Raw genomic sequence first — 45,214 nt, 5'->3', positions numbered from 1 at the left:
CGGGGGCCCGGTCCGTGGAACCGGGCCCCCGCGCCGCGTCTGGTCGGATCAGGCCGAGGCGATCGCCTTCTTGGTGAGACGCTCGCCCGACTCGATGTCGAACGCGTGCACGTGGTGCGGCACGGGGGCGAGCACGACGGTCTCGCCCGCGTTCGGGTGGTTGCGGCCGTCGACACGCGCGACGATGTCGGTGCGCTTGCCGGCGATCTCGGTGTGGCCGTAGAGGTAGCCGTCCGCGCCGAGCTCCTCGACGAGGTCGACCGTCACCGAGAGACCCTGGCCGTCGGCCGGGTTCACGATGATGTCCTCGGGGCGGATGCCGGCGGTGACCTGCGTCGCGCTGGTGGGACGGTCGATGTCGGCGTCGACGACGGCGGTGCCGAACTGGATGCCGCCGGCGCTCGCCAGGTCGACCTGGAACAGGTTCATGGCGGGCGAGCCGATGAAGCCGGCGACGAAGACGTTGTTCGGCTTCTCGTACAGGTCACGCGGCGTGCCGACCTGCTGCAGCAGACCGTCCTTGAGAACCGCGATGCGGTCGCCCATGGTCAGAGCCTCGGTCTGGTCGTGGGTCACGTACACCGTGGTGACGCCGAGGTTGCGCTGCAGCGACGCGATCTGGGTGCGCGTCTGCACGCGCAGCTTCGCGTCGAGGTTCGACAGGGGCTCGTCCATGAGGAACACCTGGGGCTTGCGCACGATCGCGCGGCCCATCGCGACGCGCTGACGCTGACCACCGGAGAGGGCCTTCGGCTTGCGGGTCAGGTAATCCTCGAGGTCGAGGAGCTTCGCGGCCTCGAGCACGCGCTGCGCGCGCTCTTCCTTGCCGACGCCGGCGATCTTGAGCGCGAAGCCCATGTTCTCGGCGACCGTCATGTGCGGGTACAGCGCGTAGTTCTGGAACACCATCGCGATGTCGCGGTCCTTCGGCGGGATGTCGGTGACATCGCGATCGCCGATCAGGATGCGGCCGGAGTTGACCTCTTCGAGGCCGGCCAGCATGCGCAGCGACGTCGACTTTCCACAACCGGACGGGCCGACGAGGACGAGGAACTCGCCGTCACCGACCTCGAGGTTGAGCTTGTCGACGGCCGGGCGGGTGCCGCCCGGGTACAGACGGGTTGCGTTGTCAAAGGTGACGGACGCCATGTTTTCTTCTCCTTCACCGGCAGGTACGTGCCGGACGATCCGTAGTGATGGAATGAGCGGGGGCTTGGCCCGCACGTCCTGCGATGGACGCGTTCTCAGTATCGCACGTTCTCCTCTGCGAAGAAGAGGCCTCGTCTGGGCATTTCACAGGCTCGCTGGCTAGCATCGACACATCGCCTTGCTCCGTCCGCGACGCTGGACCCGATCCGGATCGTGACGACCGGGATGCACCGCGATGTGCCCTCGAGCTGCCTCCCACAGAAGGTCCCATGTCCCACGACGACGCCCCGAACGAGCCCACGCCTGCTGGCCGCCGCGATGCGGTGCGCGAGAAGGCGCAGCTCGTCCACGCGAAGCAGTCGCGGGCACGCGTGTTGCGCCGCTCGGCGCTCGCCGTCGTCGCCGCTGCCGCCGTCGTCGCGGTCGCGGTCGCGGTGTCGTGGGCGGTGCGCTCCAACAGCGATCGGCCGCAGCTGCAGCCGGCCGATGCCACCGCCGACGGCTTCCGGGTGACGTCAGTGTCTTCGGTCTCGCCGGGAACGCCGATCGACGGCGCGAGCTCGGTGCCCACGGCTGCGGCCGAGCCGCAGGCGACACCTTCGCCGTCCACCTCGGCATCCGTGGTCGACATCCACGTCTACGTCGATTACCTCTCGCCGGCGGCGCGACAGTGGCAGCTCGCCAACGCGAAGCAGCTGGCGTCGTGGGTGTCGGACGGGGCGGCAACCCTGACCTACCACCCGGTCTCGATGCTCACCGCCAAGTCGAACGGAACGAAGTACTCGTTGCGCGCGGCGAGCGCAGCCGCTTGTGTCGCGACTCTCGATCCGTCGAAGTTCTTCAGCTTCAACAACGACCTCCTCACCCGTCAGCCGGCTGTCGACTCCGACGGCTTCTCCGACAAGGAACTCGCCGACATCGCCCAGGCGAACGGCTCTGACGATCCGAAGCGCCTTCGCGACTGCATCGAGACCGAGTCGTACTCGTCGTGGGTGAAGGGTGCCACCGAGCGCGCGATCAGCGGCATCCCCGGGACGAACGGGCTCACCCTGACGGGGACGCCGATGGTCGTCGTGAACGGCCAGCAGTACGTGGGCGACATGACGGATGCCGCGGAGTTCTCGCAGTTCGTGCTCACGAGCGCGAGCGGGGCGTACTACAAGTCGCAGACCGCGACGCCCACGCCCACCGTGACGCCGACGGCCGCGCCGTAGCGCGCGGCGCGGCCCGGATAGCCTCGGCGGTCTGGTTTCTCACAGCCTCCGAAGGAGACGTACCAGGCGCCCGCTCCGATGTCGGTGATCACTGCGGAGTTCTCGTCCATGCTCAACAGGACGACGCGGGTCGCCTCCGTCGTGGAATCGAAGAGGGAAGGATCCTCCGGATCGGACGCGAGCGGATGATCGCTCGTGGAGTGCGCGCCCCGCGCCTTCGCTTCCGTCACCGTGTCGCCGACGGAGATGCCGGAAACAGTGCGGACCGGCACAGCGCCGATGCGCGGCGAGGTGGACGAGACGAACGTGCCACGGCAGGCGTCCGCGCACTCGTCAGGGCTGAAGAAGGTCGTGATGATCAGACCCTCCCACGTGAAGGTGGCTGTGAACTTCGCGCCCTCCGGTCCGCCCGGCTTGGTCGTCTCGGTGACTTCCGATCCGGCTGCGGTGCTGATCGATTCGGCAAACTGAGTGGGATCCTCGCCTCTGAGGTTGAGGTGCGGGCGGACCCGGCCTTGTTCATCGAGCAGGGTGAGGTCGGTCGCCGAAATGACCAGGGCGGCATCTTCCGAACCGGGTCCGGGACTCGACGTCGGTGTCGGGGTCGCAGCGATCACCGGCGCGACGGTTGTCGCTGTCGGCGGCTCCGTTCGCGGAGAGGCTGAAGGCGTGGGCGCGGGCTGGGCGTCTGTGCAGCCTGCCAGAGATACGGTCAGGATGCCGGCTGCAATAAGTGCCCAGATTCTGCGCATGTGCCCATGATCGCGGACCACAACGCGGGAGCCGTCGCTCTTCGATGTGCGTGCGGTACGCCGCATCACGTAACCTCTATGGGCGGGGGAGACCCCCGATGCCCGGACTCCGGGCCCGCCGGCTTGGCGCAATTGGTAGCGCACCGTACTTGTAATACGGGGGTTGCAGGTTCAAGTCCTGTAGCCGGCACCGTTTATCTGACACCCTGACCAGCTGACTTCCGCGAAATCACGCGGAAGGGGCGCGATCGATCATGGAGCGAGCGCCTCGGTTCATGGAGGACAAGCTGCTTACGGGTGGCGAATGGGTGGCGAATAGGGGCCTTTCTTCGTCGCGAAGGTGGCAGCCGGGAGAACACCCGGCTGCCACCGAGATAGTCGTGTCTAGTTGCAGGCGGACGCGATGAAACCGAGCAGGCCCTTATCGGCGGCGTCAGTTTCGAGGTTCCACGGAGACTTGAAGGCGCCTCCGACCATGTGGCAGCCAATCTGGTTACCGGTCGTGGCGCGGTTGATCTTCGCCTTGTTGCCGCTAGTTACCTGCGCGTTGGCGAGCTCGGACTGCGCTACTCCCTGCCACGTGGCGGCGCAGACGACGTTGCCCGGGCACGCCGCCTTCGCGAACAGAGTCGGCGTCATCGCGATGCGAGTAGCGCCGCTGTACCAGGACCATGACTCGACCCATGTGCCTCCTAGCCACGGATCTGCAACCACCGGGTAAACGTTCGACGATCCGTGAGCGACGTGTTGAACGAGAGCGTTGCCTGCGATGGCGTAACTGGTGGCTACAGCGTCGCCGTTGGCGTCGACAGCCCAGGGCGCAAGTACGCCGAAGAGCACACTGCCGTCTGCAGCTTTCACCGCCACGCCGCCATCCTCGACGCGGTTGAGCGTCGCGCCAGCGGGCAAGTCGAACTCGTATCGATATTCCGTGGGGCTAGAGGGGCCGTCGATAACGGAAATCAGCTGCACGGAACCGTCCATCTTCGCGACTGGAACGGACGTCGACCCATCTCCACCGTCGAAGCCCACAAGGCCGTCCCCGATCGTGACCGCATCAGCTGCAGCGCCGGGAAGAGTGACTTCTATCGCTGCGTCACCCGATGCGATGACAATGGGGTCGGAGGAGTTGCCCGGGACGGTAACACCGACACTGGCAGGGTCGGCAGTGCTCGACAGGACATCGGGAGCCTCGTCGGTCTGGGCGGTTGCGGCGAGGGCGCTCAAGACATCGTCGCCGGGCTTATCCGCGGCGACGGCCGCCGTTGCGCCAAGCGAGGCAATCAACAACCCTCCAATTGCTGCCATGCACAGTCCCGCATGCAGTCGTCGATTCATTGCGAACGATCCTCCTCGATCGGTGCGCGTCGGTTTACCCGCGCGCGTTGTGGTGCGCCTACCGTCCATGGCTCGGCGCTGGGCGGCGGCCCGCTTGGGGTAACTCTATTCAGTCAGAGTTTCACTTCGCCATATATTCTGAGCAAGCGGAATATATGTCTGATACGATGCGTGACATGAGCGTCACTGATCTGCAGTTCGCTGTGTTGTCCTCGCTGGCCTCGGGCCGCAGGCATGGCTACGGTCTTTTACGCGATGCGGAAGACCAGCTCGAGAAGTCTCTCCCCATCGCCACTCTTTACGCCGCGCTGGAATCCATGGCGAGTAAGGGCTGGATTCTTCCCGACGGTGAGGAAGTCGTGCACAAGCGCACGCGGCGTTACTACGTGCTGTCCACAGACGGCATGCAGATACTGAAGCGCCGCGCCGACCAGCTCGCAGCTCAGGCTCAGCTAGCTCAGCGACGACTTCGGGAAGTTAACGGGAAGGCGGTCACGGCATGAGCACGATCGAGCGCGATGTCGAACGGATGCTTCGCTGGTACCCGCGGAGGTGGCGCGAAACGCACGGGGCTGCGCTCATTGATTTGCATATGGAGCGTTCTGAGCACTCCGACTCCACGCAGCTCAGCCAAGAAGAGCGGGCGGCGATGCGAGCTGCTGGTCTCTTCGAGCGCACTCGCCATCTCCTCCCGATTGCCGCGTCTGGGCTCGGAACGGTTGCGCTCGCAGTGGGGTACATCCTTGCGTTGGGTGGTAACAACGCGGTAGGTAATCCGCTGTGGCTCTTCGTCGGTCCACTCCTGCTCAGCGCCTCGGTCTGGAGTCTTCGTGCAGCTACTGACGGGCGATGGAGCGTCCGCACCGCTGTGCCGGTGGTCGCGTCTGCATTCGCGGCGCTCGCGGCTATGGCGGCCCTGAACCTTGCAGTTCTTCGAGATGGCGGCGGCGTCATCCCAAACGTGGAGAGCCTGTGGGCGGTGGGCGCGTTGAGTGCTGCATTCATCGGCATTGCTGTGGCCGTCGCGACCGCGCCGAGTCTTCAGCGCGGCGGAATGACGCGAGACTGGGCCCTCACTATCGGCTTCGTCGCTGGTTTCCTAGGCACGGTGCCCCTCTACCTCGGCCTGCTCGCCGCACCTGCCGGCGTGCTAACCGGTGTCATACTGTGCGGGATCGCCATCCGCTCTGCGGCTCGTAGCCGCCGCGGAGCGGCAGCCGTGGGCGATCCTCGCGGCGAACTCGCCTAAATGCCGTCGATCACCGACCCAAGCCACACCGGTTCTCGCCGGCTGGCGGTGACGCTCGCGCAGTCCTCCGACGTGCCGTGCGGCCATCTTGTGACGGGCGCGCCAAGGATCACGCGCGGTTGCGACCGGTGGTGCGCGACTTGCTCCTGGCCTAATTTGCGCCGAGCCGAGACCAGTCGGCGTAGCGTGAGCGCGTGGACACGACTGAACTACGGTTGCTTGATTCTCAGGTGAGGGCTGGCCGCGTGTCACTCTTCCATGGTGGTGCGCCCGATTTACGCCCTGGCGACTGGGTTCTTCCGCCGTCTCTGTCGGGCATGCCGAGCATGCGCGAGAGGTCCGAAGCTGCCGGATTCACGCGCGTAATGACGTCGGAAGACCTCGTCTATGTCACCACGGAGCGTGCTCTTGCTGCCGCGTTCGCGGCCGATTGGACGACGCGGATGCCCGGAACGGGCCGAGGCTGGCTCTACCGAGTGGATCTTGAGGATCACGAGCTCGTGCCCGACGATGATCTTCCTCGGGGACCATTCATCAGCTTCCAGCTGCCCCGTGTCCGAGTGTCCGCTGTACTCGATCGCGGTGTCGATCCGAACGATCGACGGCACGTGCGCGAACTTCGCCGGTTTGTTGCTCTTATTGCATGAACGGCGGGGCGCGAGAGGTGGCGGCCACTGGGGAGCTTGCCCGAGCTCTGAGGAATCGGTGTCGCCATCGCCGGTGCGGACTCTCGGGTGGCGAATGGGTGGCGAATAGCACTGGCTGGAGGAGTGCTCGACTGGTTGCGCTTGGTCATGTAGGGCCACTACTCGCGGCAAAGTCAGCTCGTCAGATGCCCGCTCTGGTAATACGGGGGTTGCAGGTTCAAGTCCTGTAGCCGGCACTGTCTATCTGACACTCTGACCAGCTGACTTCCGTGGAATCACGCGGGAGGGCGTTCGGCGACCCTTCGCGCATACGTCGCCCTACCTGACCAGGCTTCTCCGACGCAACTCGTCCGGCGCCGTGCATGTGGTGGCTATGAGCGATATGAGTGTTGATCTGGACCCCTTCGAGATGTGGGACGAGGTGGAGCTGTCCGTGCGCACGGGCTTCCACGTCCGCAAAATCCGGCGACACCCTCGCGGTGCCGAAAATGACCCGCTTGGCCCGCAACGTCGAGGACACGCTGCACATGGCTCGCGATCTCACTGGGCGGGGAGCGATCTTCCAGATGGGCCACACGGTCTACGACCCGCGTGACCCGTGGTCGAAGCTGTTCCTGAGCTTTCTCGCCGCGATCGCGGAAGCCGAGGGTGAGTCGATCAGCCTGCGCACCCAGGGGCGGATGGAGAGCGGGCGATGAAGCTGATACCGATCCCCGACGTCGATCGGAACCCGCAGCTTTGGGTCAACGTCGATCACCTGGTGAGCGTGATGCCCATTTGCATGGGCGGCGCGATGGGGATCGTCGTCGACGCGGCGGACCTGAAGATCGATGGGATGCAGCCGTACCGGGTCAGACTCGGAGAGCATGCCAATCGCGCCGCTGCGCAGCTGGCGTTCGAGAAGTGGATGGAGCAGCTGCAGGGCGATCTGTCCTGAGCGCAGCAGCGAGAGGTGACCCAAGGGGGCTTCGGTCGCGATAGGGAAAGGGTTCAGTTCTGCACACACTCGCGGGCTGGATTGAACTTGTCGCCGGTTCATCCCCCACACCGCACTCAGTTTTCTGCGCTCGAGATGTCTCCATCGTCGCCCAGCTCGAGAATCGAAGCAGCAGCACGGGTGGCCTCGTCCACGCGGCAGTCCTTCGGTGGGAAGAAGAGCCCGACGCCGCCACCGATCAGGTAAGCGTCCCACGTTCGTCCCTGCACATCAGCGACTCGTACGGCTCGAGCGTGCCCGGGTAAGGGGAGGAACCGCACACTGCCTACGCTGACGATCTGATCAGATGGCAAATCGACGAGCGTCGCTCCGTGCCGGTCGACGATGCGCAGACGCGATCGGTCTGCATAGAGGACACTTGCTCCGTCATCTCTCATCCCGCGTCGATCATCGGGCCCATAGGGAAAGGTAGCGACGGCCGCCAGAGCGAGAGCGAGCTGCCCTGACTCCGTTGCTTTGTGCGCTACTCTCTGCACGATCTTTCGCGGCTTGATCCGCAACTGATAGACGAGGGTTGCAGCGAATCCAAGTACTGCGACGGCCCAGGCCGCCTGCAGGTAGTCCCCGCGAACGACCCCGATGGAGAAGAGCGTTGCGCATGCAAGGCCACTGCAAAGAAGCAGAAACGAGTACATCCACGCACCAACGCGTGATGACGCCATGACGAACTCAATACCGAGCATTAGCGCATCTCTCTGGGGGCGTCATGGATCGCCACGGGCCCTGCTTGGTGAGACTGATGATGATCGTCCAATTCTATGGAGGGGCCTTACGACGCTTCGATCGCGCTGAGTCCGAAACTGTGCACGTATGAGGGAAGGTCGAGTCTGGATTGTCGGGATGTCGCGTAGACAGTCGCGGACCCAGAGACCGTCTCCAGCCGCGTATCGTCGACCTCCACTATCACTGTCCCAACGTCGACGTGCGGCAAGTCGTGTCGAAAGCGCTCACCGACCAGTGCAACTGCGCTCTCTTTGGTGTCGGTAAGAGCTAGGGAATACCTGTCGTGCAATGTGTCGGAATCCTCGTTCCAGATGGTCCGCACTCCGAAGAGCGATACTCCTGCATACGGCGGTAGGCGCGCGGCGTACAGCTGCTGTTCGAGCGAGAACGGTCCCATCGACCGGGGTCGGCTCCCCGGGCTGAGGGGAATCAACGGGGCAGGATCGCGAACTAACAGGCGGGCTTCGATCCCCGGTTTCCTGATTCGCCAGTCGAGCAGCGTGGGCGTGAGGTCTTCGACCCCGACAGAATGTTCTCGTTTCGCTATCTGTAGCTGCCGTCAGATCCACGCCTGGACAGCTGAGCTTGCGGTCGACGCTGGGCGCTCTTGGCGCTGGTGATCCCGTATTTCCGCGTTTGCCCGGCCTTTGTGATCTCGTAAACGGGGTAGTTCTTGTCCGGTCTGTAGTTTCGTCCGCTGGGACGGGGCACCACGCGTGGCTCGGCACGCGCGATCTGTTCCGCCGCAACGCCAACGACGGCGACAACGGCAGCCACGGCCACAACGCCACGTACGGCCCACCCGATGGGGCCGAGAATCGCCAGAGGCGCCGCGGCTACGAGCATTGCAAATTGACCGGACAGGTCGAGCTGGTTGATGGGGTCGGTGGGGTAGATGTAGTCATTTTCGACGCCGCCTTCTACGGGATCGACGGAGAGGAACCGTCCAAGGCCGGGGACGTACTGGCATGCGCCCCTCTGGATCGTTGCGACAGATCCTGTGTGCTCGTAGAGCTTCTGGTGCTGTCCGAGCCATCCGGGGTCCGCGTCACTGCCGCGCAGCGTGGGAGGAAGCTGACGCAGTTGTATCCGAGAAAGACGTCCTCGTCGACGGTCGATCCGGATGTTGGGTGTCGCCGACGTTCTTCTCGAGAGTCACATTCTCGCCGGCGAGACTCATCTCGGCTACTTGAATGGAGGCGGTGAGCTTGGCGCGGTTCCCGGGCCGGCTCTCTTCGTCGACCATGCTGCGATTCCGCGGTGGCGGGGGTCTTGTTATCGGCAGAGTTGAGGTGGCCAAGGCCTGAGAGGCGGAGGCGTGGGTCTGCATGGCAATATGTCGATAGGTAAGGAGCCTCATGTTCGATGAGTTCCGACGCGAGTTCGGCGCACGACGCGACGTGGTGTCGAGTGCAGGCCTGCCCTGGCACGATGACGCACTGCTTACGGTGCCCGGATACTCGTCCTTCATGGACGAATTCGCAGGGGCATCGTTTCGTGGCGGTCTTTACCGACTTCATGACGATGAGTCGGGCCCGGCCGCAGCACAGTGGATCTCAGAGATGTTTCCGACGACGGACATCCGCCCCTTCGCCTTCGATTGGCTCGGGCGTCAGTTCGGCTTCGACGCCGCGGCTGCGGAAGATGCACGTTTCCGATCGGTGCTTCTCGTCGAACCCGGGACGGGAGAGATCCTGACGATCCCCGCGACGTTCGACGATTTCCATGACTCAACGCTGCACGAATACGAAGACGCTGCGCTTGCGTCAGCCTTCTTCTTGGAGTGGGTGAATGAGTGCGGGCCTACGCTGCCGATCAGCCATGACTACTGCGTTGGGTACCGAGTCCCGTTGTTCCTCGGCGGGGCGGATGCTGTGACAAACCTGGAGCTCACAGACATGGCGGTCTACTGGGGAGTCACGGGTCAGCTGTGGCTGGCGACGAGAGCGATGCAACCGGGGACTGGACTGGGGAGCGTGAGCATCGGTCGTGGCGACAGCTGAAGGGCAGAAGCAGCAGCTCGATGCTCGCGCCGTCATCCGAGAAGGAGCGGAGGATCTGTCTGCCCTGCAACGCCGTGAGGGCGCGGATCGCTATCCGGCATCGCCGAGAGACGGCTCTCGGGACGTGCGGCGTGGAGGCCCACAGTGAATCGAACACCCAGGCAGTACACGGCGCACCACGAGCCCATCTGGCGAGAGCGTGCCAACTTCATCGTCGTCGCGCCGTTGCCGGAGCAGGACCGACATGAGCAGCTGTGGTGCCGGCAGCTGACCGAATCGACATTCGAGGTCTGCTGCATACCGTTCTTCCTCTACGACGTCGCGCTCGGAGACGTTGTCGAAACCGAGACGACGTCGGAAGGAGCTTTCAGCGTCCGTCGCGTGACGGAGCATTCGGGGCGTTACGTCTTCCGCGTGCTCTTCTCTGACCTCTCAGCCGAGACGCAGGCCGAGGTCCAGGACCGTGTGATGGGTCTTGGAGGAGCGGTGGAGCGGGGGACCCCCAAGCTGATCGCGATCGACGCGGAGAATCAGAGGGTCGCTTCCCGAGTCGCCGATTATCTGCAAACCCAGGAGGCTGACGGCAGGCTCTTCTACGAGACGGGCAGAGTATGACCGCGCCAGGAGGTCAAGAGGTGGTGCTGGAAGAGCTCGCCCGCCGTGGATACCACTTCGACTCGCTGGCAAACCTGCGTCGGTCTGGGCTCCGGTACGTCAGCGCGATCCCCGTGCTTGTACAGGCGCTCGAAGGATCAGATGATGACCGTGTCGCGATGGAGATCGTCCGTGCGCTGAGCGTTCCGTGGGCGCGACCGACGGCGACCCGCGCGCTCATTCAGTTTTTCCGTCGAGCTGATGTGCCGTCAAATATGGGTGTTCGTTGGGCCGCAGGTAACGCGCTGGAGACGTCCTGGGATGACGCGGCTTTCGATGAGTTGGTCGATCTGGCTATGGATGTGCGGTATGGGCGGGGACGAGAGATGATCGTGTTCGGGTTCGCCAAGTCCAAGCGTCCGGAAGCGAATCAGGTGTTGCTGCGGTTGTTGTCTGATCGTGACGTCAATGGGCATGCCGTGTCGGCGCTTCGGAAGCGAAAGGTGCGGTTGCCCGCTTCTGTGCTCGACGGACTGCTCCACGATGACCGCACGTGGGTGCGCAGAGAGGCGCAGAAGGTTCTGGAGGCGTACCCGGTTGGCTCCGCTGGGACACGTCAGGTCCGTACTCTGCATTCGAGCAATCTGGACGACGTCAATGCGCCATGAACCGGAACTCTATGGTCGAATCTGCGGGTACCAGCCGCCGGACCTTCCGTGGGGAACGAGCGGAGAAGACCCATCCTGGGATATTTGTCCTTGCTGCCGTGTTGAACATGGATACGAGGACTCAACGCCCTCCAGCTCGCTTCGCTTCCGCGATCGGTGGCTCGCCGCCGGTGCGCCTCTGTTCAAACCCAGGATCGTCGATGACGATCTCGCAGTGCCCGACCGTCTGCACCGCGTGCCTGAGCAGTATCGGTAGATGCCGCCCGTCTCACCCCCGTCATATGGTCGTTTCCCGCGAGATGCGAGGCTGCGTGCCCCTGAAGGAAGTGACCGCTTACGGTGCTCGATGCGCGTGGATCGCTCGAGCAGCCAGGAACGGCTTGATGGAGGAGAGGGCGACAACCACACCGCTCGCTACTCCTGCAAACCCCATGAAGCCCTGCGCGGCATAGGGCAAGCTGAGGAACGTCAGCATGAGGCCCAGGAGTACGAGCAGAACCCCGCCGATGATGTTCGCCCTCATGATCCGACTCTACTGACGCCGCGCAGAGGAGTTCCGGAGGTCGGTGCGCCAGCTGGGGGCGTCTTGTGACGTAGTCAGACGGGTCGGCATACTGGACCGACGTCCATTACTCGACGTTCGTGACTATTCGAGGGGCCATGGAGTGACAAGCCTTGTGGAACCTCTGCGGGCGGGGATGGGGAGCGCCTTTGTGCTGCTTGCCGGGAGACGAAACGAGATCGCCACGGCCCGGTGGAAGTGGAGCACGGGGCTGGGAGTTGCGGTGCGCGTTGTGCGCGGGCGGAAGATGAGGGACGCGGCGGGCGTATTCGACGAGTTCGCGGCTGCTCTGCAGTTCCCCACCTACTTCGGAGAGAACAGGGATGCGTTCGACGAGTGCATCAGTGAAGCGGACGAGTTCTCTCGTGACGTTGGGCTCGTCGTTCTCCTGACTGAGCCGGATCAAGTGCTGGCGGATGAGTCGCCGGCGTCTCTGAAGTGGCTGGTGTCATCGCTCGAGCACGCTGCGCTGGAGTGGGGAACACCGATCGCCTTGGGGGAATGGTGGGACCGCCCGGCTGTTCCCTTCCATGTCGTTCTTGCCGGCGAAGGCCCCACGATCGCGGCATCGATTGCACGCTGGGAAGCGGCCGGCCTCTCGGATCTCGGCACGGTGGACGCCGACGGAACGATCGGCTAGTTTCTGGCAGTGATTCCTCTTGCAGACGTGCTACGCCCTCACGGCGTTGATCTAGCGGGATTGCCGGCCGCCGAGGCCGATCCCTTCGCTCAGGAAGGTGCCCTACAGGAAGCACAGCTCTTGTCCGTCCGGTTCGATGCCGTGACGGGTGTTGCCGGGCTCCTTTTCGAGATGCGCCCGTCGTTGCAGGTCCGGGATGCGAACACAGGTGTGCTTGTGGCACGGCGTGTTCGAGAGCTTTCATGGTCGAGCCCAGCGCGAAGCGGTGGGCTGTCGGCCTGGCCGGTCGGGAGTTCCACCACCCATCGTCGCGCCGGGATGGTGCGATTCGAGCTCGATATGTGGCCGGCGCCCGGGGCATCTCTCTCCTTCGAGGCGTCGGACGCCGACTTCTTCCTCGGCAGGGTCCCAGGGCTCACGGCTGCGCCGCCTGACTACACAGAGGTGTCGCCAAAGGAGGCGGACGGTCGGATCGCCGATTGGAACTCGAGCTTCGTGCCCGTCGGGCTTTCACGATGTCTCCCGATCCCGCCCGATGCTCGCGTCGGGTAGGCCGGGAGTTCCGGCCCTGCAGGAGTCGATTTCTCGGCACGATCGATCGGTTCACGCCGCCATGAATGTCGTTCACCCATCCAGCGAAGAGTCGATCCTCTCGCAGCTCGCGACCCTCGGCTACGCATCCTCGTCGTTGGCTGATTTGCGACGTTCTGGCATCCGATACGTGAGCGCCATCCCCGTGTTGGTGGATGCTCTGGAACGAGAGACGGATGATCGCGAAGCAGAGGAGATCGTCCGCGCACTGAGTGTGCCATGGGCGAAGCCGGTCGCTATTCCGGCGCTCATTCGGTTCTTCCGGCGCGCATCTGACCCAACCAACCTGGGAGCACGGTGGGCTACAGGGAGCGCTCTGGAGATCATTTGGGACGATGCGTACTTCGACGAGCTGGTCGATCTGGCGACGGATGTGCGGTATGGGCGGGGACGAGAGATGGTTGTGCTCGGGTTCGCCAAGTCGAAGCATCCGGAGGCGAATCAGGTCTTGTTGGGGTTGTTGGCGGATCGTGACGTCAATGGGCACGCCGTGTCGGCGCTCCGGAAGCGAAAGGTGCGGTTGCCCGCTTCGGTGCTCGGCGGACTTCTCCGGGATGACCGCACGTGGGTACGCAAAGAGGCGCAGAAGGTTCTCGAGTAGGCGATCGTCGGCTTCGTAGCGGCGATGGTGATCGCCCGCCGTGCGATGCGATAGCGAGGCCCCTCAGCGTTGCCTGAGCGCACCGGGTGCGCGAACTCGATTCAGCCGAGGCTGACCGACTGATAGTAGGCGACGGCTGCCCAGACGAGCACGCCCACGCCGATCATCAGAGTGCCGACGCCGACGAACTGCCAGATGACGAGTCGGCGCTCGGGGGCGGGGAGGTCGCGAAAGGCCATGCGGTGATCGTAGCGAGTCCGCTGCGTCCATCGCGTGTCCATCGCGTTATCCACGGCGATGCGCTCGGCATCCGCCGGCTCGCACCCCTAGATTCGATTCCGTGGACGAGCACGAGCCGCGTACCGAACCCGACACCGTCACCGAAGCGATCTGCATTCTGGGCTACGACTGACCGATCGGCTCCTCTCCCACGCGCCCGGCTAGGCTGAGGAGTCGTGACCGCACCGACGACGTCCCGGCTTCCCGCCGGTGTGGCTCTCGGTGGTGCCGTGCTGGTCGGCGTGCTGACGGCGCTCCAAGCCCGCATCAACGGGCAACTCGGTCTGCGCATCGGTGACGGGCTCGTCGCCGCGGTCATCTCCTTCGGGTCGGGCCTCCTGGTGCTGGCTGTGGTGTCGGCGCTGCTGCCGACGGGCCGCCGAGGTTTCGGCGCTCTGGTCGCCGGCATCCGGGCGCGCACGATCCCGTGGTGGATGCTGGCAGGCGGCCTCGCCGGAGCGCTCACCGTCGCAACGCAAGGCCTCGCCGTCGCCGTGATCGGCGTTTCCCTGTTCACTGTCGGGGTCGTGGCCGGACAGACACTGAACGGCCTGGTGCTCGACCGCGTCGGCTACGGCCCGGCGGGCGTCGTCGCGGTCACCATGCCACGCATCGCGGGCGGCGCGCTGGCCCTCATCGCCGTCGGTATCTCGTTGCAGGGCGGCGTGGTGGAGCGCGTGCCCTTGTGGATGCTGGTGCTGCCCTTTCTGGCCGGTGTCGGCATCGCGTGGCAGCAGGCGACAAACGGGCGGCTGCGCCAGCGCGTCGGGACGCCGTTGACCGCGACCTTCGTCAACTTCTTCGGTGGAACGGTGGTCCTTGCCATCGCGGCCATCGTTCACGTCGCCGTCGTCGGCGCGCCCCGCGCACTGCCGACCGAGGCGTGGCTCTACCTCGGCGGCGTGGTCGGGGTAATCTACATCTTCCTGTCGGCGGCGCTCGTCGCGCACACGGGCGTGCTGCTGCTCGGCCTCGGCGTCGTGGTCGGCCAGCTCGCCACTGCATTCGCCCTCGACGCCGTGTGGCCCGCCGATGCCGGGCCCCGCTGGGGAACGGAGCTGTTGATGGTCATGGTAGCCGCAAGCTCGGTCGTCGTCGCCCTCGCCCCCTGGCGGCGACGGCGACAGTGATCGGCCGCCACGGCCCGTCAGCTCTTCTTCTTGTCTTTCTTCACGCCGGTCTTCGTCGCCCCGCCGTCCTTGTCCGCCGCCTTCGCGGAGGCGGGCATGCGGCTCAGATGTGCGCGCGGATCGACGCTCTTGCGCCGGCCGGGACGTGCGCCGCTGGGCTTGCCGCCGACATACAGCCAGCCGAGCAGTTCCTCGTCCTTCGTGAGTCCGTGCGCCTTGGCGACCGCCTTGGCTCGCGTGTAATGACCGGTGCGCCAGATGACGCCCCAGCCCGCCTCATCCAGCAGGAGGCTGAGCACATGGGCGACGCCCGAGGCAACCGCCTCCTGCTCCCAGCGCGGAACCTTCTCGCTCTTGCGGTAGCTGGCGACCACGGCGAGGAGCAGCGGGGCGCGCAGAGGCTTCGTCGACGGCTTGTCGTCGCCCTCGGCCTTGGCGATCGCGGCGCCGAGGGTCGCCCGGTCATCTCCGCGCAGCTCGATCACACGCCACGGTCGCAGCGAGGAGTGGTCAGCGACCCGCCCCGCTGCCGCGATCAGGGTGAGAAGCTCGGCCCGGGTGGGAGCGGCCTCCGTCACCTTCGACCACGAGCGGCGGTTTCGCACCGCCGCCAAGGCGGGGTAATCCGTGACCGTCTCGATCACGACGCGTCCGCCTCCGGGGCCGGGGTGAACGACAGCGACAGCGAGTTCATGCAGTACCGGTCGCCGGTGGGCGTGCCGAAGCCGTCGGGGAAGACATGTCCGAGATGCGAGCCGCAGTTCGCGCAGCGCACCTCGGTGCGGACCATGCCGTGGCTGCGGTCTTCGATCAGCTCGACGGCCTCGGGGCGCACCGACTCGTAGAAGCTCGGCCACCCGCAGTGCGAGTCGAACTTCGTTCCACTCTGGAACAGTTCGGCGCCGCAGGCGGCGCACGTGTAGAGACCGGCGCGGCTCTCGTCGAGCAGCTCGCCGGTCCAGGCGCGCTCGGTACCCGCCTGGCGGAGCACCGCGTACTGTTCGGCGGTGAGTTCCGAACGCCACTCGTCGTCGGTCTTGGTCACGCGGTAGGTCATGTCTGGCTCCTTACTCCACCCACCATTCAACCCGACGCAGGCCGCGGTCGGCTCGGCCCGCGAGAATGTCACCCATGAGTTCCCTCCCAGAATCGGTGTCGGCCCGCTATGGCCGGTTCGCCCGCGAGGAGGCTCCCGGACGTTCCGCGCTGTACGGCGAGTGGGCCGCCGGAGTCGCGGCGGATGCCGCGGCGCAGGAGGTGCTCGGTCGGATCGCGCCTTCTCATCGTCAGCCCCCGCTCGTCTTCGCCGCCGCGCGGATGCTCGGATCCGGCGAAGGCGGGTACCGCGAGTGGCGGCAATGGGTGCTCGCCCACGGCGACGAGCTGGTCGCGGAATGCGGGGCGCGCTCTCTGCAGACCAACGAACCCCTCCGGTGCGCCGCCCTGCTGCCCGCGCTTGCGGGCATCGACGGGCCGATCGCGCTGCTCGAGGTCGGAGCGAGCGCGGGACTGTGCCTCTACCCCGACCGCTACTCGTACCGGTATCGAGGCGTCGCCGGCGAGATCGTGCTCGATCCCCCCGACGGGGCGTCGTCGGTCGTGCTCGAGAGCGAGCTGCGCGGTCAGCACGTGCCCCCGTTGCGGCATCCGGAGATCGTCTGGCGGGCGGGCATCGATCTCGCGCCACTGGATCCGGCCGACCCCGCCACCGAGGCGTGGTTGACGGCTCTCGTCTGGCCGGGCGAGACCGGACGCGCGGATCGGGTGCGTTCCGCGCTGCGCATCGCGGCGGCGGACCCGCCCCTCATGTTCGCGGGAGACGGCGTCGAACAGCTCGCCCCCGCGGTCGCGGCGGCGCCGCGGGAGACGGCACTCGTCGTTCAGACGCCGGGTGTCCTGGCCCATCTCGGATGGCATGCGCGACACGAGCTGATCGAGGCGGCGTCTGCCGCAGGACGATGGATCACCCTCGATGCCCCCGCTCTCCACGAGGGCTGGCGTGGTGGCGCGCCGGCGACGCGCGCGGCGGAGGGCTTCGCGCTCGCACGAGACGGCATCGTCCTCGGCCGTGCCGATCCTCTTGGGCGATGGCTGGAGTGGCATCCCGGCGGGTGCGGCTGACGGGGTTAGCGTGAGGACGTGCCCCTCTCCGACCGCGATCGTCTCCTCCTCGACTTCGAGTCGCGGTGGATCGCGCACGACGCCGTGAAGGAGGAGGCCATCCGCGCCGAACTCGACCTGGCGCCGGCCCGGTACTACCAGCTGCTCGCCCGCATCATCGATCAACCGGATGCCGCGGCGCACGACGCCATGCTGGTGCACCGTCTGCGCCGGCTCCGCGACGCGCGCGAGAGCGAGCGCGAGGGACGCGCGGCCGTTCCCGCCGTCCGCACGGGAACAGGCCGATAGCATTCTGGGGTGCCGAGTACGCCCCCGCAGAAAGACCGCTTCGATGATCTCGCCCTCGAGGGAGGGCGCATCGGTGCTCACCGCGCCGAGAATCCGCGTCTGCGAGGCGGAGTCGTGGTGCTGTGGTCGATCATCGCGATCGTCGTTCTGGTCGCGGTCGGCATCTTCGGCACGCTGATCGCCACTGGCCGCGTCACCCTCTTTCCCACGCCGAGCGCCACGCCGACGACCATCGCGACCGCCGAGCCGGTCATCGACACGTCCTACGCGGTGACGGTCCTCAATGCGACGACGCAGTCGGGTCTGGCCGGCTCCCTCGCGCAGACCATCGTCGCGGCCGGATGGGCGTCCGACAGAGTCACCGCCGGCGACGCCAGCTCTAAGGACTTCCCGACCACGACGGTCTTCTACTCCGATCCCGCCGAAGAAGGGGCGGCGCGCGGCCTCGCCCAGGTGATCGGCGGCGCGACGGTGACCCTCAGCGACGCCTACGCCTCTCTTGCGGGTGGCGACGGCAGCAAGCTCCTCGTCGTCGTCATCGGCGCGGATCGCACGGATGCCGGAGCCACTCCGGCCGGCTGACCCCACCGCCCCGTGATCACGAGCGTGGTCATGAGCGCCGAGCGTGTTTCGCGCGTGTGAACAGTTCGATGCGCCCGTGTCAACAGTTGCCGGAACGGCGATTTCGCCGCTCTCGCGCTGGTTAGCATTGCGACGTCCCACCGCAGCATCAGGAGATTCGCATGGCCCAAGGCACCGTCAAGTGGTTCAACGCCGAGAAGGGTTTCGGCTTCATCACCGTGACCGACGGCCAGGACGTGTTCGTCCACTACTCCAACATCGACATGTCGGGATTCCGCGTCCTGGAGGAGGGGCAGACGGTCGAGTTCACCGTCGGAGCCGGTCAGAAGGGCCCCCAGGCCGAGTCGGTCCGCGTCGTCGCCTGACGCCGTCCGGCCCTCCCATCGCGCCCGCTCGGCGCGGCTTGCACTCGTCATGCCAGAGTGCCAGAATGAGTTAGCACTCAATCATCGCGAGTGCTAAAGACTCATCCTCACGTCCGGGAGGGACGACACACTTATGGCAAAGATCATCGCTTTCGACGAGGAGGCCCGCCGTGGCCTCGAGCGTGGCCTGAACATCCTGGCCGACGCCGTCAAGGTGACCCTGGGCCCGCGCGGTCGCAACGTCGTGCTCGAGAAGAAGTGGGGCGCCCCCACGATCACGAACGACGGTGTCTCGATCGCCAAGGAGATCGAGCTCGACGACCCGTACGAGAAGATCGGCGCGGAGCTCGTCAAGGAGGTCGCCAAGAAGACGGACGACGTCGCCGGTGACGGCACCACGACGGCCACCGTCCTCGCCCAGGCCCTCGTGCGCGAAGGTCTGCGCAACGTCGCAGCCGGCGCCGACCCCATCTCCCTGAAGAAGGGCATCGAGAAGGCCGTCAAGGCGCTCTCCGACGAGCTGCTCGCGTCCGCCAAGGAGGTCGAGACCAAGGAGGAGATCGCCGCCACGGCATCCATCTCCGCCGCAGACCCCGAGATCGGCGAGCTCATCGCCGAGGCGATCGACAAGGTCGGCAAGGAAGGCGTCGTCACCGTCGAGGAGTCGAACACGTTCGGCACCGAGCTCGAGCTCACCGAGGGCATGCGCTTCGACAAGGGCTACATCAACCCCTACTTCGTCACGGACCCGGAGCGCCAGGAGGCCGTCTTCGAGGACCCGTACATCCTCATCGCGAACCAGAAGATCTCCAACATCAAGGACCTGCTGCCGATCGTCGACAAGGTGATCCAGGAGGGCAAGGAGCTCGTCATCATCGCCGAGGACGTCGAGGGTGAGGCTCTCGCGACCCTCGTGCTCAACAAGATCCGAGGCATCTTCAAGTCGGTGGCCGTCAAGGCTCCCGGCTTCGGCGACCGTCGCAAGGCCCAGCTGCAGGACATCGCGATCCTCACCGGCGGCCAGGTCATCACGGAGGAGGTCGGTCTCAAGCTCGAGAACGCCACCACCGACCTGCTCGGCAAGGCCCGCAAGGTGATCGTCACCAAGGACGAGACCACGATCGTCGAGGGCGCCGGTGAGTCGGCGCAGATCGAGGGTCGTGTGACGCAGATCAAGCGCGAGATCGAGAACACCGACAGCGACTACGACCGCGAGAAGCTCCAGGAGCGTCTCGCCAAGCTCGCCGGCGGCGTCGCCGTCATCAAGGCGGGCGCGGCCACCGAGGTCGAGCTCAAGGAGCGCAAGCACCGCATCGAGGACGCCGTCCGCAACGCCAAGGCGGCCGTCGAGGAAGGCATCGTCCCCGGTGGTGGCGTGGCCCTCATCCAGGCCGGCAAGAACGCGTTCGCCAAGCTCGAGCTCACCGGTGACGAGGCCACGGGTGCGAACATCGTCAAGGTCGCCATCGAGGCGCCCCTGAAGCAGATCGCGCTCAACGCCGGCCTCGAGCCGGGCGTCGTCGCCAACAAGGTGTCGGAGCTCCCCGTCGGTCAGGGCCTGAACGCCGCGACCGGCGAGTACGTCGACATGTTCGCTGCGGGCATCATCGACCCGGCCAAGGTGACGCGCTCGGCGCTGCAGAACGCCGCGTCGATCGCCGGTCTGTTCCTCACGACCGAGGCCGTCGTCGCCGACAAGCCCGAGAAGGTCGCGGCTCCGGCCGGCGACCCCACGGGTGGCATGGACTTCTGAGTCCGGATCTCCACGGAAAGGCCCCTCTTCGGAGGGGCCTTTCTGCGTGACGGAGCACGATGACGACCGCGTCAGCGGAACATGCTCGCGGCGGTGCTCTCGGTCTGCGCGTACTGGGCGCCGGCGTTCCCCAGGGCGGTGCCGATGTCGCCGAGCGCGCTCTCCAGCTCGGTCTGTGCGGCCCGCCACCGATCGACCAACCCCTGGAAAGCAACGGCGGCGCTGCCCGTCCACGCACTCTGCAGCTGGGTGAGCTGGCCGAGCATCGCGGCGGTCTCTGATTGCAGGCGATCGGCGGTCGCGCGAATCGCCCCGGTGGCGCTGAGTACGGCATCCGAATCAACACTGAACGCGGTCATGGTGAGCTCCTTTCGTCGGTGTGGCGCCACGCTACCCAGCGGTGCAGGGGCGCGCGATGACGGCGAGTGCGCGCGTGCAGAATGCGCTCAGGAGAGGCGCTGGGGAGGAGCCGGCGCGCGGCGTCGCCGGCTCGGGGTCTCAGGGCTCGATGTGCAGCCGAGGCAGGGGCTGGGTCTCGATGAAGAGGTGCTCGGCGGCGTCGCGGCTCTGCGCGAGCGGGAAGGCGACGCGGAAGGTGGCACCCCCGCCGGGCGTCTCGCTCACCACGATCGATCCGTGCAGCGCGTCGACCACCGACGCCACGATGGACAGACCGAGACCGGAGCCGCCGGTCTCGCGCGTGCGTGAGGTGTCGGCGCGCCAGAACCGCTGGAAGATCTTCTCCCGCAGTTGCGGGGCGATGCCCTCGCCGTGATCGATGACCGAGATCCATCCCATTCCGCCCGGTTCGTCGACGCCCACGGCGAGCTCGATCGGCGAGCCGTCGGGTGTATAGCGGCGCGCATTGCCGAGCAGGTTCGCGACGACCTGGCGGATGCGGTTCTCGTCGCCCAGGACGATGGGCTCCCGCTCGGAGGGCAGGGGCACCGCGGGGGCGGGGGAAGGTGCCGTGACCGTCTCGCCGTCGGCGCGTGGCCGGCGTCGCAGCAGTGCACCGATCGCCGCGGTCGGGGGCCGTCGACGCGTCGGGGCGCTTGCCGTGGGCGGCGCGGATGCCGGACGCAGCACCGCCGGGCGTGAGTCGTCGTCGACGAACGAGACGGTCCGTTCCGGCGAGGTCGCGCGCGCATCCAGCACCGCGTCGCGGGCGATCGGGCGCAGGTCTACGGGAGCGACGACGATGTCACGGCGCTCGTCGAGGCGGGCGAGGGCGAGCAGGTCCTCGACGAGGCCGCCCATGCGGATGGCCTCTTTCTCGATGCGTTCCATCGATTGCGCCGTCTGCTCGTCGCCCGAGATGGCGCCCATCCGGTACAGCTCCGCGTATCCGCGCACGGTCACCAGGGGTGTGCGCAGTTCATGACTGGCGTCGCCGATGAAGCGTCGCATCTGCAGCACGGTGGCGTCGCGCTGGCCGAGCGCCTGATCCACGCGGTCGAGCATGGCGTTGATCGCCGTCTTGAGCTTCCCGACTTCGGTGCCGGGAGCGATGTCGCCCATGCGCTGGCCGAAGTCGCCCCGCGCGATGGACATCGCCGTCTGCTCCACCTGCCCGAGGCTCCGGAACGCCAGCGTGACGAGCCAGCGGGTGAGCAGGGCGCTCACCAGGATCGTCATGAGCGCCAGAATCGTGTAGATGCCGACGAAGCTCGCCACCGTCTGATTCACGGGCGTCAACGGCAGGGCGAGCAGCTGGACGTTGTTCTCGCGTGCTCCTGGGATCTGCAGGATGTCGACGGCGGCGTGGAAGGTCGTCTTGCCGTCGGCCGAGGTGAGATCGAACGGAGTCGTTCCCTGCATGAGGGTGCTGTCGAGACCGAACGTGGTCGGGAACACCGGTGGGTTGTCGGAGGGCGGGCCCCCGGTGGCCAGCCTCGTGCCGTCGGGCCCGTAGACGGCGATGTAGAAGGATGTCAGCGGCGGATAGTCGGCGGGCTCGAATTTGGCGACCCCGTCGACGACCTCGACGTTGAGCAGGCTGCTGGCCTGATCGAGCGTCACCGTCTGGCTGATCGACTGGTCGCGCTCGGCGATCTGGGCGTTGCGCAGGAACACCGCTGTACCGAACCCGGCGACGAGCAGTCCGCCGGTCAGCACGGCCACGGTGACGCCCGTGACCTTGGCCCGCAGGCTGATGCCGCGCCACCACGAGGTGAGGCGGTCGTTCTTCTTCGCGTGTGCCGCGTACACGCCGTCCGCCGTCATCGCCCCGCGATCAGGCGGTCTTGCCGGCCTTCAGCATGTAGCCGAAGCCGCGCTTGGTCTGGATGAGCGGCTCCGAGGAGTACGGGTCGATCTTGCGGCGCAGGTACGAGATGTAGCTCTCCACGATGCCCGCGTCGCCGTTGAAGTCGTACTCCCAGACGTGATCGAGGATCTGCGCCTTGCTGAGCACCCGGTTGGGGTTGAGCATGAGATAGCGCAGGAGCTTGAACTCGGTGGGGGACAGGTCGATCGAGACGTCTCCCACCGTGACGTCGTGCGTGTCCTGGTCCATGGTCAGCTCGCCGGCGCGGATGGTCGACTCCTCGTCGGCCTGCATGGTGCGTCGGAGAATCGCCTGGAGTCGCGCGACGATCTCGTCGAGGGAGAAGGGCTTGGTGACGTAGTCGTCGCCACCGGCGTTCAGCCCTTCGATCTTGTCCTCGGTCTCGTCCTTCGCCGTGAGGAAGAGGATGGGCGCCGTGTACCCCGCGCCGCGGAGGCGCTTGGTGACGCTGAACCCGTTCATGTCGGGGAGCATCACGTCGAGGATGATGAGGTCTGGTTCCTCTTCGAGCACGGCCGAGATGGTCTGCGCGCCGTTCGCGACGGCGCGCACCTGGTAGCCGGCGAACCTGAGGCTCGTGACCAGCAGGTCCCGGATGTTCGGTTCGTCGTCCACGACGAGGATGCGCGGTGCGGTCATAGCCCCATCCTGGCATCGCAACCCTTCCCTTTGCTGGATATCGGAGAAGATGGATGGATGACGACGCCCGCGCCGCAGGTCCCCGTCCCCCCGTCGGCACCGCTGTTCGCACCCCCGACGCCGCCCGTCCCGCCCACGATCGTCCGCACGGCCCGCGCCCTCCCGGTCGACGCCGTGATCGGTGGTCTCGCCTTCCACCGGCTGAACTTCGCGCGCCGTCGGTCGGGATGGTGGACCCCGCTGGTGACCGGCATCCTGGGCCTCGCGATCTACCTCGGGTTCCTCGTGTTCGTCATGGTCGTCATCGGGATCGCGCTCTTCCGCGACCCGGAGCGCCTGGACGACCTCGCACGCCTCGGTCAGTCGGGCGGCGTCGACATGGGCGACCCCCTCATGGTCGCGATCCTGCTCGGGACGATCGCCCTCATGCTTCCGGCCTACATCCTCGCGTCACTGATCGTGAACGGACGCCGGGTCGGGCTCGTCTCCTCGGCCGCGGGACGGCTGCGCTGGCGCTGGATGCTGCTGTGCGGTGCGCTCGCCGTCGGCGTGTCCGCCGTGCTGACCGTGGTCGGTCTCCTCCTCCCCGGCGGCATGGAGGAGCCCGCGACGGGCGGCCCGGCCCCGACCTGGCCGATCACGCTCGTGGTCGTGCTGCTGCTCGTTCCCGTGCAGGCGGCGGCGGAGGAGTACATCTTCCGCGGTTATCTCATGCAGAGCATCGGACGCTGGCTGCGGCATCCGGCGTTCGCGATCCTCCTGCCGGTGCCGCTGTTCGTCCTCGGCCACGGCTACGACCTGCTCGGTCAGATCGGCGTCGGCCTGTTTGCCGTCGCTGCCGGCTGGCTCACGTGGCGCACCGGAGGACTGGAGGCGGCGATCGCCCTGCACGTCGTGAACAACCTCTCGGCGTTCCTGCTCTCGCTCGCCTCCGGCTCCAGCCCCACCGAGAGTTCGACGGGACTGGTCAGTTTTCTGTGGTCGTTCCTGCTGATCGCCGGATACGTCGCGATCGTCGAGTGGATGCTGGCGCGTCGTCCGCTGCCGCGCACGCTCGTCCTGCCGCCACCGGCTCCCGTGTGGTGAGCTACGCGGCGGCGATGCCCTCGGCATCCAGGATCGTGTAGCTGTAGCCCTGCTCGGCGAGGAAGCGCTGCCGGTTCTGCGCGAAGTCCTGGTCGACCGTGTCGCGCGCGATGAGCGTGTAGAAGCTCGCCGTGTGCCCGTTCGACTTCGGACGCAGCAGTCGTCCGAGCCGCTGCGCCTCCTCCTGGCGCGAGCCGAATGATCCCGACACCTGGATCGCGACCGAGGCGTCGGGCAGATCGATCGAGAAGTTCGCGACCTTCGAGACGACGAGGACAGGCAGGCGCGCCTCACGGAAGGCGGCGAACAGCTCCTCGCGCTCGTCCACGGGCGTCGCTCCGGTGATCTTCGGTGCGTCCAGAGCCTCGGACAGCACGTCGATCTGATCGAGATACTGGCCGATGACGAGGATCTGCTCTCCCGCGTGGCGGGCGACGAGATCCTTCACCACGCCGATCTTCGCGTGGGCCGTGGCGGCGAGACGGTAGCGCTCGTCGTCGGCGGATGCCGCGTACTCCATGCGGTCGGACGGCGGGAGGTCGACGCGCACCTCGTAGCAGACGGCCGGAGAGATGAAGCCCTGGGCCTCGATCTCCTTCCACGGAGCATCGAAGCGCTTGGGGCCGATGAGGCTGAAGACGTCCCCTTCGCGCCCGTCCTCTCGGACGAGCGTCGCGGTGAGTCCGAGTCGGCGACGCGCCTGCAGGTCGGCGGTGAGCTTGAAGACCGGTGCGGGAAGCAGATGCACCTCGTCGTAGACGATGAGGCCCCAGTCCAGCGCATCCAGGAGCGCGAGGTGCGCGTACTGGCCCTTTCGCTTCGCCGTGAGGATCTGATAGGTCGCGATGGTGACCGGCTTGATCTCCTTGGTCTGACCCGAGTATTCGCCGATCTCCTCGGGGGTCAGCGTCGTGCGCTTGAGCAGCTCGTCGCGCCACTGGCGCGCGCTGACGGTGTTGGTGACGAGGATGAGGGTCGTCGTCTTCGTCTCGGCCATCGCCGCGGCCCCCACGAGCGTCTTGCCGGCGCCGCAGGGAAGTACGACGACACCCGAGCCGCCTTCGCTGAAGATGTCGACGGCTTGGCGCTGATACGGACGCAGGGTCCAGCCGTCCTCGTGCAGATCGATCTCGTGCGGGGTACCGGGGGTGTAGCCGGCGTGATCCTCCGCCGGCCAGCCGATCTTCAGCAGTTCTTGCTTGATGTGCCCGCGCGCCCACGCGTCGATCACGTACGTGTCGGGGGAGGGGTGGCCGATCAGCAGGGGCTGGATGCGCTTGTTCTTCGCCATCTCGGCGAGAACCGCGGGGTCGGAGCCTCGCAGCACGAGTGCGCCCTCGGCATCCCGCTCGATGACCAGACGTCCGTAGCGGTTCACCGTCTCACGGATGTCGATCGACACCGAGGCGGGCACGGGGAAGCGCGACCAGCGGTCGAGGGTGGCCAGCATGTCGTCGGCGCTGTGCCCCGCGGCGCGCGCGTTCCAGAGCCCCAGTCGGGTGACCCGGTAGGTGTGGATGTGCTCGGGTGCGCGCTCGAGCTCGGCGAAGATGGCGAGCTCGTGGCGCGCCGTCTCCGCTTGGGGGTGCGCGACTTCGAGCAGCACGGTGCGGTCGCTTTGCACGATGAGGGGGCCGTCAGCCATAGCGTCCCAGTCTACCGACCTCGCAGCGGCGGGGGCTCGCGTCACCAGCCGTGCGTGCGCGTGCGGACGGTCAGAGGGGGCGGATGCCGCTGATGCTGGATACCGGCAGGGTGCGCTCCACATCGACCGCCCTGTCGAGTCCCCGCAGGCGTCCGCCGCCGAGGCCGGTCGCCTCGATCGTGAACTCGCGCTCGGTGCCGTCGGGCATGCGGACGGCGACGACGATGGTGGCGCGCGCCTTGACCGCGTGATCCAGTTCGCGGCCGAGCCAGGCGGCGTCGGCATCGTCAGCGGGCGCGGCGCGCAGTCGTGCGAGGAGCGCGGCATACGTGTCGCGCGCGGGCGCGGGCTGCGACGGCGACGGCGCCAGGCGGTGGCGGTCGAGTCGTCGGCGCTCGCCGTCGGCATCCACCGCGACGACCGGGTAGCGGGCGTCGGCGATCATCCAGAACGCGGTATCGACTCCGCTGCGGGTCACGAGTGCGTCGGCATCCGGTACCAGTCCGAGGGGACGCAGCGCCTGGTCGACGGCGAGGGTGCGCAGCAGGGCCTCGTCGTCGCTCGAGACCCGGGTGCGACCCTCCTGGTCGGGGCCGACGCGGACCATCCCGTGCGTGCGCGCCGTGCGTTCGATCTCGTACGCCAGCGGCTGGGGCACACCGGTGAGCGACAGGTCGGAGAGGAAGGCGCGCAGCGACTCGGCGCTCTCGCCCGCCGTGAGTGCATCGGCGATGCTCTCGGCGGTGAAGCGGTAGCTCGACGCCTGTGCGCGCGACTCCCGCCGCGCCATGGAGCGCAGTCGCATGTCGAGGTGCGGCGAGAGAGGTCCGGGCGCAATCGCGGTCAGATCGTTCTGCAGGTACACCCTGTCGACCTCGCTGGGCAGCAGCCGCGCGAGGGTGTCGAGGGCGGCGGTCGGGAACGGCGATCCCGCGCCGTCGAGGAATGCACCCCGCGCCCACGAGGTGGGGCGCCCAGCGTCGTCGAGGACGCCCCAGCGTCGGAGGAGCCCACGAAGATCCGCCGCTGTCTCCGGCCAGAGCACGTCCCACGGGTAGGCCTGCGCCCACGCGGCGGGCGCGATCCAGCCGCCGGTCGGTCGCCGCAGTCCGCGCGGCAGCCCTTCGAGGAACGCGGCGGCGACGGCGCTCCACCGTGCGATCGTGTCGGAGTGCAGCCACTGAGCACCCGCGGGCGTCACGAGCCAGCTCTTGTCCTGACCCGACAGCAGACCCGTCCGCTCGGCGATCTCGACGAGGTCATCGGCGGTGGCGCCGTCGTCGACGATCCCGTCCTCCATCAGCCGGCGGCGGTCGGCGGCCCCGAGCGCTCCGGAACCGATGCGGCCGAACGGGTGCGTGAGCGCAGCATGCAGGATGTCGCCGAGTGAGCCGAGCGAGGAGAACGCCCGCTCGGCGGCAGCGGCGTCGTCCGGCCGTGCCGCGGCATCCGTGTCATCGGCTTCGTCGACGTCGGCCGCGGGCGTCGATGCCGCGGTGAGGGCCGTCAGTGCGGACGACACCGCCTCGTACATCATTCCCTGCTCGTCGACGAGCGCCAGCTGCTGCAGCCGCGAGCGGGCAGCGTCGTCCGTGTCGACGGCGGCGTCGGCGAGGGCGGAGATCTCGCCCGAGGTCAGGCCCCGCAGGGCGCGCTCGATCGACGAGGGCTCCAGAAGCGCCTCGGCGGCGTCGAAGGCGTCGTTCCAGCTGGCGGTCGGGGATACGTGGCGTGCCGCGAACAGGGCCGCCAGTGCGTCGTCGCTGCGCTGCACGAGGTGCTGTGCGAGAGCGCGCGCGTCCGACCCGGTCACGTCAGCGGCCCTTGCCGACCCGGGCCTTCCGCACGAAGGTCATGATGAGCACTGCCATGAGCAAGATGAACGCGACGATCGGCGCGATGTACACCAGCGTGCCGACCAGCGGCCACACGCCCTGTCCGAAGTCGTCGTGCTTCATGCCCGCGGCCGAGCCGATCATGATCGCGACGAAGCAGATCACGGACAGCAGCAGCAGACCCAGGGACATGAACGCGAGGACGCGGTCGATGCGGCGGACGGGGAGATCGTCGGCCGAGTCGGGTGTGCGAGAAGACGAAGAGGGCATCGGGATCACCCTACTGCGTCCCCGCGCCGGGCGTGGGGGTGTCGTAGGCTGGAGTGGGCATGATGCCCACCCTCGTGCCCTCACGGCACGGGTCACGATGTCACCGCGCGCGAAGGCGCCGACGAGCGAGGTTTTGCGATGCCCACCGGCAAGGTCAGGTTCTACGACGACGAGAAGGGGTTCGGCTTCATCACCACCGATGACGGTCAGGACGTCTTCCTGCACGCCACGGCCCTCCCCGCGGGCACCGAGGGGCTGAAGGCCGGGACGCGCCTCGATTTCGGCGTCGCCGACGGCAAGCGCGGGCTGCAGGCGCTCGCGGTGCGGGTGCTCGACGCTCCCGTCAGCCTCGCCAAGCGCAACCGGATGAAGCCGGATGACATGGCGATCGTGGTCGAGGATCTCGTCAAGCTGCTCGACAAGGTCGGCGGCGACCTGCGTCACGGTCACTATCCGAACGCGGGACAGGGCAAGAAGGTCGCCGCGATCCTGCGCAAGGTCGCCGATGAACTCGACGCCTGAGTCGGTCGACTCCGGCGCGGATGCCGAGGGCGAGGCGCCGGCGCTCGTCGCCGACGACCGCCTGCTCGCGGCCCACGACCTGGCACTGTCCGCGCTGCGGGAGATCACGCCGGCGGCGACGATCGGCGAGCCCGCCGGATACACGGTCGAGGCGGACGGCGTCGTGTCGTTGCGCTTCGCCACCACGATGGAGGGCTACCCCGGCTGGTTCTGGACGGTGAGCCTGGCCGTCGTCGACGACGCCGAGCCGACGGTGCTCGAGGCCGAGCTCCTACCGGGCGAGGGTGCGCTCTTGGCTCCGGAGTGGGTGCCGTGGGCGGTTCGTCTGGCGGAGTATCAGGCCGCGCAGGCGGCGCTGGCCGCCGAACGCGGTGTCGAGGCCGAAGACGCCGAGGGCGTCGACGACGATGAGTCCGACGAGGAACTCGACGACGACGACCTCGACGACGTGGATGATCTGGATGCCGCCGACTTCGACGACGACGGATCGCCGATCCTGCACGCCGGTGACGTCGACGGCGTCGACATCGACGTGCTGGACGACGATTCCGACGAGGACGAGGACGACGAGGACTAGCGGCGTTTCGTCTCGTGCCGGGGGCGCTCGCTCAATGACCGGGCGTCAGAGCACGACGTGGAACCGTGCGCTCTGCAGGACCTCGTCGCGCGATGACGGACCGACCAGCAGGTCGAAGGCGCCGGGCTCGACGATCCGCTCACCACGGGCATCGACGATGGTGCAGGCGCGCACGGCGACGGCGAGTTCGACGGTGCGCTCCTCACCCGCCGCCAGCGTCACTCGTCGATATGCCTTCAGCTCCTTGTCCGCCCAGCTGGCGGACGTCACCGCATCCCGCACGTAGACCTGCACGAGTTCGTCGACCGGTCGCATCCCTGTGTTGCGGACGGTCACGTGCGCACGCACCGTGTCGTCCAGTCCCACCTGTGAGGCCTCGAGCGCGGGAGGCCCGTATTCGACCGTCGAGTACGACAACCCTTCGCCGAAGACGTGTGCAGGGCGCTGTGTGAGGTCGGCGTAGCGATCGCCGTGCTGCCCGCGGAGCTGGTTGTAGTAGGTGGGCTGCTGCCCCACGTGCTCGGCGAACGAGATCGGCAGGCGTCCGCAGGGCTCGATACGGCCGAGCAGGAGTTCAGCGATGGCGCGTCCGCCTTGCATCCCGGGGTTCGCGACCCAGAGCAGGCAGCAATTGCGCACCGCCTCGGGGAGCACGAGCGGTTTGGAGGCCATGAGGACGACCACCACCGGCGTACCGGTCGCGACAAGGGCCTCCAGAAGTGCCGTCTGGGCGCCGATCAGCTCGAGCGTTGCGGTCGAGCGACCTTCGCCGACCAGTTCGATCCGATCGCCGACCACCGCCACGACGACGTCGGACGCGTGCGCGGCAGCGACGGCCTCGGCGATCAGCTCCTCGTCGGGCCGGGCGGCAACGACGACACGCGGTCGGGGCTGTCCGTCGGGGAAGTGGGAGCCCGCAGGGTCGTCCTCCCACGTCAGAATGTCCGCGCCCCGCGCGTGCGCGAGTTCCCAGTCGGAGGGCAGCAGCTCGCGCAGGCCGTCGATCACGGTGGTGATCTGCGAGCGCGGCTGACCATCCGGCATCCAGTCCACCTGGCCCGAGGAGCCGGCCCAGTCGCCCAGCTGCGTCTGCGCGTCGTCGGCGAGCGGGCCGACGACGGCGATTCTGCGCGCCGGGGATCCGGCGCGCTCCAACGGGAGAGTGCCGTCGTTGCGGAGCAGGACGAGCGAGCGGCGCGCGACGTCGAGGTTGAGGGCCGTGTGCGCGGCGGTCGCTATGTTGTCGCTGATGCGCACCGCCTCGGGCAGGCGTGGATTCTCGAACAGCCCGAGCTCGAACTTCAGGGTGAGAATCCGCCGGACGGCCCGATCGAGGTCTCCCTCCGACAGGAGGCCGGCATCGATCGCCGCCAGCGCCCCGTCGAAGAAGCCCGGTGTGGTCATGACCATGTCGTTGCCGGCGCGAATGGCCGCCGCGGCGGCGTGAGCGTAGTCGGGCTGTATCTTCTGCTCCCACACCATGCGGCCGACGTTGTCCCAGTCGGTGATGAGTGTGCCCGTGTAGCCCCACTCGCCACGCAGCACGTCGTCCAGCAGCCAGTCGTTGACGGTGATCGGAACCCCGTCGGTGGTCTGGTAGCCGAGCATGAACGTCGCGCAGCCCTCGCGCGCGACGCGTTCGAACGGAGGGAGGAACCACGAGCGGAGCTTGCGGCGCGAGATGTCCGCTTCGCTCGCATCGCGCCCGCCCTGCGTCTCGGAGTAGCCGGCGAAGTGCTTCGCGGTCGCGAGGATCGCGGTCTCGTCGCGCAGTCCGCGTCCTTGGTAGCCACGGACCATGGCGCTGGCGAGCTCGCCGATCAGGAACGGGTCTTCACCGAAGGTCTCGCCCACCCGCCCCCAGCGCAGATCGCGTGCGATGCAGAGCACCGGTGAGAAGGTCCAATGGATGCCGGTCGCCGCCACCTCCGTCGCCGTCGCGCGGGCGACGCGCTCAAGGAGGTCGGGGTCCCACGTCGCGGCCATGCCCAGCTGCGTCGGGTAGATGGTGGCGCCCTCCCAGAACGAGTGGCCGTGGATGCAGTCCTCGGCGACGATCAGGGGGATGCGAAGACGCGTCTGGGCGGTCAACTCCGCGGCGCGCAGGACCTTCTCGGGAGAGGTGTGCAGGATCGAGCCGGCATGGCGCTCGAGGATGATGTGGTCCAGATCCTCGCGGGCGTCCCACTGCATCATCTGGCCGACCTTCTCGGCGACCGTCATCCGGCCGACGAGGTCGGCGACCCGGTGCGATACGGCAAGGGACGCGTCCAGGTAGGCGGCGGTGTCGCGGTCGATGAGGCTCATTCGGCATCCTTCGTATTCGGCGCTGCCGTCGTCGGCGTCGCCGTGCGGACCGCGGTGACGGCGCTCGTCGCCTTCAGGCCCTTCTTCCTCAGCGCGCGAGCACGCTCGCCGGCCGAGCGCAGTCGCGGGTTGACGTACTCGTCGATCCCGAAATTGATCAGGGCGAGTGCGACCCCCAGCAGGGCGATGCACAGACCCGCCGGCACGTACCACCACCAGTAGTCGGGAAAGGCCGAGTTCTGCTGGGCCCAAAACAGGATCGTGCCCCAGTTGAGATTCGACACCGGGATCACTCCGATGAAGGCCAGCGTCGTCAGACCGAGCACCGCGGCGGTCATGGTGCCCACGAAGCTGGAGGCGATGATCGCCAGGAGGTTCGGCAGCATCTCGACCAGGATGATCCGGTGCAGCGGTTCGCCGTTCGCCCGCGCCGCCTGCACGAAGTCGCGGTTGCGCAGCGACATGGTCTGCGCGCGCAGCACGCGGGCGCCCCATGCCCACCCGGTCAATCCCAGGACGGCGGCGATGAGCACGAGCGGGGGGTCCTGGAACTGTGAGGCGATGATGATCATCAGCGGCAGCGCCGGAAGCACCAGGAACACGTTCGACAGCGCCGAGAGCGACTCGCTCTTCCAGCCGCGGAGGTAGCCCGCCGTCACCCCCACCAGGATGGCGACGACCGTGGCCATGATGGTCGCGAGGAAGCCGACGATCAGCACGCCGCGGGTGCCGTAGACGATCTGGCTGAACACGTCCTCGCCGATGTGCGTCGTGCCCAGCAGATGTTGAGCGGACGGAGGCTGCAGGGTCGCACTCAGATTCTGCGCCGTCGGATCGTAGGGAGCGATCACGGGCGCGAAGATCGCGACGAGCACGAAGACGGCGAGGATCACGAGGCCGGTCGCCGACTTCGGGTTCGCGAACATCGCCACCGACGCTCGGAGCTGGCGCAGGAACGTGCGTCTGGGCGGCGCGGACGGCGACGCGGTGAGCACCGCGGCGGTTTCGGGGATCGACATGGTCAGGCCTCCGTCTCTCGGACGCGGGGGTCGAGGATGGCGTACGCGATGTCCGCCAGGATGTTCGCGATCAGCACCGCGAGAACCAGCACCAGGAAGATCCCCTGCATGAGGGCGTAGTCCTTCGCGTTGGTGGCGTTGAGCAGCAGCAAGCCGATACCCGGATAGGAGAAGACCATCTCCATCACTAGCGTGCCGCCGACGATGAAGCCGAGCGCCAACGCGAAGCTCTGGATCTGGGGGAGTACCGCGTTGCGTGCCGCATACCGCCAGAGCACGCGGCGGTCGGGCAGGCCCTTCGCCTGGGCGACGGTGATGTAGTCCTCGTCGAGCACCGTCAGCATCATGTTGCGCATACCGAGCACCCAACCGCCCAGAGAGGCGATGACGATCGTCAACGCCGGAAGAGCGGCATGCGAGACCACCTGGCCGATGAACTCCGCATTCCAGCCCGGCTCCACGCCCAACTCGTAGGCGTGCCCGGCGGGGAACCACCCGAGAAGCGTCGAGAACACAGCGATGAAGATGAGGCCCAGCCAGAAGTACGGCACCGTTCCGAGGAACGTCGTGATCGGCACGAGCACGTCGAGCCGTCCTCCTCGTCGCCATCCGATGACCGCGCCGAGCACGGTTCCCACGACGAAGGAGAGGATGGTCGCCGTGCCGACCAGGCCCAGCGTCCAGGGCAGTGCCGAGCCGATCACGTCGCCGACGGGGGCCATGCCGCTGGAGATGGAGATTCCCAGGTCGCCCCGCAGCAGCATCCCCCAGTAGTTGACGTACTGATCCCACAGCGTCGTGGACGAGTCGAGGCCGAACATCAACCGCAGCGCCTTCTCGGCCTCGGGCTGCAACTGTCCACGGGCCTGCGCCATGTACGCGGTGACCGCATCGCCGCGCATCATGCGCGGGATGAAGAAGTTGATCGTGATGGCCGCCCACGCCGTGAACGCGTAGAACAGCACTCTGCCGCCGATGAAACGCCACGGAACCCGCATGCGTCCCCGTTCGGCATGGGTCGCGGTCGTGCCCACGAGCGTGGGATCGACGGTCGAGATGTCGCTGATCATCGTTCACCTCCGGCGGCCGCAGCCGCTCGTCTGCGGAAGAACTCCTCCGGATCGGGAGATGCCGCACGCAACTCCCGCGTGTAGGGATCGCGCGGCCGGAGGATGACGTCGTCCGCGGTTCCCCGCTCGACGACGCGGCCCTGATTGAGCACCATGATCTCGTCGCTGAAGTGGCGCGCCGTGGCCAGGTCGTGCGTGATGTACAGCACCCCCAGACCCTCCTCGCGCTGGAGATCGGCGAGGAGGTTCAGCACACCGAGACGAATCGACACGTCGAGCATCGACACCGGCTCATCGGCGATGAGCAGGGCGGGACGCGAGGCCAGGGCGCGCGCGATGGCGACGCGCTGACGCTGGCCGCCGGACAACTCGTGGGGACGCCGCTCCATGACGACGTCGGGGTCGAGGCGCACACGCTCCAGCAGGCGGCGCACCTCGGCATCCGTCTCGCCGCGCGCCACCACGCGGTCAAGCCGCAACGGGCGCTCGATGTGGTGACGGATCGTGTGCGACGGGTTCAGGGAGGCGAAGGGGTCTTGGAAGACCATCCGCAGCTTCTGCCGATAGGCGCGCAGGCCCGGGCCGCGGCGGGGGATGGGACGCCCGTCCAGCAGCACCTCGCCGCGCGTGGGCACTTCGAGCTGGGTGAGGATCTTCGCGATGGTGGACTTGCCGCTGCCGGACTGACCGACGAGTCCGATCGTCTGGCCGGCGCTCAGGCGAAAGCTGACATCGTCGAGCGCGGTGATGTGTCCCGCGCCGCGCACGTTGTAGATCTTCGTGACACCGGCGACGTCGAGCGTCGTCATCGTGCCACCACCCCCTTCTCGCCGGTGAGGCGCGGGAAGGAGCGCAGCAGCGTGCGTGTGTAGTCGTGGTGCGGATCGGACCAGATCTGCTCGGCCGTGGCGAGCTCGACGATCTCGCCTTCCCGCATGATCGCGATCCGGTCGCTGATCTCCAGCAGGAGCGGGAGGTCGTGGGTGATGAAGATCACGGAGAAGCCGAACTCGTGGCGCAGCTGGGAGATCTGCCGAAGGATCTCACGCTGCACGAGAACGTCGAGAGCCGTCGTGGGCTCATCCATGACCATCAGCTGGGGGCGCAGTGCGAGGGCCATGGCGATCATGACGCGCTGTCGCATGCCTCCGGACAGCTCGTGCGGGTACGACCGCAGTCGCTGGGCGCCGACCTTGACCGTCTCGAGGAGGTCGATCACCGCGGCACGCCGCTCGGCCCGACTCATCGACGGCCGGTGCACCACGAAGACGTCGTCGAGCTGCGCACCGATAGTGCTGACCGGGTTCAGCGCGTTCATCGCGCCCTGGAAGACCATCGAGATCTTGTCCCACCGGAAGCGACGCATCTGCTCGGCGTCGAGCGTGTTGACGTCGATGTCGAGTCCGGACTCGTCGTGGAAGACGACACGGCCGCTCGTGATGACGGCGGGCGGCTTCAGCAGTCGCTGGATGCCGTAGGCAAGGGTCGTCTTGCCGCTACCGCTCTCGCCGGCCAGGCCCACGATCTCGCCGCGGCGGATCTCGAGACTCACGTTCGCGACGGCGGTGACGGCCGGGTCCACGTCGTAGACGACCGAGAAGTCGTCGATGGTCAGAAGGGTGTCTGTCATCTGCTCGTGCTTTCGGGTTCTCCTGAGGCTCGAGCGGACGGTCGCCGCGATGGCGTGCCGTCCGCCCGAGCGTGAGGCAGGAATGCTGATCGGAGCCCGCGCCTACGTGGCCGGTGTGAGCTTCATCACGACCTGCACGGCGGACGGCGCCGTCGGGTCCGCCGTCGCGTACTGGTCGTCTTCGCTCGGCCATCCGACGAAGCTGCGCGTGTTGTACTCGCCAAGGGTCGGGTGGGTTCCGATCGGGATGGCAGGCACGTCCTCGACGAAGATCTTCTGGATCTGGTTCAACGTGTCGGTTCGGGTCGCGTCATCCGAGGCGCTCGCGTACTTCTGCAGGAGCGCCGTCGCCGTCGGGTTGTCGTAGCGCCCGAAGTTGTCCGAGACCTGACCGCCCGAGGCCTGCTGCAGGTACGCGCCGTTCATGACGTCGTCGTAGATGTGCCACGGGTTGGAGCCCGATCCGCTCCAGTGCAGTGCCGCCTCGAAGTTGCCCGAGGAGAGGTTGCCGAACCAGGTGTTGGCATCGGGGGTGGCGACCTTCGCGTCCGCGCCGAGCGTGTTCTTGACCTGCGTCGCCACGAGCTGGATGCCGGTGACGTAGTCGTTCCATCCCTGCGGGTCTTGCAGCGTGAAGGACACGGGCGCGCCCGACGGGTCCATCAGGGCGCCGTCCTTCCACGTGTAGCCGGCGTCCGTCAGCACCTTCTTCGCGCCGTCGACGTCGATCGTGAAGTTCTGGTCCTTGTACTCGGGGGCGATGTACTGGTCGCCGGTGGGCTGCGGGATGCCGGTGACGTTCGTCAGTTCGGGGCCCGCATTGCTGCGTGCCTTCTCGGCGTGGGCCTTGCGGTCGATGACCATGTTGACGGCCTTGCGGAAGGCGACGTCGTTGAACGGGGCCTTCGTCGTGTTGACGACGATCATGTCGGGGCTCAGCACGTTGGCGCCCCAGAACACGTTGTGCTGCGGGTCCTTGTCGACGTAGTTCGTCTGGTAGTCGGTGATGAAGATCTGCGCCCAGTCGACCTCCTTGGTCTGCAGCGCACGCAGCAGACCGGTGTTGTCGTTGTACTCCAGGTACTTCAGTTCGGCCACGGGGACGGTCCCGCCCCAGTAGTCCGTGCGGGCGGAGAGGACGACACCCTGCGACGAGAAGCTCTTGACCGTGTAGGGGCCGGTGCCGATCGCGTCTTTGACGGCGTCCTTCGACGGGTCCGCGATGCCCTTCCACTGGTGCTCGGGAACGATCGCGGTCTGCAGGACGTCACCCTGCTTGACGAACTTCGACTCGCTGAAGGAGAGCACGACGTTATCGCCGTCCTTCGCGATGCTCGACAGCTTGAGTCCGGCGAGGTCGAGAGCCGGTGTGTTCTTGATCATCGTGAAGGTGAAGATGATGTCGTCGGCGGTGAAGTCCTGGCCGTCGCTCCACTTCACGCCCGCGCGGGGGTGCACGGTCAGCTGGGTGTAGTCGGCGTTCCATTCCACCTTGTCGGCGAGCCAGGGCGTGGTCTCGTTCTTGCCGACGGGGTTCACCAAGGCGAGGGGCTCGTAGATCATGCGGTCGTAGCCGAGCGACATGCCGGAGCCCGTGGTGATGAACGGGTTGTTGATCTGGGTGGCCAGCACGGCGGCGCCGTCGGGCTTGGCGATCGTGAGCGAACCGGTGCTCGCGCTGCTGCCGCCGGACGTCCCGCCCGCGCAGCCGCTGAGCACGAGAGCTCCGAGGAGGACAGCGGTGGCGCCCGCGATCACATGCTTTTTGAACCTCATTGTTTCTCCTTGTGATGGACGTCCTCGCCTTCGAGGTCGACGATGGGTAACTTACTTGTCAGTAAGTAAAACTGCAAACGCCCCATAGGCTACGGTTCGATAACGGAAGAACGGAGACCGGACGCGCATGCCCGTCGACAAGCGCCAGACGCGCAATCGCCCCGAGACGCTGACGCGACGTCGCGAAATCCTCGACGCCGCGGTGGAGATCTTCGGCAGCAAGGGCTTCGCGAGCGGGACGCTCGGCGACATCGCGGAGCAGGTCGGAATGACCCACGCCGGCATCCTGCACCACTTCGGCTCGAAGGATCAGCTGCTGCTCGAAGTGCTCAAGCATCGCGATGCCTCGGATGTCGCACATCTGGACGATCAGCACATCCCCGATGGGATGCCGCTGTTTCGCCATCTCGTGCGCACGGCGTTCCTGAACGCCCAGCGTGCCGGCATCGTGCAGGCCTACGCCGTGCTCTCCGCGGAATCGGTCACCGACGATCACCCGGGTCGCGAGTTCTTCGAGCGCCGCTACCGCACGCTCCGGGCCGAGGTCGCGCACGCGTTCGCCGTCGTCTGCGCGGAGCGCGGTGTGACCGCCCCGCACCGGATCGCCGACGCCTCCGCCGCCATCCTCGCCGTCATGGACGGACTGCAGGTGCAGTGGCTGCTCGAGCCCGATGCGCTCGATCTCGGGACGGCATCCGAATTCGCGATCGAGGCCATCGTCGCGGCCGTGCTCGATCCGCGGCCCTCACCGCTGGCCTGAGCCGGCGGCGCGGCCCTGCGGGCCTTAGGCCTGCATGTGCTCGATGGTGTAGTCGATCGCCTTGATGAGCTGGCGGACATCGTCGGGCTCGATCGAGACGAACGTCGCGATGCGCAGCTGGTTGCGTCCGAGCTTGCGGTACGGCTCGGTGTCGACGATGCCGTTGGCGCGCAGGCTGGCGGCGACGGCCGCGGCATCCACGCTCTCATCGAAGTCGATGGTGACAACGACGGGGGAGCGGTCGGCGGGATCGGCGACGAACGGGGTGGCCACCGGCGAGCTCTCGGCCCACTGGTAGAGAGCCTGCGAGGACTGCGCCGTGCGGGCCGCGGCCCAGCCGAGGCCCCCGTTGCCGTTGATCCATTCGAGCTGCTTGTCCAGAAGGACGAGGGTGGCGACCGCGGGGGTGTTCAGCGTCTGGTTGAGTCGCGAGTTGTCGAGAGCGTTCTTCAGGCTGAGGAACTCGGGGATGTAGCGACCGGATGCCGCGACGCGCTCGATGCGCTCGATCGCGGCGGGGGAGACCGCCGCGAACCACAGTCCGCCGTCGGAGCCGAGGTTCTTCTGCGGGGCGAAGTAGTAGACATCGGTCTGCGAGACGGCGAAGTTGATGCCGCCGGCCGCGCTCGTCGCATCGATCACCGTGAGGGCACCCTCGTCACCGGAGACACGGGAGATGGGTGCCGCGACGCCGGTGGAGGTCTCGTTGTGCGGCCAGGCGTACACGTCGACGCCCTCGACCGCCTCGGCGACCGTGCGCGTTCCGGCATCCGCCTTGCGCACGTCGGGCGCGTCGAGCCACGGGGCCGCGGCCGCCGCGGCGAACTTGCCGCCGAACTCGCCGAAGACGAGGTTCTGCGCTCGACGTTCGATGAGACCGAACGCGGCCGCGTCCCAGAACGCCGTCGAGCCGCCGTTGCCGAGGATGATCTCGTAGCCGTCGGGAAGACGCAGCAGGTCGCTGAGTCCCATGCGAACCTGGCCGACGAGGTTCTTGATCGGAGCCTGCCGGTGCGAGGTCCCCATCAGCACCGCGCCGGGGCCCGCCAGGGCAGCGAGCTGCTCCGGCCGGATCTTGGACGGTCCGCAACCGAAGCGACCGTCGGCGGGCAGGATCTCGCGGGGCAGCGTGACGTGGGCCATGCTCCCGATTCTAGGGTCAGCGCCGCCGGCGCCCCGCCGCGTCGCCGTAAGAAACGGATAGGCTGAGAAGACACCCACGAACGTGCGCGAGGCCTGCCCATGACCGATCTGATCGACACCACCGAGATGTACCTGCGTACCATCCTCGAGCTCGAGGAGGAGGGCATCGTCCCCCTGCGCGCGCGCATCTCGGAGCGTCTCGGACATTCCGGTCCGACCGTGTCGCAGACGATCGGGCGGATGGAGCGCGACGGTCTCGTCGTGGTCTCCGACGACCGTTCGCTCGAGCTCACGACGCCCGGGCGGCAGAAGGCCGTCGACGTCATGCGCAAGCATCGCCTGGCGGAGCGTCTGCTCAGCGACGTGATCGGTCTGGACTGGGCGTACGTGCACGAAGAGGCCTGCCGCTGGGAGCACGTGATGAGCGAGCTCGTCGAGCGTCGCCTGATCGAGCTGCTCGGTCATCCCACCGAGTCGCCCTACGGCAACCCGATCCCCGGGCTCGACCAGCTGGGCGACGTTCCGGCCCGCACCTTCGACGACGGCGTGGTGGGCCTGGTGCGCCTGCTCAACCAGACGGGCGGTCCCGTGCGCGGCACCGTCCGGCGCCTCGCCGAGCCGGTGCAGGTCGATCCCGAACTCCTCGAGCAGCTCCGCGACGCCGGCGTCGTGCCGGGAGGCGTCGGCGACTTCCGCTTCAGCGAGGGCTACGTGCTGGTGCAGATGGCGGACAAGGCGGATGGGCTGGAGCTGCCGGTCGAGGTCGCCTCGCACATCTTCCTCGTCGATGCCGTGCCGCACGCCTGAGCGTCACCCGGGAAGCGCCTGGGCATGAACACCTGTGCGTGACTTATTCGTTACCTTCCGGTAGCCTCGAAAAGTCCACGTGGCGAGAAGCCCGCCACGGACCTCCGCACGGATTGCCTCATCGGTTCGTCGTTCGCGCGGTGACACCCGTACATCTGTGCCCTGACACCGAGTGCCGACGAACCAGCGAGCCGTCCCGAGCGGGATCGCAGAGGCGCCGGAGGACAATTGGCTGAACAGTACGACCCGTCGCAGGAGATTCCCGAGTCCGAAGCGACGACACCCACCCGCCGCAGTCGCGCGCAGCGCGCCGCCGTGACCCGCGCTGCGGGCTCCGCCCCCGCCGTGCGCGAGGCGGCCGTCGCCAGGTCCGCGACGCCGCGACGAGCGCGCCGCAAAGGCCATCCCGTCCGCAGCTTCATCACGGTCGCCGCCGTCGGCGGTCTGATCGCCACGGTCGCGATCGCTCCCGCCTTCGCCGCCTCGAGCTCTAATTCCGCCGAAGCGGTCACGCTCCAGCAGGTCGCCGCGGAGAACGCGCAGGCGCTCGTCATCGCGTCCGAGGCGACGCCGGCCGCGCTGGCACGCGACAGCTACTCGGCGACGACGCCCGAGGAGATCCAGACCAAGAAGAACGAGGATGCCGCGAAGGCTGCCGCGGCGGCCCGCATCGCGGCGGCATCCACCGCCTCGGCCGATGCCTCGGTCTACACCGGCTCGCTCGCCGAGACCATCGCTCCGGCCGGCTCCGTCGTTCGTCCGCTGCCGTTCTTCAACCACTTCGGTGAGCCGTACCCGGGCCACAAGGGCACGGACTACATGGTCGACCGGTACACCCCGATCTATGCGATCGCCGACGGCGTCGTGGTCGAGTCGAGCGAGGACGGTCCCGGGTGGGGCGTCTACGTCAAGATCGCCCACAACATCGGCGGCAACACGGTGACCTCGCTGTACGCCCACATGTCGTACGGCACCCGCCGCGTCGTCGTCGGCGACACCGTGCGCGCCGGACAGATCATCGGTCAGGTCGGTGACACGGGCCGCGCGTTCGGCACCCACCTGCACCTCGAGATCTACGTCAACGGGTCGTGGACCAACGCCGAGGACTTCCTCGTCGCCAACGTCCACTGACGCCGTTCGCTCCCTTCGGGAGACACGCGGCATCCGTTCACCTCTGATTCGCCCTGGCGGCTTCTGCGTGCGTTAGCCTGATCCCGACGCTCGCACAGCCGAGGGGGAGCCGCATGGACACAGGACCTCGCATTCGAACCGTGAATGCGCTGGGCCGCTATGTCCTTCGGCATCGTGTGCACGACTGCCGCGACACTCGTCGTGGGTTCAAGGCGCTGTCTTCATGACAGCGCCTTTTTTCGTGCCCGCGCCGCCGCGCCTGTGCGACGTCGACAACGGAGAGCCGTCGAAGCCATCGACGGCCGTTCGAGAGGAACGCGCATGCGCACACTGGTGCTGAACGCCGGATACGAACCCCTGGCCGTCGTCTCGTTCAAGAGAGCCCTCGTGCTCGTCATGAACGAGAAGGCGACCGTCATCGAACGCATGGACGGCAATCCCGTCTGGGGCATCCGGGGGGCGTGCGACCGGCCGGCGGTGATCGTCCTCACCCGGTACGTGCGCGTGCCCGGGGCGCGCCGAGTGCCGGTCACCCGCCGCGGGGTCCTCCGCCGCGACGCCCACCGCTGCGCCTACTGCGGCAAGGGCGCCACGACCATCGATCACGTCCTGCCGCGTTCGCGCGGTGGTGCCGACTCGTGGGAGAACCTGGTGGCCGCCTGTCTGCGCTGCAACAACATGAAGGGCGATCGGACCCCGCAGGAGATGGGCTGGGAGCTGCGGTGGGCGCCGCAGCCGCCGCGCGGACCCCAGTGGACGGTGCGCGGCACCGAGCGCTCGGAGCCGGCATGGGAGCCCTATCTGTCGCTCGCCGCGTGAGGGACCTCGCCCGTCCGCCACGCGGCGGGTTCAGCCGGGCAGCACCGTGAGAGTCCAGCTGTCGGCGTCGCGCGTGTAGGCGATGCGGCGGCTGGCGGCGAGCGGGTTGGAGACCCAGAACACCAGGCGGCGCGGCGTGACGGCGAATCCGGCCCACGACGCGGGCGGGGTGAAGGAAGGGTCGTCGGCACCGCCGTGCGCCCGCAGGAACTCGTCCCAGCGCGCGCGCCGCTCGGTGAGCGGTAGCTGCGCGAAAGCGGCGGTGTTCTGCCACGCGAGCTGCTGGAGGTAGGGCGAGCGCCGACGGTACGCCTCATCGGACTCGGCGCGCGAGGAGCGCGACGCCGTGCCCTGGACGACCAGCTGCCGCGTGAACCCGGGCCACAGGATCGTGAGCGCGACGCCGGGGTCGGCGGCGAGTTCGGCGGCCTTGCGGCTGTCGGCATCGGTGTGGAAGAAGAATCGTTCCCCGTCGAAGTCGCTCAGCATCGTCGTGCGTGCGTCGGGCACTCCGTCGAGGCCGATGGTGGACACCGTCATCAGCAGGCGGTCCTCGCCCGGACCCGGAAGCCATTCGCGGGCGAGGGCGAGTGGGTCGGCGAGGGGCGTGTCGGATTGCACCGGGTCGCTGTCGTGATCGATCACCACGGGCGCGGGCGGGATGCCGGGAGCGTAGGAAGCCGTCACCCGAACACGAACCCGTCGATCTCGGCGAGCGCTTCGCACACGAAGTCGACCCCGCGCTCGTAGAGCTCCTTGCCGTGCGCGGCGTTCGCGCCGGTCGCGTCTCCGATCACTCCTTCCGGGCCGAAGTCGTCGCTCGTCCAGCCGAACATCACCGGCTTGCGGTTGAAGCCGATGTGGGTGAGACCGGCGATGTGCTCGGGGATGTTCCGCGCCGGCATCTCGGGGGCGACGAGGTGAGGGGCCAGGTGCATGACCAGCGAGGTCTCCGAGAAGCCGCCGTGGATGCCCTGGCCCTTCTCGTCGGGCCGGCCGTCGAGACCGTCGCCGGCTCCGGCGGCGGTCGCCGGCATCGAGAACGTGCGCAGGCCGAAGCGCCGGCGCAGTTCGCGATTGGCCCAGCCGAGCAGCATCACGTTGCCGCCGTGACCGTTGACGAACACGACGGTCGTGGCCGGAGTCATCGAGATGGAGCGGCCGATGTCGACCAGCGTCTCCAGCACCGTCGTGCCTTCGAGCCAGACGGTGCCGGGCGCCCAGTGGTGTTCGTCGGACTTGGCGTAGCTGATCGTCGGCAGCACCCACGCGTCGATCCCGTCGGCGGCGACCCGTTCGACCGCGGCGGTGGCGATCGCCTCGGCGACGAGGGCGTCGGTGCGCAGCGGCAGATGGGGGCCGTGGTGCTCGATCGCGCCGATCGGTACGACGGCGATCGACCTTTCCGTGAGCGCCGCCGTGAGCGCGGGCCCGGACAGGTCGGCCCAGTGGCGGGATGTCGGGGTGAACGGAGGCGTGAACGCGGCGGTCATCGGATGGATCCCTTCACCGGACCGGCGTAGTCCGGGTTGAGCTTGCCGGGGTTGAGGAGGCCCCGCGGGTCGGTGCTGCGGGCGAGTGCGACCGTCTCGGGCAGGCGGAAGTCGACGTTCCACTGGTGCGGGCTGTGCACGCCCACGCCGAGGGCGGTGAGCGCGGCGATGCCGTCGGCGACCTGTTCCGGGCTCTCGTAGACACCGGCCAGCATGCCGATCGGACGCAGCGCCGTCGCCTCGATGTGCAGGTGCGCGCCGGGGTAGACGGCCATGACCTCGTCGTGGCGATCGATGAGCGCGTCGCCGCCCACCTCGACGTGGAAGTAGACGCCCGGCTCGGACTTCTGCAGCCATTCGATCGGGTGGTTGTAGCTGAGCACCGAGATCGCGGCCGAGACCTGGGGGCCTTCGCGCACGTCTTCGATGCGGCCGCCGGCGGCCGTGATGATGCGCGAGGCCTCCTCGACCAGGCTCGCGTCGATGATCGTGCGCAGCGAGCTGCGCCCCTCCGGGAAGGCCGGGTCCGGCGGAAGCTGGGCCGACACGTGCGGATCATCGGCGGAGACGAGCCGCGGGGTCGGGCTCAGCGCCGCCAGACGCTGGAGAACCGACATCGAGCCGGCGAAGTCGTCGAAAGACGCGTAGAGCCCGCGCCAGTCGTTCATCGGCTCGAGGCGCACCGTGGCACGCGCGATGATGCCCGCCGTGCCGTAGTTGTGCACGTAGCCGAGCGCGTCGTCGCCCTCGACGTGCACGAGCGCGCCTTCGGATGCCGGGGTCACGACGTCCAACGCCAGGACGAACCCCTCGTGGTTGGAGCCGTGCGCGATCGAACCGGTGCCGCCGGAGCCGCCGGAGAGGAACCCTCCGAGCGTCGAGTGCACTGTCGAGGGGTACATCCACAGCTGCTGGCCGTGCTGGCGGGCGGCGAGCTCGAGGGTAGCCATCGGAGCGCCCGCCTCGGCCGTGATCCACCCGTCGCCGACCTCGACGATCGCGCGGGCGCGGGAGGTGTCGAGCACGAGTCCGCCGGGCATGGGGATCGCCTGGCCGTAGTTGCCGGTGCCCTTTCCGCGCGGCGTCACCGGCGCACCGTGCGCCACGGCGATGCGGACGGTCTCCGCGATCTGCTCGGCATCCGCGGGAAAGGCGACGAGGTCGGCGACGCCGAGCGGAAGCTGCTCGGCGATGATCGGCGACATGCGCGCGCCGTCGACCGATGCCTTCTCGCGCTGACGCGGGTCGCTGGAGATGCCGCGGGGTCCGAGCGCGGCGGCCAGGTCCGCCTCGAGGGCGGCGTAGTCGGGGGTCGGCGCGGCGACAGTCGCCGCGGGATCGAGGACGTCGGTGGGGGTCGCGCCGGTCATCTCGGTTTCCTTTCGTGTGTCATAGTCTTCAGTCATGTCGGATGCCGCCTCCTCGCGCCGTGGCGCCCCGGGTGACGACGGGCCCGCATCCGCGTCGCGGGCGCTGGGTGCCCGGATCCGGGCGCTGCGCCAGAGTCGCGGGATGACGCTCACCCAGGTCGCGGTGCAGGCGGAGCTGTCGCACTCGTTCCTGAGCCAGGTCGAGCGCGGGCTGGAACGGATGAGCATGACGTCGCTGTTCCGCGTCGCGCAGGCGCTGGGCACCACGCAGCAGGCGCTGCTGACCGACGACGCCGACGCGGCGCCGAGAGGCGCGGGCAGCTTCCACGTCTTCCGCGCGAGCGAAGCGACGCCACTGGATGCCGGGGGCAGCCCGATGCGGGTGCTCGCCCGCGATCATCCGCGCTTCGTGCCGATGGTGATGTCGGGGACTTTCACCGAGGACCTGTGGTGGGTGCACGACGAGGAGGAGTTCGTCTACGTGCTCCAGGGACGACTCGTGGTGGTGCTGGAGGCCGAGGAGTTCGCTCTGGAAGCGGGGGATGCCGTGTATTACCAAGGCGGCATACGTCACCGCTGGCGCACCGATCCGGGTGAGAGCGTGCAGGTCCTCACCGTCAAGGAAGGCAGCGCCGGCGCGCACTGAGAGACGGATCACGACCCGCCTCCGAGCTCGCGTGCGACGGTGGCGAGGTCTGCGGCATACGCGGCCTCATCCCCGGGTCGGGCACCTCCCGCGATGACCACGCCGCCGACCTCGCCCGTGGCGATCAGCGCCT

Annotated in this window: 50 protein-coding genes and 1 tRNA gene (1 of these 51 running past the window's edge); 26 read left to right on the top strand and 25 right to left on the bottom strand. The window is 67.7% G+C overall.

Going from position 1 to position 45,214, the window contains the following annotated elements:
* Positions 1-48 precede the first annotated feature (48 nt).
* Positions 49-1,149, bottom strand: coding sequence for an ABC transporter ATP-binding protein (locus tag PP359_RS14950; protein ID WP_039411840.1), 1,101 nt, complete (start codon positions 1,147-1,149; stop codon positions 49-51).
* Positions 1,150-1,418: 269 nt separating this feature from the next.
* Here PP359_RS14950 and PP359_RS14945 point away from each other — a divergent pair, with 269 nt between their 5' ends.
* Positions 1,419-2,363 (top strand): DsbA family protein, encoded by a 945-nt coding sequence (locus PP359_RS14945; protein WP_499250957.1) that lies wholly within the window; start codon positions 1,419-1,421, stop codon positions 2,361-2,363.
* Here PP359_RS14945 and PP359_RS14940 read toward each other — a convergent pair.
* On the bottom strand, positions 2,306-3,259 hold the full coding sequence (locus PP359_RS14940; RefSeq protein ID WP_499250956.1) for a hypothetical protein: 954 nt from the start codon (positions 3,257-3,259) through the stop codon (positions 2,306-2,308). The two genes, PP359_RS14945 and PP359_RS14940, sit on opposite strands and share 58 nt — an antisense overlap.
* Between PP359_RS14940 and PP359_RS14935 the strand changes: the two genes are divergently transcribed.
* Positions 3,233-3,305: transfer RNA gene (locus PP359_RS14935), tRNA-Thr, on the top strand. The genes PP359_RS14940 and PP359_RS14935 overlap by 27 nt on opposite strands.
* Before the next feature lie 194 nt (positions 3,306-3,499).
* Here the strand turns inward: PP359_RS14935 and PP359_RS14930 are convergent.
* Positions 3,500-4,453, bottom strand: a complete 954-nt coding sequence (locus tag PP359_RS14930) for a hypothetical protein (protein ID WP_156122576.1) — start codon at positions 4,451-4,453, stop codon at positions 3,500-3,502.
* Between the two features lie 176 nt (positions 4,454-4,629).
* Here PP359_RS14930 and PP359_RS14925 point away from each other — a divergent pair, with 176 nt between their 5' ends.
* The 5 genes from PP359_RS14925 (at position 4,630) to PP359_RS14905 (ending at position 7,286) form a co-directional block, all read left to right on the top strand.
* On the top strand, positions 4,630-4,956 hold the full coding sequence (locus tag PP359_RS14925; protein ID WP_039411848.1) for a PadR family transcriptional regulator: 327 nt from the start codon (positions 4,630-4,632) through the stop codon (positions 4,954-4,956).
* A complete protein-coding gene (locus PP359_RS14920; protein WP_112930964.1) occupies positions 4,953-5,702 on the top strand; it encodes a hypothetical protein in 750 nt (249 codons plus the stop codon). The genes PP359_RS14925 and PP359_RS14920 overlap by 4 nt, the downstream gene beginning before the upstream one ends.
* Before the next feature lie 194 nt (positions 5,703-5,896).
* Positions 5,897-6,349, top strand: coding sequence for a hypothetical protein (locus PP359_RS14915; RefSeq protein WP_162722376.1), 453 nt, complete (start codon positions 5,897-5,899; stop codon positions 6,347-6,349).
* A gap of 386 nt (positions 6,350-6,735) precedes the next feature.
* Entirely contained in the window at positions 6,736-7,047 is a 312-nt protein-coding gene (locus tag PP359_RS14910) for a recombinase family protein (RefSeq protein ID WP_275427305.1), read from the top strand.
* Entirely contained in the window at positions 7,044-7,286 is a 243-nt protein-coding gene (locus PP359_RS14905; RefSeq protein ID WP_112930966.1) for a hypothetical protein, read from the top strand. Before PP359_RS14910 ends, PP359_RS14905 begins: the two co-directional genes overlap by 4 nt.
* Positions 7,287-7,402: 116 nt before the next feature.
* Here the strand turns inward: PP359_RS14905 and PP359_RS14900 are convergent, their stop codons facing one another.
* Complete coding sequence (locus PP359_RS14900; protein WP_499250955.1) at positions 7,403-8,029, bottom strand: hypothetical protein; 627 nt, start codon at positions 8,027-8,029, stop codon at positions 7,403-7,405.
* 1,398 nt (positions 8,030-9,427) lie between these two features.
* Here PP359_RS14900 and PP359_RS14895 point away from each other — a divergent pair.
* The 3 genes from PP359_RS14895 (at position 9,428) to PP359_RS14885 (ending at position 11,334) form a co-directional block, all read left to right on the top strand.
* Positions 9,428-10,072: a T6SS immunity protein Tdi1 domain-containing protein gene (locus PP359_RS14895; RefSeq protein WP_112930967.1), complete on the top strand. Its 645-nt coding sequence runs from the start codon at positions 9,428-9,430 to the stop codon at positions 10,070-10,072.
* 144 nt (positions 10,073-10,216) lie between these two features.
* Positions 10,217-10,687, top strand: a complete 471-nt coding sequence (locus tag PP359_RS14890; protein ID WP_162722378.1) for a DUF4265 domain-containing protein — start codon at positions 10,217-10,219, stop codon at positions 10,685-10,687.
* Positions 10,688-10,707: 20 nt separating this feature from the next.
* Positions 10,708-11,334 carry a HEAT repeat domain-containing protein gene (locus tag PP359_RS14885; RefSeq protein WP_162722379.1) on the top strand — a complete coding sequence of 209 codons (627 nt, stop codon included), beginning with the start codon at positions 10,708-10,710 and terminating at the stop codon, positions 11,332-11,334.
* 334 nt (positions 11,335-11,668) lie between these two features.
* Here PP359_RS14885 and PP359_RS14880 read toward each other — a convergent pair whose 3' ends face one another.
* Positions 11,669-11,857, bottom strand: a complete 189-nt coding sequence (locus PP359_RS14880) for a hypothetical protein (RefSeq protein ID WP_112930970.1) — start codon at positions 11,855-11,857, stop codon at positions 11,669-11,671.
* A gap of 142 nt (positions 11,858-11,999) precedes the next feature.
* Here PP359_RS14880 and PP359_RS14875 point away from each other — a divergent pair, with 142 nt between their 5' ends.
* A complete protein-coding gene (locus PP359_RS14875) occupies positions 12,000-12,536 on the top strand; it encodes a barstar family protein (protein WP_499250954.1) in 537 nt (178 codons plus the stop codon).
* 721 nt (positions 12,537-13,257) lie between these two features.
* Positions 13,258-13,728 (top strand): HEAT repeat domain-containing protein, encoded by a 471-nt coding sequence (locus tag PP359_RS14870; protein WP_499250953.1) that lies wholly within the window; start codon positions 13,258-13,260, stop codon positions 13,726-13,728.
* A 101-nt stretch (positions 13,729-13,829) separates the two neighbouring features.
* Here the strand turns inward: PP359_RS14870 and PP359_RS14865 are convergent, their stop codons facing one another.
* Positions 13,830-13,967, bottom strand: a complete 138-nt coding sequence (locus PP359_RS14865; protein ID WP_198013032.1) for a hypothetical protein — start codon at positions 13,965-13,967, stop codon at positions 13,830-13,832.
* Between the two features lie 216 nt (positions 13,968-14,183).
* On the opposite strand from PP359_RS14865, the gene PP359_RS14860 reads away from it, so the two are divergent.
* The gene (locus PP359_RS14860; protein ID WP_499250952.1) at positions 14,184-15,137 is read left to right on the top strand and encodes a DMT family transporter; all 954 of its coding nucleotides are present in this window, start codon (positions 14,184-14,186) and stop codon (positions 15,135-15,137) included.
* Between the two features lie 17 nt (positions 15,138-15,154).
* Here PP359_RS14860 and PP359_RS14855 read toward each other — a convergent pair whose 3' ends face one another.
* The gene (locus PP359_RS14855; protein ID WP_499250951.1) at positions 15,155-15,781 is read right to left on the bottom strand and encodes a nitroreductase family protein; all 627 of its coding nucleotides are present in this window, start codon (positions 15,779-15,781) and stop codon (positions 15,155-15,157) included.
* Positions 15,778-16,194 carry a peptide-methionine (R)-S-oxide reductase MsrB gene (gene msrB, locus PP359_RS14850; RefSeq protein ID WP_112930975.1) on the bottom strand — a complete coding sequence of 139 codons (417 nt, stop codon included), beginning with the start codon at positions 16,192-16,194 and terminating at the stop codon, positions 15,778-15,780. The genes PP359_RS14855 and msrB overlap by 4 nt, the downstream gene beginning before the upstream one ends.
* 74 nt (positions 16,195-16,268) lie before the next feature.
* On the opposite strand from msrB, the gene PP359_RS14845 reads away from it, so the two are divergent.
* The 5 genes from PP359_RS14845 to groL all read left to right on the top strand — a co-directional run bounded on the left by PP359_RS14845 (position 16,269) and on the right by groL (position 20,246).
* The gene (locus PP359_RS14845) at positions 16,269-17,258 is read left to right on the top strand and encodes a DUF2332 family protein (protein ID WP_499250950.1); all 990 of its coding nucleotides are present in this window, start codon (positions 16,269-16,271) and stop codon (positions 17,256-17,258) included.
* 18 nt (positions 17,259-17,276) lie between these two features.
* Positions 17,277-17,546, top strand: a complete 270-nt coding sequence (locus PP359_RS14840) for a DUF3263 domain-containing protein (protein WP_036316065.1) — start codon at positions 17,277-17,279, stop codon at positions 17,544-17,546.
* Between the two features lie 9 nt (positions 17,547-17,555).
* Entirely contained in the window at positions 17,556-18,128 is a 573-nt protein-coding gene (locus PP359_RS14835) for a LytR C-terminal domain-containing protein (protein WP_499250949.1), read from the top strand.
* Positions 18,129-18,289: 161 nt separating this feature from the next.
* Entirely contained in the window at positions 18,290-18,493 is a 204-nt protein-coding gene (locus PP359_RS14830; RefSeq protein ID WP_005051075.1) for a cold-shock protein, read from the top strand.
* A 133-nt stretch (positions 18,494-18,626) separates the two neighbouring features.
* On the top strand, positions 18,627-20,246 hold the full coding sequence (gene groL / locus PP359_RS14825; RefSeq protein WP_039411874.1) for a chaperonin GroEL: 1,620 nt from the start codon (positions 18,627-18,629) through the stop codon (positions 20,244-20,246).
* 71 nt (positions 20,247-20,317) lie between these two features.
* Here the strand turns inward: groL and PP359_RS14820 are convergent, their stop codons facing one another.
* From PP359_RS14820 to PP359_RS14810, 3 genes are all read right to left on the bottom strand, one after another.
* Positions 20,318-20,605 (bottom strand): WXG100 family type VII secretion target, encoded by a 288-nt coding sequence (locus tag PP359_RS14820; protein ID WP_039411876.1) that lies wholly within the window; start codon positions 20,603-20,605, stop codon positions 20,318-20,320.
* A 139-nt stretch (positions 20,606-20,744) separates the two neighbouring features.
* On the bottom strand, positions 20,745-22,472 hold the full coding sequence (locus tag PP359_RS14815; protein WP_347417522.1) for a sensor histidine kinase: 1,728 nt from the start codon (positions 22,470-22,472) through the stop codon (positions 20,745-20,747).
* Between the two features lie 10 nt (positions 22,473-22,482).
* Positions 22,483-23,175 (bottom strand): response regulator transcription factor, encoded by a 693-nt coding sequence (locus tag PP359_RS14810; RefSeq protein WP_036286419.1) that lies wholly within the window; start codon positions 23,173-23,175, stop codon positions 22,483-22,485.
* Positions 23,176-23,232: 57 nt separating this feature from the next.
* Here PP359_RS14810 and PP359_RS14805 point away from each other — a divergent pair, with 57 nt between their 5' ends.
* A complete protein-coding gene (locus PP359_RS14805) occupies positions 23,233-24,261 on the top strand; it encodes a CPBP family intramembrane glutamic endopeptidase (protein ID WP_499250948.1) in 1,029 nt (342 codons plus the stop codon).
* Position 24,262: 1 nt separating this feature from the next.
* On the opposite strand, the gene PP359_RS14800 is transcribed toward PP359_RS14805, so the two are convergent.
* From PP359_RS14800 to PP359_RS14790, 3 genes are all read right to left on the bottom strand, one after another.
* Complete coding sequence (locus PP359_RS14800) at positions 24,263-25,906, bottom strand: DNA repair helicase XPB (RefSeq protein ID WP_294942476.1); 1,644 nt, start codon at positions 25,904-25,906, stop codon at positions 24,263-24,265.
* Positions 25,907-25,976: 70 nt separating this feature from the next.
* Complete coding sequence (locus PP359_RS14795; protein WP_499250947.1) at positions 25,977-27,719, bottom strand: helicase-associated domain-containing protein; 1,743 nt, start codon at positions 27,717-27,719, stop codon at positions 25,977-25,979.
* A 1-nt stretch (position 27,720) separates the two neighbouring features.
* Positions 27,721-28,011 (bottom strand): multidrug ABC transporter ATPase, encoded by a 291-nt coding sequence (locus PP359_RS14790; protein ID WP_347417519.1) that lies wholly within the window; start codon positions 28,009-28,011, stop codon positions 27,721-27,723.
* A gap of 138 nt (positions 28,012-28,149) precedes the next feature.
* On the opposite strand from PP359_RS14790, the gene PP359_RS14785 reads away from it, so the two are divergent.
* Entirely contained in the window at positions 28,150-28,533 is a 384-nt protein-coding gene (locus PP359_RS14785) for a cold-shock protein (RefSeq protein WP_005051055.1), read from the top strand.
* Positions 28,517-29,110: a DUF3027 domain-containing protein gene (locus tag PP359_RS14780; RefSeq protein WP_378792089.1), complete on the top strand. Its 594-nt coding sequence runs from the start codon at positions 28,517-28,519 to the stop codon at positions 29,108-29,110. Before PP359_RS14785 ends, PP359_RS14780 begins: the two co-directional genes overlap by 17 nt.
* Before the next feature lie 45 nt (positions 29,111-29,155).
* Here the strand turns inward: PP359_RS14780 and PP359_RS14775 are convergent, their stop codons facing one another.
* The 6 genes from PP359_RS14775 to PP359_RS14750 all read right to left on the bottom strand — a co-directional run bounded on the left by PP359_RS14775 (position 29,156) and on the right by PP359_RS14750 (position 36,912).
* Positions 29,156-31,417, bottom strand: a complete 2,262-nt coding sequence (locus PP359_RS14775; protein WP_499250946.1) for an exo-beta-d-1,3/1,6-glucosidase — start codon at positions 31,415-31,417, stop codon at positions 29,156-29,158.
* On the bottom strand, positions 31,414-32,436 hold the full coding sequence (locus tag PP359_RS14770) for an ABC transporter permease (RefSeq protein ID WP_112930984.1): 1,023 nt from the start codon (positions 32,434-32,436) through the stop codon (positions 31,414-31,416). The genes PP359_RS14775 and PP359_RS14770 overlap by 4 nt, the downstream gene beginning before the upstream one ends.
* Before the next feature lie 2 nt (positions 32,437-32,438).
* A complete protein-coding gene (locus tag PP359_RS14765) occupies positions 32,439-33,506 on the bottom strand; it encodes an ABC transporter permease (protein WP_499250945.1) in 1,068 nt (355 codons plus the stop codon).
* Entirely contained in the window at positions 33,503-34,315 is an 813-nt protein-coding gene (locus PP359_RS14760; protein WP_499250944.1) for an ABC transporter ATP-binding protein, read from the bottom strand. The genes PP359_RS14765 and PP359_RS14760 overlap by 4 nt, the downstream gene beginning before the upstream one ends.
* Positions 34,312-35,136: an ABC transporter ATP-binding protein gene (locus PP359_RS14755; protein WP_499250943.1), complete on the bottom strand. Its 825-nt coding sequence runs from the start codon at positions 35,134-35,136 to the stop codon at positions 34,312-34,314. Before PP359_RS14755 ends, PP359_RS14760 begins: the two co-directional genes overlap by 4 nt.
* 102 nt (positions 35,137-35,238) lie before the next feature.
* Entirely contained in the window at positions 35,239-36,912 is a 1,674-nt protein-coding gene (locus tag PP359_RS14750; protein WP_499250942.1) for an ABC transporter substrate-binding protein, read from the bottom strand.
* A 127-nt stretch (positions 36,913-37,039) separates the two neighbouring features.
* Between PP359_RS14750 and PP359_RS14745 the strand changes: the two genes are divergently transcribed.
* The gene (locus PP359_RS14745; protein ID WP_036316557.1) at positions 37,040-37,672 is read left to right on the top strand and encodes a TetR/AcrR family transcriptional regulator; all 633 of its coding nucleotides are present in this window, start codon (positions 37,040-37,042) and stop codon (positions 37,670-37,672) included.
* 24 nt (positions 37,673-37,696) lie between these two features.
* Here PP359_RS14745 and serC read toward each other — a convergent pair whose 3' ends face one another.
* Positions 37,697-38,815, bottom strand: a complete 1,119-nt coding sequence (gene serC, locus PP359_RS14740; RefSeq protein ID WP_039411892.1) for a phosphoserine transaminase — start codon at positions 38,813-38,815, stop codon at positions 37,697-37,699.
* A gap of 99 nt (positions 38,816-38,914) precedes the next feature.
* On the opposite strand from serC, the gene PP359_RS14735 reads away from it, so the two are divergent.
* The 3 genes from PP359_RS14735 to PP359_RS14725 all read left to right on the top strand — a co-directional run bounded on the left by PP359_RS14735 (position 38,915) and on the right by PP359_RS14725 (position 41,572).
* Complete coding sequence (locus PP359_RS14735; protein ID WP_036316554.1) at positions 38,915-39,622, top strand: iron-dependent transcriptional repressor DtxR; 708 nt, start codon at positions 38,915-38,917, stop codon at positions 39,620-39,622.
* Positions 39,623-39,850: 228 nt separating this feature from the next.
* A complete protein-coding gene (locus PP359_RS14730; RefSeq protein WP_499250941.1) occupies positions 39,851-40,753 on the top strand; it encodes a M23 family metallopeptidase in 903 nt (300 codons plus the stop codon).
* A gap of 321 nt (positions 40,754-41,074) precedes the next feature.
* Positions 41,075-41,572: an HNH endonuclease gene (locus PP359_RS14725; protein ID WP_036289890.1), complete on the top strand. Its 498-nt coding sequence runs from the start codon at positions 41,075-41,077 to the stop codon at positions 41,570-41,572.
* A 30-nt stretch (positions 41,573-41,602) separates the two neighbouring features.
* Here PP359_RS14725 and PP359_RS14720 read toward each other — a convergent pair whose 3' ends face one another.
* Genes PP359_RS14720 through PP359_RS14710 form a run of 3 tightly spaced genes read right to left on the bottom strand, consistent with a single transcriptional unit; the run spans position 41,603 to position 44,435 of the window.
* Positions 41,603-42,259 (bottom strand): pyridoxine/pyridoxamine 5'-phosphate oxidase, encoded by a 657-nt coding sequence (locus tag PP359_RS14720; protein WP_499250940.1) that lies wholly within the window; start codon positions 42,257-42,259, stop codon positions 41,603-41,605.
* Positions 42,256-43,065 carry a creatininase family protein gene (locus tag PP359_RS14715; protein WP_347417514.1) on the bottom strand — a complete coding sequence of 270 codons (810 nt, stop codon included), beginning with the start codon at positions 43,063-43,065 and terminating at the stop codon, positions 42,256-42,258. The genes PP359_RS14720 and PP359_RS14715 overlap by 4 nt, the downstream gene beginning before the upstream one ends.
* Complete coding sequence (locus PP359_RS14710; protein ID WP_499250939.1) at positions 43,062-44,435, bottom strand: FAD-binding oxidoreductase; 1,374 nt, start codon at positions 44,433-44,435, stop codon at positions 43,062-43,064. The genes PP359_RS14715 and PP359_RS14710 overlap by 4 nt, the downstream gene beginning before the upstream one ends.
* A 34-nt stretch (positions 44,436-44,469) precedes the next feature.
* Between PP359_RS14710 and PP359_RS14705 the strand changes: the two genes are divergently transcribed.
* Positions 44,470-45,081, top strand: coding sequence for a helix-turn-helix domain-containing protein (locus PP359_RS14705; protein WP_036316547.1), 612 nt, complete (start codon positions 44,470-44,472; stop codon positions 45,079-45,081).
* 8 nt (positions 45,082-45,089) lie between these two features.
* On the opposite strand, the gene PP359_RS14700 is transcribed toward PP359_RS14705, so the two are convergent.
* A protein-coding gene (locus PP359_RS14700) for a methylenetetrahydrofolate reductase C-terminal domain-containing protein (protein ID WP_499250938.1) crosses the window boundary here: on the bottom strand, positions 45,090-45,214 show its end. It continues 964 nt past the right edge of the window; the window shows 125 of its 1,089 coding nt (coding positions 965-1,089); the start codon falls outside the window, past its right edge; the stop codon is at positions 45,090-45,092.

The organism is Sphingomonas sp. BLCC-B65, from assembly GCF_028550675.1.
Lineage (GTDB): Bacteria > Actinomycetota > Actinomycetes > Actinomycetales > Microbacteriaceae > Microbacterium.
This window is presented reverse-complemented; position numbering and strand designations above follow the sequence as displayed.

Excerpts from the sequence above, each read along its gene's own strand:
- PP359_RS14950 (WP_039411840.1), bottom strand. The coding sequence starts at position 1,149 with ATGGCGTCCGTCACCTTTGACAACGCAACCCGTCTGTACCCGGGCGGC.
- PP359_RS14945 (WP_499250957.1), top strand. The coding sequence starts at position 1,419 with ATGTCCCACGACGACGCCCCGAACGAGCCCACGCCTGCTGGCCGCCGC.
- PP359_RS14930 (WP_156122576.1), bottom strand. The coding sequence starts at position 4,453 with ATGAATCGACGACTGCATGCGGGACTGTGCATGGCAGCAATTGGAGGG.
- PP359_RS14925 (WP_039411848.1), top strand. The coding sequence starts at position 4,630 with ATGAGCGTCACTGATCTGCAGTTCGCTGTGTTGTCCTCGCTGGCCTCG.
- PP359_RS14920 (WP_112930964.1), top strand. The coding sequence starts at position 4,953 with ATGAGCACGATCGAGCGCGATGTCGAACGGATGCTTCGCTGGTACCCG.
- PP359_RS14905 (WP_112930966.1), top strand. The coding sequence starts at position 7,044 with ATGAAGCTGATACCGATCCCCGACGTCGATCGGAACCCGCAGCTTTGG.
- PP359_RS14900 (WP_499250955.1), bottom strand. The coding sequence starts at position 8,029 with ATGCTCGGTATTGAGTTCGTCATGGCGTCATCACGCGTTGGTGCGTGG.
- PP359_RS14895 (WP_112930967.1), top strand. The coding sequence starts at position 9,428 with ATGTTCGATGAGTTCCGACGCGAGTTCGGCGCACGACGCGACGTGGTG.
- PP359_RS14880 (WP_112930970.1), bottom strand. The coding sequence starts at position 11,857 with ATGAGGGCGAACATCATCGGCGGGGTTCTGCTCGTACTCCTGGGCCTC.
- PP359_RS14865 (WP_198013032.1), bottom strand. The coding sequence starts at position 13,967 with ATGGCCTTTCGCGACCTCCCCGCCCCCGAGCGCCGACTCGTCATCTGG.
- msrB (WP_112930975.1), bottom strand. The coding sequence starts at position 16,194 with ATGACCTACCGCGTGACCAAGACCGACGACGAGTGGCGTTCGGAACTC.
- PP359_RS14845 (WP_499250950.1), top strand. The coding sequence starts at position 16,269 with ATGAGTTCCCTCCCAGAATCGGTGTCGGCCCGCTATGGCCGGTTCGCC.
- PP359_RS14830 (WP_005051075.1), top strand. The coding sequence starts at position 18,290 with ATGGCCCAAGGCACCGTCAAGTGGTTCAACGCCGAGAAGGGTTTCGGC.
- groL (WP_039411874.1), top strand. The coding sequence starts at position 18,627 with ATGGCAAAGATCATCGCTTTCGACGAGGAGGCCCGCCGTGGCCTCGAG.
- PP359_RS14820 (WP_039411876.1), bottom strand. The coding sequence starts at position 20,605 with ATGACCGCGTTCAGTGTTGATTCGGATGCCGTACTCAGCGCCACCGGG.
- PP359_RS14815 (WP_347417522.1), bottom strand. The coding sequence starts at position 22,472 with ATGACGGCGGACGGCGTGTACGCGGCACACGCGAAGAAGAACGACCGC.
- PP359_RS14810 (WP_036286419.1), bottom strand. The coding sequence starts at position 23,175 with ATGACCGCACCGCGCATCCTCGTCGTGGACGACGAACCGAACATCCGG.
- PP359_RS14805 (WP_499250948.1), top strand. The coding sequence starts at position 23,233 with ATGACGACGCCCGCGCCGCAGGTCCCCGTCCCCCCGTCGGCACCGCTG.
- PP359_RS14800 (WP_294942476.1), bottom strand. The coding sequence starts at position 25,906 with ATGGCTGACGGCCCCCTCATCGTGCAAAGCGACCGCACCGTGCTGCTC.
- PP359_RS14790 (WP_347417519.1), bottom strand. The coding sequence starts at position 28,011 with ATGCCCTCTTCGTCTTCTCGCACACCCGACTCGGCCGACGATCTCCCC.
- PP359_RS14785 (WP_005051055.1), top strand. The coding sequence starts at position 28,150 with ATGCCCACCGGCAAGGTCAGGTTCTACGACGACGAGAAGGGGTTCGGC.
- PP359_RS14780 (WP_378792089.1), top strand. The coding sequence starts at position 28,517 with ATGAACTCGACGCCTGAGTCGGTCGACTCCGGCGCGGATGCCGAGGGC.
- PP359_RS14775 (WP_499250946.1), bottom strand. The coding sequence starts at position 31,417 with ATGAGCCTCATCGACCGCGACACCGCCGCCTACCTGGACGCGTCCCTT.
- PP359_RS14770 (WP_112930984.1), bottom strand. The coding sequence starts at position 32,436 with ATGTCGATCCCCGAAACCGCCGCGGTGCTCACCGCGTCGCCGTCCGCG.
- PP359_RS14765 (WP_499250945.1), bottom strand. The coding sequence starts at position 33,506 with ATGATCAGCGACATCTCGACCGTCGATCCCACGCTCGTGGGCACGACC.
- PP359_RS14760 (WP_499250944.1), bottom strand. The coding sequence starts at position 34,315 with ATGACGACGCTCGACGTCGCCGGTGTCACGAAGATCTACAACGTGCGC.
- PP359_RS14755 (WP_499250943.1), bottom strand. The coding sequence starts at position 35,136 with ATGACAGACACCCTTCTGACCATCGACGACTTCTCGGTCGTCTACGAC.
- PP359_RS14750 (WP_499250942.1), bottom strand. The coding sequence starts at position 36,912 with ATGAGGTTCAAAAAGCATGTGATCGCGGGCGCCACCGCTGTCCTCCTC.
- PP359_RS14745 (WP_036316557.1), top strand. The coding sequence starts at position 37,040 with ATGCCCGTCGACAAGCGCCAGACGCGCAATCGCCCCGAGACGCTGACG.
- serC (WP_039411892.1), bottom strand. The coding sequence starts at position 38,815 with ATGGCCCACGTCACGCTGCCCCGCGAGATCCTGCCCGCCGACGGTCGC.
- PP359_RS14735 (WP_036316554.1), top strand. The coding sequence starts at position 38,915 with ATGACCGATCTGATCGACACCACCGAGATGTACCTGCGTACCATCCTC.
- PP359_RS14725 (WP_036289890.1), top strand. The coding sequence starts at position 41,075 with ATGCGCACACTGGTGCTGAACGCCGGATACGAACCCCTGGCCGTCGTC.
- PP359_RS14715 (WP_347417514.1), bottom strand. The coding sequence starts at position 43,065 with ATGACCGCCGCGTTCACGCCTCCGTTCACCCCGACATCCCGCCACTGG.
- PP359_RS14710 (WP_499250939.1), bottom strand. The coding sequence starts at position 44,435 with ATGACCGGCGCGACCCCCACCGACGTCCTCGATCCCGCGGCGACTGTC.
- PP359_RS14705 (WP_036316547.1), top strand. The coding sequence starts at position 44,470 with ATGTCGGATGCCGCCTCCTCGCGCCGTGGCGCCCCGGGTGACGACGGG.